The organism is Actinoplanes sp. M2I2 (genome assembly GCF_023544445.1).
GTDB lineage: Bacteria > Actinomycetota > Actinomycetes > Mycobacteriales > Micromonosporaceae > Actinoplanes.
This window is the reverse complement of the sequence record NZ_JALPVJ010000004.1, coordinates 510,303-567,143: the sequence shown is the minus strand read 5'-3', so window position 1 is coordinate 567,143 and position 56,841 is coordinate 510,303. Positions and strand designations below refer to the sequence as shown.

The 56,841-nt window shown below is 70.6% G+C and carries 51 protein-coding genes and 2 tRNA genes (1 of these 53 cut by a window edge); 23 read left to right on the top strand and 30 right to left on the bottom strand.

Translation table 11 applies throughout. From position 1 onward, the window contains the following. From dnaJ to dnaK, 3 genes are all read right to left on the bottom strand, one after another. Window positions 1-88: the start of a molecular chaperone DnaJ gene (dnaJ, locus tag HJC40_RS10555; RefSeq protein WP_250000663.1), read on the bottom strand. 1,112 nt of this gene lie to the left of the window's left edge; 88 of the gene's 1,200 nt are visible here — the first part of the coding sequence; the start codon lies at window positions 86-88; its stop codon lies beyond the left edge, outside the window. A 67-nt stretch (window positions 89-155) separates the two neighbouring features. Beyond that, a complete protein-coding gene (grpE, locus tag HJC40_RS10550) occupies window positions 156-809 on the bottom strand; it encodes a nucleotide exchange factor GrpE (RefSeq protein WP_250000662.1) in 654 nt (217 codons plus the stop codon). Further along, window positions 806-2,683: a molecular chaperone DnaK gene (gene dnaK / locus HJC40_RS10545; RefSeq protein ID WP_250000661.1), complete on the bottom strand. Its 1,878-nt coding sequence runs from the start codon at window positions 2,681-2,683 to the stop codon at window positions 806-808. The genes grpE and dnaK overlap by 4 nt, the downstream gene beginning before the upstream one ends. Before the next feature lie 454 nt (window positions 2,684-3,137). On the opposite strand from dnaK, the gene HJC40_RS10540 reads away from it, so the two are divergent. From HJC40_RS10540 to HJC40_RS10530, 3 genes are read left to right on the top strand one after another with little or no spacing between them, the layout of a single operon-like run. Continuing rightward, window positions 3,138-5,210, top strand: a complete 2,073-nt coding sequence (locus HJC40_RS10540; RefSeq protein WP_250000660.1) for an ABC transporter — start codon at window positions 3,138-3,140, stop codon at window positions 5,208-5,210. Between the two features lie 26 nt (window positions 5,211-5,236). Next, entirely contained in the window at window positions 5,237-6,886 is a 1,650-nt protein-coding gene (locus tag HJC40_RS10535) for a GTPase (protein WP_250000766.1), read from the top strand. Between the two features lie 37 nt (window positions 6,887-6,923). Beyond that, a complete protein-coding gene (locus HJC40_RS10530) occupies window positions 6,924-8,135 on the top strand; it encodes a hypothetical protein (RefSeq protein WP_250000659.1) in 1,212 nt (403 codons plus the stop codon). A 22-nt stretch (window positions 8,136-8,157) separates the two neighbouring features. Here the strand turns inward: HJC40_RS10530 and HJC40_RS10525 are convergent, their stop codons facing one another. Beyond that, on the bottom strand, window positions 8,158-9,861 hold the full coding sequence (locus HJC40_RS10525) for a hypothetical protein (RefSeq protein WP_250000658.1): 1,704 nt from the start codon (window positions 9,859-9,861) through the stop codon (window positions 8,158-8,160). A gap of 387 nt (window positions 9,862-10,248) precedes the next feature. Between HJC40_RS10525 and pdhA the strand changes: the two genes are divergently transcribed. The 6 genes from pdhA to HJC40_RS10495 all read left to right on the top strand — a co-directional run bounded on the left by pdhA (window position 10,249) and on the right by HJC40_RS10495 (window position 20,635). After that, window positions 10,249-11,442, top strand: a complete 1,194-nt coding sequence (pdhA, locus tag HJC40_RS10520) for a pyruvate dehydrogenase (acetyl-transferring) E1 component subunit alpha (protein ID WP_250000657.1) — start codon at window positions 10,249-10,251, stop codon at window positions 11,440-11,442. Beyond that, complete coding sequence (locus HJC40_RS10515) at window positions 11,439-12,428, top strand: alpha-ketoacid dehydrogenase subunit beta (RefSeq protein ID WP_250000765.1); 990 nt, start codon at window positions 11,439-11,441, stop codon at window positions 12,426-12,428. Before pdhA ends, HJC40_RS10515 begins: the two co-directional genes overlap by 4 nt. A gap of 5 nt (window positions 12,429-12,433) precedes the next feature. Then, window positions 12,434-13,876 carry a dihydrolipoamide acetyltransferase family protein gene (locus tag HJC40_RS10510; RefSeq protein WP_250000656.1) on the top strand — a complete coding sequence of 481 codons (1,443 nt, stop codon included), beginning with the start codon at window positions 12,434-12,436 and terminating at the stop codon, window positions 13,874-13,876. Between the two features lie 175 nt (window positions 13,877-14,051). After that, a complete protein-coding gene (locus HJC40_RS10505; protein ID WP_250000655.1) occupies window positions 14,052-14,189 on the top strand; it encodes a hypothetical protein in 138 nt (45 codons plus the stop codon). 300 nt (window positions 14,190-14,489) lie between these two features. Beyond that, entirely contained in the window at window positions 14,490-18,767 is a 4,278-nt protein-coding gene (locus tag HJC40_RS10500) for a hypothetical protein (RefSeq protein WP_250000654.1), read from the top strand. Window positions 18,768-18,841: 74 nt separating this feature from the next. After that, window positions 18,842-20,635, top strand: a complete 1,794-nt coding sequence (locus HJC40_RS10495; protein WP_250000653.1) for an NHL domain-containing thioredoxin family protein — start codon at window positions 18,842-18,844, stop codon at window positions 20,633-20,635. A 342-nt stretch (window positions 20,636-20,977) separates the two neighbouring features. On the opposite strand, the gene HJC40_RS10490 is transcribed toward HJC40_RS10495, so the two are convergent. Genes HJC40_RS10490 through HJC40_RS10480 form a run of 3 tightly spaced genes read right to left on the bottom strand, consistent with a single transcriptional unit; the run spans window position 20,978 to window position 23,257 of the window. Continuing rightward, entirely contained in the window at window positions 20,978-21,745 is a 768-nt protein-coding gene (locus HJC40_RS10490) for a 5-oxoprolinase subunit PxpA (RefSeq protein WP_250000652.1), read from the bottom strand. Further along, a complete protein-coding gene (locus HJC40_RS10485) occupies window positions 21,732-22,649 on the bottom strand; it encodes a biotin-dependent carboxyltransferase family protein (RefSeq protein ID WP_250000651.1) in 918 nt (305 codons plus the stop codon). The genes HJC40_RS10490 and HJC40_RS10485 overlap by 14 nt, the downstream gene beginning before the upstream one ends. After that, window positions 22,646-23,257 carry an allophanate hydrolase subunit 1 gene (locus HJC40_RS10480; protein ID WP_250000650.1) on the bottom strand — a complete coding sequence of 204 codons (612 nt, stop codon included), beginning with the start codon at window positions 23,255-23,257 and terminating at the stop codon, window positions 22,646-22,648. The genes HJC40_RS10485 and HJC40_RS10480 overlap by 4 nt, the downstream gene beginning before the upstream one ends. Before the next feature lie 113 nt (window positions 23,258-23,370). Here HJC40_RS10480 and HJC40_RS10475 point away from each other — a divergent pair, with 113 nt between their 5' ends. Then, window positions 23,371-24,048, top strand: coding sequence for a hemolysin III family protein (locus tag HJC40_RS10475; protein ID WP_250000649.1), 678 nt, complete (start codon window positions 23,371-23,373; stop codon window positions 24,046-24,048). 109 nt (window positions 24,049-24,157) lie between these two features. Here HJC40_RS10475 and HJC40_RS10470 read toward each other — a convergent pair whose 3' ends face one another. Next, the gene (locus HJC40_RS10470) at window positions 24,158-24,535 is read right to left on the bottom strand and encodes a helix-turn-helix domain-containing protein (RefSeq protein ID WP_250000648.1); all 378 of its coding nucleotides are present in this window, start codon (window positions 24,533-24,535) and stop codon (window positions 24,158-24,160) included. A 118-nt stretch (window positions 24,536-24,653) separates the two neighbouring features. Between HJC40_RS10470 and HJC40_RS10465 the strand changes: the two genes are divergently transcribed. Then, window positions 24,654-25,502 (top strand): SDR family oxidoreductase, encoded by an 849-nt coding sequence (locus tag HJC40_RS10465; RefSeq protein ID WP_250000647.1) that lies wholly within the window; start codon window positions 24,654-24,656, stop codon window positions 25,500-25,502. Between the two features lie 120 nt (window positions 25,503-25,622). Here the strand turns inward: HJC40_RS10465 and HJC40_RS10460 are convergent, their stop codons facing one another. Further along, complete coding sequence (locus HJC40_RS10460; RefSeq protein WP_250000646.1) at window positions 25,623-25,919, bottom strand: DUF6458 family protein; 297 nt, start codon at window positions 25,917-25,919, stop codon at window positions 25,623-25,625. 90 nt (window positions 25,920-26,009) lie between these two features. Here HJC40_RS10460 and HJC40_RS10455 point away from each other — a divergent pair, with 90 nt between their 5' ends. Then, entirely contained in the window at window positions 26,010-26,528 is a 519-nt protein-coding gene (locus tag HJC40_RS10455; protein WP_250000645.1) for a histidine phosphatase family protein, read from the top strand. Window positions 26,529-26,591: 63 nt separating this feature from the next. Here the strand turns inward: HJC40_RS10455 and HJC40_RS10450 are convergent, their stop codons facing one another. Next, window positions 26,592-28,448 (bottom strand): acyl-CoA dehydrogenase, encoded by a 1,857-nt coding sequence (locus tag HJC40_RS10450; RefSeq protein WP_250000644.1) that lies wholly within the window; start codon window positions 28,446-28,448, stop codon window positions 26,592-26,594. Window positions 28,449-28,913: 465 nt separating this feature from the next. Continuing rightward, window positions 28,914-30,041, bottom strand: coding sequence for a PP2C family protein-serine/threonine phosphatase (locus tag HJC40_RS10445; protein WP_250000643.1), 1,128 nt, complete (start codon window positions 30,039-30,041; stop codon window positions 28,914-28,916). Window positions 30,042-30,141: 100 nt separating this feature from the next. Here HJC40_RS10445 and HJC40_RS10440 point away from each other — a divergent pair, with 100 nt between their 5' ends. Then, complete coding sequence (locus tag HJC40_RS10440) at window positions 30,142-30,684, top strand: phosphoribosyltransferase (RefSeq protein ID WP_250000642.1); 543 nt, start codon at window positions 30,142-30,144, stop codon at window positions 30,682-30,684. On the opposite strand, the gene HJC40_RS10435 is transcribed toward HJC40_RS10440, so the two are convergent. Continuing rightward, window positions 30,681-30,965 carry a YciI family protein gene (locus HJC40_RS10435; RefSeq protein ID WP_250000641.1) on the bottom strand — a complete coding sequence of 95 codons (285 nt, stop codon included), beginning with the start codon at window positions 30,963-30,965 and terminating at the stop codon, window positions 30,681-30,683. The genes HJC40_RS10440 and HJC40_RS10435 overlap by 4 nt on opposite strands. 244 nt (window positions 30,966-31,209) lie before the next feature. After that, entirely contained in the window at window positions 31,210-31,860 is a 651-nt protein-coding gene (locus tag HJC40_RS10430) for a class I SAM-dependent methyltransferase (protein WP_250000640.1), read from the bottom strand. 104 nt (window positions 31,861-31,964) lie between these two features. Here HJC40_RS10430 and HJC40_RS10425 point away from each other — a divergent pair, with 104 nt between their 5' ends. Then, window positions 31,965-32,711, top strand: a complete 747-nt coding sequence (locus tag HJC40_RS10425; RefSeq protein WP_250000639.1) for a hypothetical protein — start codon at window positions 31,965-31,967, stop codon at window positions 32,709-32,711. Window positions 32,712-33,033: 322 nt separating this feature from the next. Here the strand turns inward: HJC40_RS10425 and dcd are convergent, their stop codons facing one another. Then, window positions 33,034-33,612 (bottom strand): dCTP deaminase, encoded by a 579-nt coding sequence (gene dcd, locus HJC40_RS10420; protein WP_250000638.1) that lies wholly within the window; start codon window positions 33,610-33,612, stop codon window positions 33,034-33,036. 75 nt (window positions 33,613-33,687) lie between these two features. Between dcd and HJC40_RS10415 the strand changes: the two genes are divergently transcribed. Both HJC40_RS10415 and HJC40_RS10410 read left to right on the top strand, forming a co-directional pair. After that, window positions 33,688-34,188 carry a pyridoxamine 5'-phosphate oxidase family protein gene (locus HJC40_RS10415; RefSeq protein WP_250000637.1) on the top strand — a complete coding sequence of 167 codons (501 nt, stop codon included), beginning with the start codon at window positions 33,688-33,690 and terminating at the stop codon, window positions 34,186-34,188. Window positions 34,189-34,240: 52 nt separating this feature from the next. Continuing rightward, window positions 34,241-34,311: transfer RNA gene (locus tag HJC40_RS10410), tRNA-Gly, on the top strand. 311 nt (window positions 34,312-34,622) lie between these two features. On the opposite strand, the gene HJC40_RS10405 is transcribed toward HJC40_RS10410, so the two are convergent. From HJC40_RS10405 to HJC40_RS10395, 3 genes are all read right to left on the bottom strand, one after another. Next, window positions 34,623-34,916: a hypothetical protein gene (locus tag HJC40_RS10405; protein WP_250000636.1), complete on the bottom strand. Its 294-nt coding sequence runs from the start codon at window positions 34,914-34,916 to the stop codon at window positions 34,623-34,625. Between the two features lie 164 nt (window positions 34,917-35,080). Further along, window positions 35,081-35,371, bottom strand: coding sequence for a helix-turn-helix domain-containing protein (locus tag HJC40_RS10400; protein ID WP_250000635.1), 291 nt, complete (start codon window positions 35,369-35,371; stop codon window positions 35,081-35,083). A 19-nt stretch (window positions 35,372-35,390) separates the two neighbouring features. Further along, window positions 35,391-35,765, bottom strand: coding sequence for a type II toxin-antitoxin system RelE/ParE family toxin (locus HJC40_RS10395; RefSeq protein ID WP_250000634.1), 375 nt, complete (start codon window positions 35,763-35,765; stop codon window positions 35,391-35,393). A gap of 618 nt (window positions 35,766-36,383) precedes the next feature. On the opposite strand from HJC40_RS10395, the gene HJC40_RS10390 reads away from it, so the two are divergent. Beyond that, complete coding sequence (locus HJC40_RS10390; RefSeq protein WP_250000633.1) at window positions 36,384-36,941, top strand: GrpB family protein; 558 nt, start codon at window positions 36,384-36,386, stop codon at window positions 36,939-36,941. On the opposite strand, the gene HJC40_RS10385 is transcribed toward HJC40_RS10390, so the two are convergent. From HJC40_RS10385 to HJC40_RS10370, 4 genes are all read right to left on the bottom strand, one after another. After that, window positions 36,938-37,078 carry a hypothetical protein gene (locus HJC40_RS10385; RefSeq protein ID WP_250000632.1) on the bottom strand — a complete coding sequence of 47 codons (141 nt, stop codon included), beginning with the start codon at window positions 37,076-37,078 and terminating at the stop codon, window positions 36,938-36,940. The two genes, HJC40_RS10390 and HJC40_RS10385, sit on opposite strands and share 4 nt — an antisense overlap. Window positions 37,079-37,151: 73 nt before the next feature. Further along, the gene (locus HJC40_RS10380) at window positions 37,152-38,057 is read right to left on the bottom strand and encodes a laminin G domain-containing protein (RefSeq protein ID WP_250000631.1); all 906 of its coding nucleotides are present in this window, start codon (window positions 38,055-38,057) and stop codon (window positions 37,152-37,154) included. 84 nt (window positions 38,058-38,141) lie between these two features. Next, the gene (locus HJC40_RS10375; RefSeq protein ID WP_250000630.1) at window positions 38,142-39,197 is read right to left on the bottom strand and encodes a hemolysin family protein; all 1,056 of its coding nucleotides are present in this window, start codon (window positions 39,195-39,197) and stop codon (window positions 38,142-38,144) included. Then, complete coding sequence (locus HJC40_RS10370; protein ID WP_250000629.1) at window positions 39,190-40,524, bottom strand: hemolysin family protein; 1,335 nt, start codon at window positions 40,522-40,524, stop codon at window positions 39,190-39,192. Before HJC40_RS10370 ends, HJC40_RS10375 begins: the two co-directional genes overlap by 8 nt. Before the next feature lie 100 nt (window positions 40,525-40,624). Here HJC40_RS10370 and HJC40_RS10365 point away from each other — a divergent pair, with 100 nt between their 5' ends. Next, window positions 40,625-41,293 carry a GPP34 family phosphoprotein gene (locus HJC40_RS10365; protein ID WP_250000628.1) on the top strand — a complete coding sequence of 223 codons (669 nt, stop codon included), beginning with the start codon at window positions 40,625-40,627 and terminating at the stop codon, window positions 41,291-41,293. 3 nt (window positions 41,294-41,296) lie between these two features. On the opposite strand, the gene HJC40_RS10360 is transcribed toward HJC40_RS10365, so the two are convergent. Beyond that, complete coding sequence (locus tag HJC40_RS10360) at window positions 41,297-43,444, bottom strand: (Fe-S)-binding protein (RefSeq protein ID WP_250000626.1); 2,148 nt, start codon at window positions 43,442-43,444, stop codon at window positions 41,297-41,299. A gap of 177 nt (window positions 43,445-43,621) precedes the next feature. Then, on the bottom strand, window positions 43,622-43,885 hold the full coding sequence (locus tag HJC40_RS10355) for a cell division protein CrgA (protein WP_184954305.1): 264 nt from the start codon (window positions 43,883-43,885) through the stop codon (window positions 43,622-43,624). Window positions 43,886-44,062: 177 nt separating this feature from the next. Between HJC40_RS10355 and HJC40_RS10350 the strand changes: the two genes are divergently transcribed. The 4 genes from HJC40_RS10350 to HJC40_RS10335 are packed head-to-tail and all read left to right on the top strand — an operon-like array spanning window position 44,063 to window position 47,466. Then, window positions 44,063-44,875, top strand: coding sequence for a DUF881 domain-containing protein (locus HJC40_RS10350; RefSeq protein ID WP_250000764.1), 813 nt, complete (start codon window positions 44,063-44,065; stop codon window positions 44,873-44,875). Beyond that, window positions 44,875-46,494: a class E sortase gene (locus HJC40_RS10345; protein ID WP_250000624.1), complete on the top strand. Its 1,620-nt coding sequence runs from the start codon at window positions 44,875-44,877 to the stop codon at window positions 46,492-46,494. The genes HJC40_RS10350 and HJC40_RS10345 overlap by 1 nt, the downstream gene beginning before the upstream one ends. Before the next feature lie 5 nt (window positions 46,495-46,499). Next, complete coding sequence (locus HJC40_RS10340; RefSeq protein ID WP_250000763.1) at window positions 46,500-46,814, top strand: hypothetical protein; 315 nt, start codon at window positions 46,500-46,502, stop codon at window positions 46,812-46,814. Between the two features lies 1 nt (window position 46,815). After that, window positions 46,816-47,466, top strand: a complete 651-nt coding sequence (locus tag HJC40_RS10335; RefSeq protein WP_250000622.1) for an aminodeoxychorismate/anthranilate synthase component II — start codon at window positions 46,816-46,818, stop codon at window positions 47,464-47,466. Between the two features lie 40 nt (window positions 47,467-47,506). Here the strand turns inward: HJC40_RS10335 and pknB are convergent, their stop codons facing one another. The 7 genes from pknB to HJC40_RS10300 all read right to left on the bottom strand — a co-directional run bounded on the left by pknB (window position 47,507) and on the right by HJC40_RS10300 (window position 56,475). Further along, entirely contained in the window at window positions 47,507-49,345 is a 1,839-nt protein-coding gene (gene pknB / locus HJC40_RS10330) for a Stk1 family PASTA domain-containing Ser/Thr kinase (RefSeq protein WP_250000620.1), read from the bottom strand. Then, window positions 49,342-50,682, bottom strand: a complete 1,341-nt coding sequence (locus HJC40_RS10325; protein WP_250000618.1) for a serine/threonine-protein kinase — start codon at window positions 50,680-50,682, stop codon at window positions 49,342-49,344. The genes pknB and HJC40_RS10325 overlap by 4 nt, the downstream gene beginning before the upstream one ends. A gap of 2 nt (window positions 50,683-50,684) precedes the next feature. Next, a complete protein-coding gene (locus HJC40_RS10320) occupies window positions 50,685-52,181 on the bottom strand; it encodes a penicillin-binding protein 2 (RefSeq protein WP_250000617.1) in 1,497 nt (498 codons plus the stop codon). Next, the gene (locus HJC40_RS10315; protein ID WP_250000762.1) at window positions 52,178-53,638 is read right to left on the bottom strand and encodes an FtsW/RodA/SpoVE family cell cycle protein; all 1,461 of its coding nucleotides are present in this window, start codon (window positions 53,636-53,638) and stop codon (window positions 52,178-52,180) included. Before HJC40_RS10315 ends, HJC40_RS10320 begins: the two co-directional genes overlap by 4 nt. Before the next feature lie 79 nt (window positions 53,639-53,717). Then, entirely contained in the window at window positions 53,718-55,184 is a 1,467-nt protein-coding gene (locus HJC40_RS10310) for a PP2C family serine/threonine-protein phosphatase (RefSeq protein WP_250000616.1), read from the bottom strand. Further along, entirely contained in the window at window positions 55,181-55,663 is a 483-nt protein-coding gene (locus HJC40_RS10305; protein WP_250000615.1) for an FHA domain-containing protein, read from the bottom strand. Before HJC40_RS10305 ends, HJC40_RS10310 begins: the two co-directional genes overlap by 4 nt. 5 nt (window positions 55,664-55,668) lie before the next feature. After that, a complete protein-coding gene (locus HJC40_RS10300; protein ID WP_250000614.1) occupies window positions 55,669-56,475 on the bottom strand; it encodes a DUF3662 and FHA domain-containing protein in 807 nt (268 codons plus the stop codon). Window positions 56,476-56,676: 201 nt separating this feature from the next. On the opposite strand from HJC40_RS10300, the gene HJC40_RS10295 reads away from it, so the two are divergent. Next, a tRNA-Leu gene (locus HJC40_RS10295) sits at window positions 56,677-56,759 on the top strand. The last annotated feature ends 82 nt before the right edge of the window (window positions 56,760-56,841 follow it).

Here is a 56,841-nt window from a genome sequence, read left to right as displayed (position 1 = left end):
ACGCCTTCTTGATCTCGTCGGTCGGAGCGGACTTGGGCACGCCGAGAACGGCATAGAAGTCCTTCTCGAGCCAGTCCTTCGAACTCATCGCGCCTCCCCCCTCCTGCGGTTGGTCCCGCCCGCCGCGGCGCGGCGGGCGGGACGAACGTGTGAGATCACTCCGGGTCGGCGACCGCGACCATGGCCGGTCGCAGAAGCCGCTCGCCCAGCGTGTAACCGCGGCGCATGACGTCGACGCACGTCGCCTCGGTGACGTCCGCGGACGTCAGGTGAGCGACGGCCTCGTGGCGGTTGGGGTCGAACGGGTCGCCCTTCTCGCCGAAGGCCACCAGCCCCAGCTTGCCGGTCACCGTGGTGAGCGACTCGGCCACCGAGGCGAACGGGCCGACCAGGTCGCCGTGCTCGCGCGCCCGGTCGATGTCGTCGAGCACCGGCAGCAGGGCGGTCAGGACCGCGCCCGTGGTCTGCTCGGCCGCCGCCCCCCGGTCGCGGTCGACCCGCTTGCGGTAGTTGGCGTACTCGGCGGTCACTCGCTGGAGATCGTGGGTCCGCTCCTCGAGTTCGGTGCGGAGCGCCTCCAACTCGGCGCCCAATGCCGGCTTGGCCTCGGGCGTGGGCTCCTCCTCGGTTTCCTGCTCCTGCTCCACGTCGGGAGCCACCTCCTCCGGATCGGTCGCCCGGTGGGCGCCGACCGATGCCTTGCCCTTGGCCGTGGCGGCCTTGGGCTCGGCCTGGTCAATTTTGCGGCGGTCCCGGATGACGACCCGCTCGGTCGCCTGACCGTCGTTTTCGTCGTCCGTGGCGGTCACTTCTTGTCGTCCTCCACGATCTCGGCGTCGACGACGTCGTCGGTGCCACCGGTGGCCGGGCCGGAGTTCGGCGTGCCGGTCGCGCCCGGGGCGCCCGGGGCGTCCTGCGGGCCGGCGCCGGCCGCCGCCTGCGCGGCGTCACCCTGCGAGTACAGCTGCGAGCCGGCCTCCTGGGAGACCTGCGACAGACGCTCGTGCGCAGCCTTGATCTTGTCGATGTCGGTGCCGCCCAGCGCGCCGCGCAGCTCGCCCAGCGCCTCGCCGATGTTGTTCTTGCTCTCCTCGGGCAGCTTGTCGCCGCTCTCGGCCAGGAACTTCTCGGTCTGCCACTGCAGCTGCTCGGCCAGGTTGCGGGTCTCCGCGTCGTCGCGGCGCTTCTTGTCCTCGTCCGCGTGGTCCTGGGCGTCGCGCATCATGCGCTCGATGTCGTCCTTGGGCAGCGCGGAGCCGCCGGTGATCGTCATCTTCTGCTCCTTGCCCGTGCCCAGGTCCTTGGCGGACACGTGCACGATGCCGTTCGCGTCGATGTCGAAGGAGACCTCGATCTGCGGGACGCCGCGCGGAGCCGGGGCGATGCCGCTGAGCTCGAAGGTGCCGAGCTTCTTGTTGTACGCCGCCATCTCGCGCTCGCCCTGGAAGACCTGGATCAGCACGGAGGGCTGGTTGTCCTCGGCGGTCGTGTAGACCTCGGAGCGGTGCGCCGGGATGGTCGTGTTGCGCTCGACCAGCTTGTGCATGATGCCGCCCTTGGTCTCGATACCCAGCGAGAGCGGGGTGACATCGAGCAGCAGGACGTCCTTGACCTCGCCCCGCAGGACACCGGCCTGCAGAGCGGCGCCGACCGCGACGACCTCGTCGGGGTTGACGCCCTTGTTGGGCTCCTTGCCGGTGATGCCCTTGACCAGGTCGGCCACGGCCGGCATACGGGTCGAGCCGCCGACGAGGATGACGTGGTCGACGTCGGCCAGCTTGACGTCGGCGTCCTTGATCGCGGACTCGAACGGGCCCTTGCAGCGGTCGAGCAGGTCCTGGGTCATGCGCTGGAACTCGGCGCGCGACAGCGACATGTCGAGGTGCAGCGGGCCGTCGGGGCCGGCCGTGATGTAGGGCAGGTTGATGCTGGTGGTCGTCGCGGCGGACAGCTCGATCTTCGCCTTCTCGGCGGCCTCGCGCAGACGCTGCAGAGCCATCTTGTCGGAGCCCAGGTCGATGCCGTGCTCGCCGCGGAACGTCTTGACCAGGTGGTCGATGATCCGCTGGTCCCAGTCGTCGCCACCGAGGTGGTTGTCACCCGAGGTGCTCTTGACCTCGATGACGCCGTCGCCCAGCTCGAGCAGCGAGACGTCGAAGGTGCCACCACCGAGGTCGAAGACCAGGACGGTCTGCTCCTTGGAGCCCTTGTCCAGGCCGTACGCCAGGGCGGCGGCGGTGGGCTCGTTGACGATGCGCAGGACGTTGAGGCCGGCGATCTCGCCCGCCTCCTTGGTGGCCTGGCGCTGAGCGTCGTTGAAGTAGGCCGGCACGGTGATGACCGCGTCCGTGACCGTCTCACCGAGGTAGGCCTCGGAGTCGCGCTTCAGCTTCATCAGGACCCGCGCCGAGATCTCCTGCGGGTTGTACTTCTTGCCGTCGATGTCGATCGACCAGTTCGTGCCGACCTCGCGCTTGACCGAGCGGATGGTCCGGTCGGGGTTGGTCACCGCCTGACGCTTCGCGACCTCACCGACGAGCACCTCGCCGTTGCGGGCGAAGGCGACGATCGACGGGGTCGTCCGTGAGCCCTCCGCGTTGGCGATGACGGTGGGCTCGCCTCCTTCCAGAACGCTGACGCAGGAGTTCGTGGTGCCGAGGTCGATACCGACCGCACGTGCCATGGTGTTTCCTCGCTTCGGGGTTGCTCAGAATTCGGGGTGCTCACTTCGTGCTCAACCAGGGTTGAGTGGAACCGACTCAATGATGCCACGGGCATGCACATCGTCAAGTCGAAGTTGAGTCTCCCTGGCGCAACTGCCAGGATCCTCCCAGCGGCCGGACAGATTTCCGGCGGCTTTCCGGCAGCTTTCCGGTGGCATCCCGATGGCGCAGCAGTTGGGTAGATACCTGTCCGGTCACGGCATACCGGTACCTGTTGTCCTGCATGCATAGATCAGGCACTCTTTACCCGTGACGACGCACGGTGACGCGGTCGGTCCGTCGGCCCTGTCCGCCGTACCCGCTGCCACGCGAGAGCCAGCAGCGGTTTCCCCAGGTGGTCCAACGGGCAATGAAGAGCAGGCCAGCCCGATGACCGCCGACGTGGCGGACCCCTCCGATCGTACGGAATCCGTCGTGCCCCGTCAGTCACATGCGAAACCCGGCCCCGAGGCCGCGGAGCCGGTCGGCCCCGCCCCGGAGCAGGCCGGCTCGAGCCCGGAGCCGGTGGACCCCGCCCCGCCCGAGCCCGCCGTGGCCGAGGCCAAGCCCGCCGTGGCCGAGGCTCAGCCCGCCGTGGCCGAGGCTCAGCCCGCCGTGGCCGAGGCCCAGCCCGCCGTGGCCGAGACCACTGCAGCCCAACCGACTGCGGCCCAACCGACTGCGGTCGAAAGCACCGCCGTCGAGCCCGCCGGAGCCGAACCGGCCGTGGAGAAGCGTCCCGCCGACCTCGGCGAGGCCGACGCTCTGGTGCAGACGCCGCCGGCCGAGGCGCTGTCCGGCATCGAGAGGCTGACGGCGGCGCTCAGCCGGCTTCGCGAGACGATCGGCAGCACGGCCTACCCCCTGGTCATGCCGTCCTCGGAGGAGGCTCAGCGGGTCGGCACGGCGCTGGTCACCCAGCTCGACGACTACCTGCTGCCCCGCCTGGCCCGGCTCGACGCCCCACTGCTGGTGGTCGTCGGCGGGTCCACCGGCGCGGGCAAGTCCACGCTGGTCAACAGCCTCGTCCGCACACCCGTCAGCATGGCCGGCGTGCTGCGCCCGACCACCCGCTCACCGGTGCTGGTGAGCAACCCGGCCGATCTGCCCTGGTTCCAGCAGGGTCAGTTGCTGCCCGGCCTGGTCCGTACGCGCGAGCCCAGCAACGACGCCACCGCCCTGCAGATCGTCTCGGCCCCCGCGCTCGGCGCCGGCCTGGCCTTCCTCGACGCTCCCGACATCGACTCGGTGGTCGACCGCAACCGCAAGCTCGCGGCGCAACTGCTGGCCGCGGCCGACCTGTGGCTGTTCGTCACGACCGCGGCCCGGTACGCCGACGCGGTGCCGTGGGAGCTGCTGACCACGGCCCGGCTGCGGGGCACGGTGATCGCGCTGGTGCTCGACCGGGTGCCCGCCGAGGCCGCGGCCGAGATCGCCACCCACCTGCAGGACATGCTGAACGTTCGCGAACTGGGCGCCGCGCCGCTTTTCGTCCTGCCCGAGACCCGGCTGGACGGTCAGGGCCTGATCGGCGAGGACGTCATCGCGCCGCTGCACGACTGGTTCGGGCGGCTCGCGGCCGACAGCTCCGCCCGCGCCGCGGTGGTGCGGCAGACGCTCGACGGGGCGCTCCTCTCGCTCGGCCCGGCCGTCACCGGTCTGGCCGACGCCGCCGACGAGCAGGCCCGGGCGGCCAAAGCGCTGGGCGACCGGGTCACCGCGGCCTACCGCACCGGCCGCCAGACGATGGCCGACGGCCTGCGCGACGGCCGTCTGCTGCGCGGCGAGGTGCTGGCCCGGTGGCAGGAGTTCGTCGGCACCGGCGAGTTCCTCAAGACGCTCGAGAGCAAGGTCGGCCAGCTGCGCGACCGCTTCGTCTCGGCGCTCACCGGCCGCCCGATGCCGGGGCGCAATCTGCAGGTGGCGCTCGAGTCACAGCTCGTCACCCTGCTGCGCGCCATCGCCGCCGACGCGGCCGAGCAGGCGTACGCGGGGTGGCAGGCCCACCCGGCCGGCGCCGCCCTGCTCGAGCCCGAGCTGCAGCGCCCGGCGGCCGACCTGCCCCAGCGGGCCGACCGCCTGGTCCGCGACTGGCAGCAGTGGGTGCTCGGCCTGGTGCGGGAAGAGGGCGCGGGAAAGAGAGTGGTCGCGCGCGGGGCCGCGTACGCGGTGAACGGCGCCGGACTGGCCGTGATGATCGCCGTCTTCACGTCGACCGCGTTCATCCCGACCGGGCTCGAGGTGGCCGCCGGGGCCGGCAGCGCGGTCGCCGCCCAGAAGGTGCTCGAGGCAATCTTCGGCGACCAGGCGATCCGCACCCTGGCCACCCAGGCCCGTGAGGACCTGCTGCTGCGCGTCGGCAAGCTGCTCGACGAGGAGGCCGCGCGGTTCACCGACCGGCTCGCCGCCGTCGGCCTCGACGAGCAACCGGGAGCCCGGCTGCGGCAGGCCGCCGCCGACGTGGAGACTGCCCGTACCGAACTCGCGTTGACGGGCAGCGCGACGTGAGCCTGATCGAGAAGGTGCGCGAGGCGATGTCGGGTGACGACCGGGTGGACGCCGAGCGGCTGGTGCTGCGGCTCGAGGCGCTGAGCCGGTTCCTGCGTCTGGTCGATCCCTACCTGCCGGACAGTGACCTGGTGGCCGCCCACACGCTCGTCGAGCGGGCCGGCAACCGGCTCTCGCTCTCGCGCGACCACACCGTCGTGGCGCTGGCCGGCAGCACCGGCAGCGGCAAGTCCAGCCTGTTCAACGCCCTGGCCCGGCTCAAGCTGTCACCGGTCGGCGTGCGCCGGCCGACGACCGGGGTGGCCCACGCCTGCGTCTGGGGACCGCTGGAGCCGGCCAACCGGCTGCTCGACTGGGTCGGCGTGCTGCCGCGGCACCGGTTCATGCGCGAGAGCGCGCTCGACGGCGACGACGAGGCCTCGCTGCGCGGGCTGGTGCTGCTCGACCTGCCCGACTTCGACTCGGTCGAGCGCGGTCACCGGCTCGAGGTCGACCGGCTGCTGGGCCTGGTCGACCTGATCGTCTGGGTGGTCGACCCGCAGAAGTACGGCGACCGGATCCTGCACCAGGCCTATCTCTCGCAGTTCCGCTCGCACGCCGCGGTCACGATCGTGGTGCTCAACCAGGCCGACCGGCTCTCCACCCAGGACACCGAGCTGGTGCTCGAGGACCTGAAGCGGCTGCTCACCGAGGACGGACTGGGTGAGGCCCCGGTGCTGGCCACCTCGGCCAAGCAGCCCGGCATGCTCAACGACCTGCGGGCGTCGCTCGAGACCACGGTGGCCGAGCGGCAGGCCGCCCTGCGGCGCGTCGCCGGCGACCTCGACGCCATCGGCGAGCCCCTCACCACCATGATCGGGCCGCCCGCGGCCGAGGACGAGGTCGACCGGGCCACCGTCCGTCAGCTGACCGACGCGCTGGCCGCGTCGGCCGGGGTCAGCGCGGTCGCCGACGCGACCGCCGGGGCCTACCGGCATCGGGCCGCGGCCGCGACCGGGTGGCCGCTGACCCGCGGGCTGCGCCGGTTGCGTCCCGACCCGCTGCGCCGCCTGCACCTCGACAACAATCCGGCCGAGACCGACGGCGTCTCCCAGGAGATCGTGCCGCGCACCTCGCTGCCCGAGGCCGACGCGGCCCAGAAGTCGGCGGTGGGCCTGGCCGTCCGCGCGGTTTCGAGCCGAGCCGCGGCGCCGCTGCCCGAGGCCTGGAAGCCCGCGCTGGCCAACGCCGCCCGCTCCCGGACGGCCGATCTGCCCGACGCGCTCGATCGCGCGGTGGGCACCACCGACCTCGGCGTCGGCAAGGCGCCGCTCTGGTGGCGGGCCGTCGGCGCGCTGCACTGGCTCTTCCTGGCCGCCGCCGTCTTCGGGCTGGGCTGGCTGATCGCCGGCTACGGCGTACGCCTGCTCGGACTGCCCGAGTTGGACTATCCGGAGGTGGGCGTCGTCCCGCTGCCCACTGTTCTGCTGCTGGGCGGTCTGCTGCTCGGCATCGTCCTGTGGCTGATCACGCGGCCCCTGGTGGAGTGGGGAGCCCGGCGTACCCGCCGACGAGCCGAACAGCGCCTGCGGGCCTCGGTGACCGAGGTCGGACGGGAATACGTGGTCGCTCCGGTCCGCGAAGTGCTGAATGCGTACGCACAGGCGCGTGAAGCTTTGACCACCGTGCGTTCGTAGTAGTACCGGCGAGCACCGTGCCGGGTAGGCTCGCGACATGCCCGCACCCCAGACTCCGTACGAGGCGGTCCTGCACGCGGCCCGCGACGTGGCGAAGCTCGGCTGCGCGCTGGACGCCGAGATGCTCGGCACCGCTCTGCTGGGCAGCGTCTACGCCGTGGCCCACGACGACCGCGCCGCCGCCGTGCGTGCCTTCGTCGGCGACTTCCTGGCCGCGACCACCCGCCGGCGCACGGCCTCGGCGACGACGATCCGCGAGGTCTTCGCGGCGCTCGTGCCCGACGCCGAGGGCGCCGCTCAGGTGCGGCGGGGCGCGCAGGCGCCGTCGTGGACAGCTCAGCTCGGCCGGGCGCGCCCGACCGGCTGCTACGCGTACGGGGACGTCTACGGTGACCAGACGTCCTATCTGGTCACGTACGCCTACGACGACGTCGAGGAGGGTGGCCCCGAGCACGCGGTCGTCGCGCTCGTCGACCACAACATCGGCATCGCCAAGGACATCTTCGTCGGCTCGTCGGCCGAGCGGATCCTCGAGCAGGTCCGCCAGATGTGCGCCACCGACGGCCTGACCTGGTTCCGCGAGGAAGATCCGGGCCGGCTGCGGGGCGAGATCGAACGGCACCTCGAGATCACCGACAGCCTGACCGATCTGCCGTCCGAGGGTTCCCTGGCCACAGACCGGGCGCTGGCCGGCGCGCGACTGGCCCTGCTGCCCGCGGCGATCACGCCGGTGCTGAGTGAGCCGCCCGCCGTGAGCAGCACCGACCTGGTGCGCGACTTCCTGGCCTCGCCCGAGGCGGCCCGGTTCGCCCTCGACCGGGTGCAGGCCGACGACGAGCTGGCCTCGCTGCACTTCTGCCTGAGCCTGATCATCGACCACGCGGCGAGCCTGCCCGACCCCGATCCGCTGCGGTGGAGCCCGGCGGTCGCGGGGTTGTTCCTGCTCGACTGGGTGCACCGCCGCGCGGTCCTCGACATGGACGACGCGGCCATGCTGCCCCGGGTGACCCGGGCCTGGTCGGCCTACGCGCTGCGCCGCCGCGACCTGCCCGAGGCGGCCGCCGAGCAGACCGACCTCGTGGTCGAGGAGATGATCCCCGAGTTCGCCCGGCTCTACGCCACCGGCGAGAAACGCAGCCCGGCGACGGCGGCGGTGGCCCAGCTGATCTCCGAGGGCGTCGACCCCAACGACACCGACGCCATCGACGCCTGGCTCGAGGCCAACCGGCACCGGCTCGACGGCAACTGATCACCAGCTACTCGCCGGCGGCTCACCAGCGGTCGCTGAGGTCCTCGCTGTGGTCGGCGTGGTGCCGGCCCACCCGGGAGTTGCGCTGCTCCTCCGCCGTCTGCTCGTCGGCGTGGTGCTGGCTGCCCGCCCGGTGATTGCCCCGGTAGGAGCGGTTCTGGTTCTCCTCCGAGCGCGTCTCGGGAGTCGCCCGGTTGCCGTGGTTGCCGCCGTTGGCGTAACTGCGCTCGAGGATGGCGGTCGGTCGGATGTTGTGCGGACGTTCGGCCACAGCTGACCTCCGGCTGTGTTCGGACCGGTCACGCGACCGGTGACGGGTTACGGAACGGTGCTTCTTGTCGCCGTGCTTGCTTCCCTCGCACCGGCGCTCGCGCCGGTCGGGACGGTGCTGTGCCTGCTGGTCGCCGCATCGGCGCCGCTCGTGGCAGGCCGGCCGATCGGCCCACGCGGGCGCGCGCCCGGAGTCGTCGGAAGACCCGTCACCCGAGCCGCCACGGCCCGAGCCGCCACGGCCCGAGTCACCACGGCCCGAGTCACCACGGCCCGAGTCACCACGGCCCGAGTCACCACGGCCCGAGTCACCGCGGCCCGAGTCGCCGTGGCCGGAGTCACCGCGGTCCGAGTCGCCGTGACCCGAATCGCCGTCTCCCGAATCACTTCCACCCGGGTGGCCGTGGCTCGAGTCGCCGTCACCCGAATCACTCCTGCCCGAGTCACCGTGGCCGGAGTCGCCATCGCCCGAGTCGCCGTCACCCGAATCACTTTCGCCCGAATCACTTTCGCCCGAGTCGCCGTGATCGGAGTCGCCATGGTCGGAGTCGCCGTGATCGGAGTCGCCGTGGCCCGGCTCGTCGGGCGCCGCCGGACGAGCTCGGCGCTGCCACTGCGACGGCGGGGGCGGATCATCGTCGGCGGAGTCACCCGGCACCGCCGGCAGACTCGGCACGCCAGGCTTGACCGGGTTTGCCGGCCGGACCGGCCGGACCGGCCGGGTGGGCCGGCTGGGCTTCGCGACCCTCGCGGGCCGGTCGGAATCCGTCCCTCTCCCGGGATCGGTGGTCCATCGGGCAGGCCGATCACGCCGGCTGTCGTCGCGATCCCGGCCGCCACCGGCGTTCCTACCCGGGCCACGACCGGAGATCCGGTCCCGCGCCCCGTCACCGGACGGCACTCGGTCTCGCGTACCAGTCAAGCTTCGCGCATCGGACTTATCGCCAGCCTTTTTCGGGGTAGCCGGCTCTCGCTTTCCCGCCTGCCCCAATAGTTGTCCGGCCCGGATTGCCGCATTCGCGCTCTGCGATCCGCTACGAGCCGATCCGGCGTCATCGTCCGGCGCCCCGGCGGACGGCACCTCGCCTGACGGCACCTCGGCGGACGGCACCTCGGCGGACGACGCCACCGAGGGCGGTGACTGCCGCACCGGCCCCGACGAGGCCGGCGGCAGGAACGGGATGTCCATCGTGTCCGTACGCCCGCCCGACAGCTCCCGGGAACCGGCGGTGATCGCGGCCAGCGTCGGCAGCGAGGCCAGCCCGACCAGCATCGCCACGATCAGCACATAGCGACGGGTCGGTCCGCTGAATCCCGTGTCGGCCCGATAGACGCCGTTCAGCCGCTTGCGCATCACCTTCATCGGCGGCACGAGGTCGTCGTCGTGATCGTCCGGCACCTGCGGACTCCCCCTCTGCGTCGGGCATGGACGGGTGCGGGCGGTCGCAATGATCAACACCGATCCGTCACGGTCATCGGGATGAACGACGCATGGGCATATCGGCAGCGGCGTACCGGGCCCGTTCGTACGACCGTGAGTGCACGAAAGCCGCTTATTTGGACAAAAATGGGCACCGATATGACCGAGGAATTTCCCGACTGTGATCGACCTGACCTGTAATGAGGCTCACGTTCTCTGTCAGGATGGGGGCGACGGCACCGCCGCCGTCGCTTCCGCCGACCCAGCGGGGCACGAGGTGGGGACCGTCACTCCCCGGCGGGGTCCAGGCCCGCGCCGAAACGCCGCGCGGCAACCTCACCCGGGCCAGGCGCGGCGACCACCGGTCCGCCGCGCGGACGGGCAACACCCGTCGCGGGCGCAGAGATGAACAGGGAGACACGGATGGCAAACGGCGTGAGCGAGGTCGGAGCTGTGCCACCACCGACGCCTGCTCCTTCGGACGGCGCGGAGGACCAGGGCACCAGCGGTGCTCCGGCGGGCGGCTTCGTCCAACTGCTGACCCCCGACGGTGAGCGGATCGACAGCGTCACCACCGCCGACGGCACGACCTATTCCGTCGACTTCACCGACGACGAATACCGCGGCCTCTACCGCGACCTGGTGACCGTCCGCCGCCTCGACGCCGAGGCGACCGCGCTGCAGCGCCAGGGCGAGCTGGGCATCTGGGCCAGCCTGCTCGGCCAGGAGGCGGCCCAGGTCGGCTCCGGCCGGGCCCTGCGCAAGCAGGACATGGCCTTCCCGACCTATCGCGAGCACGGTGTCCTCTACACCCGCGGCATCGACCCGATCATGCCGTTCGGCCTGTTCCGCGGCGTCGACCAGGGTGGCTGGGACGCCAACGAGCACCGCTTCAACGGCTACACCATCGTGATCGGCTCGCAGACGCTGCACGCGACCGGCTACGCGATGGGCGTGACCATGGACGGCAAGACCGGCACGCCCGACGGCGAGGCCGTGATCGCCTACTTCGGCGACGGCGCCACCAGCCAGGGCGAGGTCAACGAGGCGTTCGTCTGGTCCGGTGTCTTCAACGCCCCGATCGTCTTCTTCTGCCAGAACAACCAGTACGCCATCTCCGAGCCGCTCGAACGGCAGACCCGCATCCCGCTCTACCGCCGCGCGGCCGGCTTCGGGTTCCCGGGCGTCCGCATCGACGGCAACGACGTGCTGGCCAGCTACGCGGTGACCCGGGCGGCGCTGGACAACGCACGCAACGGGCAGGGCCCGACGCTCATCGAGGCTTACACGTACCGGATGGGCGCCCACACCAGCTCGGACGACCCGACCCGCTACCGCATCGCCAGCGAGGTCGAGTCGTGGAAGGCCAAGGACCCGATCTCCCGGTTCAAGGCGTTCCTGGCCAAGCAGCAGATCGCGGGCGACGACTTCTTCGGCGAGGTCGACGAGTCGGCCAAGAACCTCGCTCTCGAGCTCCGCGAGAAGGTCCTGCAGATGCCCGACCCCCAGCCGGTCAGCATGTTCGAGAACGTCTACCCGCACGGCTCGCCCGAGGTGGACGCGCAGCGCGCCCGGTTCGCCGAGTACCACGCCTCGTTCGAGGGGAGCGACCACTGATGGTGGAGACAATCACCCTGGGTAAGGCCCTCAACCATGGCCTGCGCCGCTCCCTGGAGGGCAACTCCAAGGTCGTCGTCATGGGCGAGGACGTCGGCAAGCTCGGCGGCGTCTTCCGCATCACCGACGGCCTGCAGAAGGACTTCGGCGAGGACCGGGTCATCGACACCCCGCTGGCCGAGGCCGGCATCATCGGCACCGCGGTCGGCCTGGCCATCCGCGGCTACCGGCCGGTGTGCGAGATCCAGTTCGACGGGTTCGTCTTCCCGGCCTACAACCAGATCGTCGCCCAGGTCGCCAAGATGTTCTACCGCTCCAAGGGCAACGTGCGCCTGCCGATCGTCATCCGCATCCCCTTCGGCGGTGGCATCGGCGCGGTCGAGCACCACTCGGAGTCGCCCGAGGCCTACTTCGCGCACACGCCCGGCCTCAAGGTCGTGACCTGCTCGAACCCCTCGGACGCCTACACGATGATCCAGCAGGCGATCGCCTCGGACGATCCGATCGTGTTCTTCGAGCCCAAGCGGCGTTACTGGGAGAAGGGCGAGGTCGAGCTCGGGGCCGACCTGTCCGGCGCCTACCCGCTGCACAGCGCCCGGGTGGTCCGCGAGGGCACCGACGCGACCGTGCTGGCGTACGGCCCGATGGTCCGCACGGCCCTCGACGCGGCCTCGGCCGCCGCCGAGGACGGTCGCCAGCTCGAGGTCATCGACCTGCGCACGATCTCGCCGGTCGACTACGAGACGATCTACGCCTCGGTCCGCCGGACCGGCCGGGCCATCGTGGTCCACGAGGCCCCGGGCAACATCGGCCTCGGCGCCGAGCTGGCCGCCCGCATCAGCGAGCACTGCTTCTACTCGCTCGAGGCGCCCGTTCTGCGGGTCACCGGCTACGACATCCCGTACCCGGCCGCCCGGGTCGAGGAGGAGTACCTCCCGGATCTCGACCGGGTCCTGGACGCTGTCGACCGTTCGTTCGGCTGGTGAGCCCGATGTCGCGCGTCAAGGAGTTCACCCTGCCCGACCTCGGTGAGGGTCTCACCGAGGGCGAGATCCTGTCCTGGCTGGTCAAGGTCGGCGACACGATCGAGCTCAACCAGCCGATCGTCGAGGTCGAGACGGCCAAGGCCGCCGTCGAGATCCCGGCGAAGTGGGCCGGCGTCATCTCGAAGATCTACGTCGAGGCCGGTACGACGGTCGAGGTCGGCGCGCCCATCGTGGCCATCGACACCGATCCCTCGGCCGGGCCGCTGCCGTCGGACCTGCCCGGGCCCACGCCGTCGGCCGAATCGCTGGCGGCGGTCGAGATCGCGCCCGAGGAGGGTTCCGTCGAGCCGGGCATGATTGGCGGTCCCGCGCCGGGCGGCCGCACGGCCGTGCTCGTCGGCTACGGGCCCAAGACCACAACGGCCAAGAGGCGACCCCGCATCGGTACGCCGGCCGGCAGCGCCACCACCGCGCCGGCCCCCGTGGCGCCGCCCGCCCCGGTGGCTCCGCCTCCTCCACCCCCGCCGGCTCCGGTCGCGCCGGTCGGCGCCCGGGTGCTCGCCAAGCCCCCGGTGCGCAAGCTGGCCCGCGATCTGGGCGTCGACCTCACCACGGTCACCGGCAGCGGTCCGCTCGGTTCGGTGACCCGGGACGACGTACACCAGGCGGCAATGACCACGACGTCGGCGCCCGTCGCGGCTCCGGCCGTGACCACCGCCCCGGCCGCGGCGGTCTTCGACGCGAGCCGCGAGCAGCGCCTCCCGGTGAAAGGCGTGCGCAAGCTCACGGCCGAGAACATGGTCGCGTCGGCCTTCACCGCCCCGCACGTCACCGAGTTCCTCACGGTCGACGTGACCCGCACCATGAAGGCGCTCGAGAAGCTCAAGGGCCGCCGGGAGTTCCGTGAGGTCCGGATCTCGCCGTTGCTGCTGGTGGCCAAGGCTGTGCTGCTCGCGGTCCGGCGTCATCCGATGGTCAATTCGACCTGGTCGGCCGGCACCAACGAGATCGTCGTCAAGGACTACGTGAATCTCGGCATCGCGGCGGCCACCGAGCGCGGCCTCATCGTGCCCAACATCAAGGACGCCGGACGTCTCAGCCTGCGGGAACTGGCTGAGGCGCTCAACACGCTGGTGCAGGTGGCCAAGTCCGGGAAGACCCCGCCGTCGGACATGAGCGGGGGCACGCTCTCGATCACCAACGTCGGCGTGTTCGGGATCGACACCGGCACGCCGATCCTGCCGCCGGGCGAGTCGGCCATCCTGGCCTTCGGCGCGATCCGGCCGATGCCCTGGGTGCACAAAGACAAGATCAAGGTGCGCCAGGTCACGACGCTCGGGCTCTCCTTCGACCACCGGATCATCGACGGCGAACTGGGCTCCAAGTTCCTCCGGGACGTCGGCGACTTCCTCACCGATCCGGAGGGCGCGCTGCTCTCGTGGACCTAGGCACAGCGGATGTTTCTTAAGCAACCGAATTTCTTCACCTACGATCGTTAGGCACGTGCGCGGCGTCACCCCCTAAATCGTTGGCATGCCGTCCCGTTGTGGAGCACAATCAAATAACAACGGGACGTGCACCACGATGGGCCGGCCACCCCGGCCCGAGGGAAGTGAAAAGGTCATGAGCATCGCCGACCGCGTTCGTCAGCGCCGGTTGATCAACCGTCAGAACCGCGCCATCGACCGGGCCTGGATGACCGCGCCCACCCAGTCGATGCGCGACGAGATCGCCATCTTCGCCCAGCGCCGGAGCTTCTGACCTCAACGGCGCCACGGCCCGTCCGGATCCCCCTCCGGACGGGCCGTTCGCATTTTCGCGACATTCTCGAAGATCCGTTCGAGGTTCCCCTCCGGGGCGTACGCCGGGATTCCTCCGGCCGCCATCGCCCGGTACGGTGGGGCACGGTCATCGAGCCGGCTCGGCCGGTCGGCGCGAGACCGGGGCCTCCGACCGGCGGTTGGAGCCTCCGCACGGCCTGGCCTCAGAGCTGGGCACGACGCCGGTGGTGGCCGGCGTCCGTGCAGAGCTGGCACGGCCGCATGAAACGAGGAGGCGCTCATGACGTCCGAGGGGCACTACGCCGGTTCACAGCCGGCCGAGGCCACGTCGGGCGGCCCGACGCCGGACGGTTTCCCGCCGGACTCCGACGGACAGCGGGTCTCGGGCCGGGCTTCCGCCCCGGCGCCCGCCGACGGTTTCCCCAGCTCGTACGGCCCGCCGCCGCAAGCCACACCGAACGGTGGCTCACCGTTCGTGGTGCCGGCCGTGCCCACTTTCGGCCAGGGTCCCGACGGTCCGCGACCGGCGACCGGCACGTCCTACGGCTCGGCCCGCGTCCCGTCGCCCGACGAGGCTCGCGTGCCCGCGCCCGAGGACGGCGGCGCGCTCCCCCAGCGTCACCCGGGCCAGGCCCCGGCTTCCACAGGCTCCCCGGCCGGCGAGAACGGCGCGCTGCCGCAGCGGGGCGCCGCCTCGCCGTACGGCTCGGTCTCGCCCGAGGGCTCCTCGGGTTCGCCGTTCGGCCCGTCCGTGTTCGGCGCCCCGCCCGCGGAGACCCCGGCCGAGCAGCCGCAGTCCGTGTGGGGCCCGCCCCCGGCCCGGCCGTCGCTCGAGCAGAGCTTCATCCAGCGGCCCGGCGCCCCGCTGCCCCAGCGCAACGCCAACTCGATCCCGGGCGACGGGGTGGTCGGCTTCGACGGCTTCGCCGCGGCCTCCCGCGGGTCGTCCGACGACAACACCACCGGCCCGAGCGCGGCATCCGACAACTTCGCCCCCTCGGGCGCGTCCTCCGACGGCTTCGATCGCAGGTCCGAGCCCGCTCAGCGTGAGCCGGCCCAGCACGAGCAGGCCGATGCGGCCGACCGCGCGCCGGGTGTCTCTGCCTTCGGGGCCCAGCGCGTACGCGTTCCGGGCGCCACCCTGACCGATCTCCCCGACACCTCGCCCCCCGGCCGCCCCGGCGACAGCGGCGGCTTCCCGCTGCGCGGCGGCGGGGGCAGCGGCTCGGCCTTCCCCATCCGCCGCGCGGGCGACTCCGACGGCTTCCCGCTGCGCGGCACGCCCGCCGGCGAGGGTGAGCCCCTGCCGTCGCGCGCCGCCGCGGCGCCACCGGACGAGCTCCCGGTCCGCACTCAGCAGCCGTCCTTCGGGCCGCCCGCGGGCTACCCGGGTCAGCCGGCCGGCTCGGCCCAGGTGCCCCCGGCCAACGGTTTCAGCGCCTTCAGCCCGCCCCCCGAGGCCGCACCGCACCCGTACGGCGGTTCCGAGCCCTTCGCCGACCCGTTCGGCCGCACCTCACCGGCCTCCGACGCGCCGGCCGACCAGCCGAGCGAGCCGGCCCGCGATGCCGATGCCGATCGTGGCGGTTTCCCCGACCCGTTCGGCCGCGGCTCCGCATCGGCCGGCCCCGTCTCGGGCAGTGCCCGGCCGTCCGGTGACGGTTCGGGCGCGTACGGCTCCGCCCGCCCCACACCGCCGTTCGGTCAGTCCGACGACTCCGGTGCTTTCGGCTCCGCCCGTCCCGCGCCGCCGTTCGGTCAGTCCGACGACTCCGGTGCTTTCGGCTCCGCCCGTCCCGCGCCGCCCGCCGATCAGCCCGGCGCCTTCGGCTCGGCCCGGCCCCCAGCCGGCCACGACGCCCCAGCCTTCGGCTCGGCCCGCGCAGCGGCGTCCGGCCGCCCCGACGACGACTCCGGCACGGCGACCCCGCGCAGCGGGGCTCCCACCTACGGCACCGCGCGCCCGGCCACGCCCTACGGCCAGCCCGAGGGTGACTCCGGCACGGCGACTCCGGGGAGCGGCCTGCCCGCTGTCGGTTCCGCCCGGCCGGGAACGTTCGGTCCGGCGGGATCCGGCTACGGGCCCGACAGCGAAGCCCAGGCTTACGGTTCGGAGTCGCCGTTCGGCCGGCCCGAGCAGGAGTCCGGTGCGACCACCCCGGGCAGCGGCGGTCCCACCTTCGGCACCGCCCGCCCGAGCGACCCCTACGGCCGGCCCGACGACGACGACGGCGAGGCTGCGTTCGGCCAGGCCGACAGCGACTCCGGCGGCGGCCCCACCTACGGCATTGCCCGCACGGCCGCTCCCTACGGTCAGCCCGGCGATTCCGCGCCGGCCGCGCCCGGGAGCGGCGGTCCCGCGTTCGGTTCGGCCCGCCCGGCCGGATCCTTCGACCGGCCCGAGAGCGACTCCGGTGCCTTCGGCGCGGCGTCGCCGTTCGGGGACGACCAGGGCGACTCCCGTGCCGCCGCGCCGACCTACGGTTCGGCCCGGCCGGTCTCGCCGTACGACGGTGATCGACAGGACGACGACGCGCGTTCACCGTTCGGCCCCCGGCCGGGCGCCGACGCGGAGCAGCCGTCCTCTCCCTTCGGTGTGCGGCGCGAGCCCGGGGCCGCGTTCGGGGCCTCCTCCTTTGCTCAGGGCGGCGACGATCGCTTCGCCGCGAGCGGTGAAGGCTCCTCTGCTCAGAACGGCGACGACCAGTCCGGTGACGATGTGTTCGGCCGGCGGCCCGAGCAGGACGACCCCTTCGGCCGGCGGCCCGAGCAGGACGACCCCTTCGGGCGGCAACCCGAGCAGGGCGACAACCCGTTCGGGCAGCGGCCCGAGCAGGGTGCCGGCCCCTTCGGGCAGCGGCCCGAGCAAAGCCACCCCTTCGGGCCGCGACCTACGCAGGGCGACAATCCCTTCGGGCCGCGACCCGCGCAGGGTGAGAACGTCTTCGGCCAGCGCTCCGACCAGGGTGAGAACGTCTTCGGGCAGCGCTCCGACCAGGGTGAGAACGTCTTTGGCCAGCGCTCCGACCAGGGCGGCGACCCGTTCGGACGGCAGTCCGATCAGTCGGACAACGTGTTCGGACGGCCTGAGCAGGACGACAACGTGTTCGGGCGGCAGTCCGAGCGGGACGACAACGTGTTCGGGCAGCGGCCCGAGCAGTCCGGCGACGACGCGTTCGGCCGCCCCGATGAGCAGGACGAGGACAGGCCGAGCGGCTACCCGCAGCGGGTGCCCGGCGCCGCGCTCGGCGCGCTCGGCTCGGCCGAACCGCGTGGCTCCGTGCCGGCGCCGCGTGACCCCGCCGAGAACCCGCCGGCCGTCGGCTCGGCCCGCCCGGTTGCGGCGAGCGCCTCGGTTCCCACGCCCGGCCGGGCCACGCCGCCGGTCGAGGCGTCCGAGATCCCGCCGTCGGCCGCGGCTCCCCAGGCCCGCGTGTACGGCCGTCCGGCGCCCGCCGACGACGCCGACGACGACCAGGCCGAGCCGTCCCACGACGCCGACCAGGGCAGCGCGTTCGCGGCCGGCTCACCGTTCGGCCGCCGGCCCGGCGACGACCGTGCCGCGCCGGCTCCGGGCGGCTTCGGCTCACCGGCGTACCCAGGCTCCTCGAACGACCCGAACGGACCCGGCAGCGAGCCCGGCGTCGCGCCGCAGTCGCCGGCCCGCGCCAGTGCCCGCGCCTCGGCGAGCGCACGCGTGACTCCGGCGGGCGGTCCCGGCCAGCCGCCGACCGGCATGCCCTCGGCGCCGGCCCTCCCGGGTGCGGCGCCCGAGCCCGCGCCGCCCGGTTCGCCCTACGCCGACCGTCCCGGCACGCCCGGGGCCCGGCCCGGCGGCGAGCCGTACAGCGAGCCGACCACCGACATCGCGGGCCGCGACCATCAGCCCTACGTTCCGGCGCCGGCCCTGCCGCCGATGCCGGCCGGTCTCAACGGCTTCGACCCCGCCACCCAGCCCCGGTCCAACGGCTTCGGCCCGCCGGCGCAGGACGGCTTCGGCCCGCAGCCTCGGGACGGATTCGGTCCGCCGGCGCAAGACGGCTTCGGCCCGCAACCACGGGACGGATTCGGCCCGCAGTCGCCGAACGGCTTCGACCCCGACTCTTTCCCGGGCTCGACGAGCCGGGCCACCGTGACGCCGCCGACCCCGGAGGAGACGACCAGCTGGCCGGGCGTCGAAGCCGACCAGGGGCGGTTCGACAGCTTCAAGCCCGAGGCGAAGCCCACCCCGGCCAAGGCGGAGACGCCGCACGTCCGCGTGCTGCCGATCCTGATCTCGGTCGTGATCGGCGCCCTGCTGCTGCTCGGCATCGTCTTCGGCATCGTGTATCTGGTGGCCGGCGGCGGCAACGACGAGTCGCTGTCGGTGATCCAGGGCGAATGCGTGAAGCGCGAGGGCGAGGCCGCCGTCAAGTCCGAGTGCTCGGATGCCACGGCGTTCCAGGTGGTGTCCATTGTGGCGGACAAGGCGGAGTGCGCCGACCCGCAGCAGCCCTACGTGGTCAACAAGACCTCGGACGGCAAGAACCAGGTTCTCTGCCTCAAGCCGAACGCCTGACGCTGTCTTCGTGACGCTGTCATCCTGACCACCTTCGTGCCGTACCGGAACACCCGGTGCGGCACGATGGTGCGATGACTGCACGTGTGCGGGCGCCCGAACTGCGGGGCCGTGGCTGGTTGAACACCGGCGGCAAGGATCTGACCCTGGCCGACCTGCGCGGCAAGATCGTCATCCTGGACTTCTGGACCTACGGCTGCATCAACTGCCTGCACGTGCTGGACGAGTTGCGGCCGCTGGAGGAGAAGTATGGCGACGCCGTCGTGCTGATCGGCGTCCACTCGCCGAAGTTCCAGCACGAACGCGACCACCAGGCGCTGACCGCCGCCGTCGAGCGTTACGGCGTGCACCACCCGGTCGTCGACGACGCCGACATGTATCTCTGGCAGCAGTACGCGGCGAAGGCCTGGCCCACTCTCGCGGTGATCGACCCGACCGGCTATCTGGTCGCCTCGATGGCCGGCGAGGGGCACGCCGAGGGCCTGTCCCGGCTGGTCGACGAGTTGATCGCCAAGCATGCCGCGGACGGCACGCTGCATCGCGGCGACGGCCCATACGTGCCTCCGCCCGCCGCCGACACCGTCTTCCGCTTCCCGGGCAAGGCGGTCGAGCTGCCCGACGGCCACCTGCTGGTCAGCGACACGGCCCGGCACTCGATCGTCGAGGTCGAGGCCGACGGCGAGACCCTCGTACGCCGGTTCGGCACCGGCGAGCGCGGCGGCCCCTTCAGCGAGCCGCAGGGCCTGCTCCTGCTGCCCGCCGAGGTCGCTGCCGTGGCCGGTTACGACGTGGTGGTCGCTGACACGGTCAACCACCAGCTCCGCGGTCTGCGCCTGGCCGACGGCGAGATCACCCTGGTGGCCGGCTCGGGTCGCCCGTGGCGGTCGGCCGTCGACGAGCATCCCCACGACGCCCTGGCCACCGACCTGTCCTCCCCCTGGGACCTGGCCTGGTACGACAACCGCGTGATCATCGCGATGGCCGGCATCCACCAGCTCTGGTGGTTCGACCCGATCAAGCGCACGGTCGGCGTCTACGCCGGCACGACGGTCGAGTCCCTGCGCGACGGCCCGATCCCCGACGTGTGGATGGCCCAGCCCTCCGGCCTCTCCGTCGGCGGCGACCGGCTGTGGATCGCCGACAGCGAGACCTCGGCGCTCCGCTACATCGAGCAGGGCGTGCTGCACACCGCGGTCGGCCAGGGCCTGTTCGACTTCGGCCACGTGGACGGCCCGGCCAAGGAGGCGCTCTTCCAGCATCCGCTCGGTGTGGCGGCGCTGCCCGACGGCTCGGTGCTGATCGCCGACACCTACAACGGCGCGATCCGGCGCTTCGACCCGCAGGCCGACGACGTCTCCACAGTCGACTCCGGCCTGGCCGAGCCGAGCGACGTGCTGGTGACCAGGGCCGGCGACGTCCTCGTGGTCGAGTCGGGAGCGCACCGCCTGACCCGGCTCGCGCCCGGCGCGGTCCGCACGGTCACCGGCGAGCGCCACCGCACCGAACGCCCGGCGTCCCCCGTGGCTCCCGGCCGGCTCACGCTGGAGGTCGTCTTCACCCCCGCGCCGGGCCAGAAGCTGGACAACCAGTTCGGCCCGTCCACCCGCCTCGAGGTGTCGGCCTCCCCGCCCGAGCTGCTGCTCGACGGCACCGGCACGACCACCGACCTGTGCCGAGTGCTGGAGATCAACCCGGCCGTGTCCGAGGGCGTGCTCCAGGTCGTCGCCCAGGCCGCGACGTGCGACGTCGACGTCGAGTTCGCCGCCTGCCACCTGACCCGCCAGGACTGGGGCGTGCCGATCGTGGTCACCCCGGACGGCCCGACCCGCCTGCCGCTGATCCTCCGCGGCCTGGACGACGAGGCCTGACCGCCACCGGGCCCGGCCACCGAGCCGGGCCCGCGGCACCTCGGCGGGCTCCACGCGGCCCGGCCGGATCGTCCACAGGCACGCGCGTGCCATCGTGCCCGACGTTCGGGAGCCGGGAGGCCGGGCGAAGGTGGCCGCTGTGCGATCATTGACCGATGTCGGTAGATCCGGACGATCCGCACCGCGGACGTGCCCTGGGATGGTCGATCATCCTGCTGCTCGTCGTACTCACGGCGATGTTCGTGCTGTGCGCGGGCCAGAGATTCCTGGACTAGAGCGCGCCCGACAGATCATCAGAGGTGAAATCCAGCCGCCGTCCGGCTCCCCTTCTCAAACAAGCCTTCAAGTCGGCGCGTTGAACGGCTTCACGGACAACCCCGCCCCGGTCAGCCCCGCGCGAACCCTTGAGGCCAGATCGACCGCACCCGGCGTGTCACCGTGCAGGCAGATCGACGCCACCGGCGCCGGGACGAGCTCGCCGTCCGCGGTTTCGACCACCTGCTCCACCGCCATCCGCACCGCGCGGGCCACCACCTCGCCCGCGTCGTGCACCACCGCCCCCGGCAGTGACCGCGGCATCAGCGTGCCGTCGGCGCGGTAGGCCCGGTCGGCGAATCCCTCGCCGACCACCGTGATCCCCGCCTCGGCGGCGAGCCGCGCCAGCGTTGATCCGGGCTGGCAGAGCACCGGCAGCGCCCGGTCGTACGCGCCGACCGCAGCCACCACCGCTCCGGCCTGACCTTCGTCGACAGCGGCGGTGTTGTAGAGCGCGCCGTGCGGCTTCACATAGGCGACCCGCCCACCGGCAACCCGGCAGAACGCTTCCAACGCCCCGATCTGGTACAGGATGTCGTCGCGCAGCTCGTCCGGTTCGTAGTCGATGCGCCGCCGGCCGAATCCGGCCAGATCGCGATAGCCGACCTGCGCCCCGATCGCGACGGACCGTTCCACCGCCGCGCCGCAGATGCGGTACATCGTGGACGGATCGCCGGCATGGAATCCGCAGGCCACGTTGGCCGAGGTCACGATGTTCAACAGGGCGTCGTCGTCGCCCAGGGGCCAGCGGCCGAAGCCTTCGCCGAGGTCGGCGTTCAGATCAACGGAGCTCACGGAACCGCACCGTACTCCCCGGCCGCGCCTGCGCGAGCGCGGTCACATCGTCGACCACTCCGATGACCGGGTAACCACCCGTGGTCGGGTGGTCGGCCAGGAAGATCAGCGGCTGCCCGTCGGCCGGCACCTGGACGGCTCCGAGCACCACCCCTTCGGACGGCAGTTCGCCGTGCCGGGCCCGCGTCAGGGGTGCGCCGGTCAGCCGGCATCCGACCCGGTTGCTCATCGGGCTGACCTGGTAGGCGGCCTCGAACAACTCGCCGTCCGCGAACCAGTCGTCCCGCGGCCCGAGCCACACCCCGAGCACCACCTCGTCCGAGATCTCTCCGTCGACCGGGCGAGCAGAGACGCCGTCCGAGGAGGAGGACGCGGAGGCGGAGGACGAGGACGCGGGTGCGGCGAGGCGATCCGGGACGTACGGCGGGAAGCGGCCGGGGAGAGCCGGGCCGGCAGACCCGACGGGCAGGATCATGCCGTCGATCAGTTTCGGCGGGCCGAGGCCGGAGAGCGTGTCGGTGGAGCGGCTGCCGAGCACCGGCTCGACGTCGACGCCGCCGGCCACTGCCACATAGGACCGTACGCCCCGGCTGGCCCGGCCCACGTCGAGCACGGAACCCGCACCCACCTCGTGCACGCCGGCCGGCACCGGGACCTTGTCGAGCTTGACGACGGCGTGCGCGCCTGTCACCGCGACCAGGGCCGGCTCGGTGAAACGCAGCGCGCAGCCCAGCAGCGTGGTCTCCAGTCCGGCCGCGTCCGGCGGGTTCCCGACGAGAGCGTTCGCGTGGTGCAGGGCCCGAAGGTCGAGGGCGCCGGACCGGGGCACGCCGAGATGGGCGTACCCGGGACGTCCTTGATCCTGGACGGTGGTCAGCGAGCCGGCCCGCACGACGGTGATCACGCCGCCACCAGGCGCATGCGGGTGCCCGGGCCGAGCAGCGCCGGGGGCTCGTTCCGTACGTCGAAGAGGGTCTCGCTCGTGCGGCCGACCAGCCGCCAGCCGCCCGGCGAGGCCGTGGGATAGATCCCGCAGTACTCGCCGGCCAGGCCGACCGCGCCGGCCGGCACGCGGGGACGCGGGGTGCCGAGCCGGGGCACCGCGAACTTTTCGCCAAGACCCCGCAGGTAGGCGAAACCGGGCGCGAATCCGCAGAAGGCCACGGTGAATTCCGTCTCGGTGAGCCGGGCGACCGCGGCGGGCACCGACACGGCCCAACGTCCGGCGACGTCCGCGAGGTCCTCCCCGTCGAACACGGTGGCGATCTCCACCACGGGCCCTTGGGTAGGCGGGACGACAGTCGATGCGGGCTCGGGCCAGCTCGCCACCGCCTCCGCGAGGCCGGCCTCCACGCCGTCCAGCAGCAGCGTGGCAGCGCCGGGAACGATGTCGGTCACCCGCAGCTCACCGGCCGCGCGGCGCCTCGACACCTCGCGACGCCAGGCCTCGACCTCGTGGCCGTCGGCACATTCCAGCAGCAGCGCCCCGGCGCCGGCGCGTCTCACCCTCATGGCGTCATCCTGCCTTTCCCCGGCACGACGGGTAAGTGCAAGGACCGGACGAGCCGGCGAGGTGCCGCAACTCACTACTGACGAGTAACTTACGATATCGTAACCTAAGAATCGTGACGACCTCGGCTCCCTTCCAGATGAGGCCCGCCGACCTCGGTAAGCCGAGGCTGCGCGGCCGGTTGCATCAGTACGCGTTCTTCGTCGCAGTGGTCTGCGGCATCGTGTTGTGCTCGGTCGCCCTCACCCGGCCCGGCATCGAGCCGTTCCTGGCCACGCTGGTCTACAGCGTCACCGTGTGCGGTCTGTTCGGCATCAGCGCCCTGTACCACCGGTGCTCCTGGACCGAACGCGGCTACCAGATCATGCGCCGGCTCGACCATTCGATGATCTTCATCTTCATCGCCGGCACCTACACCCCGTTCTGCATCGAGCTGCTGTCGCCGGGCAAGGCGACGCTGATGCTCAGCCTGATTTGGGGTGGCGCGCTCGGCGGCGTGGCGCTCAAGACGATCTGGCCGCATCTGCCCCGCTGGGCGGGCGCGCCGCTCTACCTGGCGCTGGGCTGGGGCGCGGTGGCCATCCTGCCCGACGTGCTGCGGGTCGGGGGCGTCACCTGCCTGGTGCTGCTCGCCGTGGGCGGCGTCATCTACAGCGTCGGAGCGGTCTTCTACGCGCTGCGCCGGCCGAACCCGTGGCCCGAGGTCTTCGGCCACCACGAGTTCTTCCACGCGTGCACGCTGGTCGCCGCGCTCTGCCACCACATCGCGATCTACTTCGCCCTGTACGCCTGAGTAGCCACCACCGCTGAGCAGGGACGACGCCAGCGGTCACGACGCCTGAAGGGCAAGAGGCTCGAGGGGCGACCCGCACAGCGAATGGCGCCGGACGAGGCGTGCCCGACTATGCCTGCGCAGCCACCCGTACGCCCGGGTTGTCGTAGGCCGTCCGGGCCGCCTGCACGTCGTCGATGTGCAGCACCGCCCACTTCTCGAGCGCGCCGACCAGGTCGAGCAGGCTGCGCCCGAGCTCGGTCAGCGCGTAGTCGACCCGGGGCGGGACCTGGGCGTGCACCGTCCGTCCGATGAGCCCGTCCCGCTCCAGGCCGCGCAGCGTCTGCGTCAGCATCTTGGGGCTGACTCCCTCGATGCGCCGCGACAGCGCCGTGTACCGCTGCGGGCCGTCGGCGAGCATCATGACGACGAGGACGCTCCAGGTGTCACCGATCCGGTCGAGGATCTGCCGGCTGGGACAGTCTTTCGCGTACACACTGGCTTCCACCTCCCTACTATCTCTCGGGTGAGTACTGCACTTCAAGGTGCCTTCTATCTGCCGGGAAGTGACCGTTGAGCTGCGGCGTTGACAGGTGTTTGTCAACGCAAGCACGTAGGAGGACAGCATGACCATCGTCGTCACCGGCGCCACCGGGCACCTCGGCCGGCTCACCATCCAGTCGCTTCTGACCCGCGGCGTACCGGCGAGCGAGATCGTCGGCGTCGGCCGGCAGATCGACAAGATCGCCGACCTGGGTGTCCGGGCCAAGCAGGCCGCGTACGAGGATCCCGAGGCGCTGCGGGCCGCATTCGAGGGCGCCGACAAGGTGCTGTTCATCTCGGGCAGCGAGGTCGGTCAGCGCATCCCCCAGCATCGCAACGTCGTCGACGCCGCCAAGAGCGCGAACGCGGGCCTGCTCGTCTACACCAGCGCGCCGAAGGCCGACACGACCGACATGAAGCTGGCCGGCGAGCACCTCGCGACCGAGCAGATGATCAAGGAGTCCGGGCTGCCCCACGTCATTCTGCGCAACGCCTGGTACGTCGAGAACTACAGCGTCGAGCAGGCTCTCGCCCACGGGATGTTCGGCGCGGCCGGCGACGGCCGGATCAGCATGTCCCCGCGAGCCGACTATGCCGAGGCGGCCGCGGCGGTGCTCGCCGGCGACGGCCATGAAGGCAATGTCTACGAGCTGGGCGGGGAAGCCGTCACCATGAGCGACCTGGCCGCCGAGATCAGCCGGCAGTCCGGCAAGCCGGTCACCTACACCGATCTGGGTGAGGAGAAGTACCGCGAGATGCTCGTCGGGGTGGGCCTGCCCGAGGCGGCCGCGGCCGTCTACGCCGACTCCGACCGGGCCGCGTCGCACGGGGCGTTGTTCGTTCCGGTCGACGACCTGCAGGCGCTGATCGGCCGTCCGGTGACGCCGCTGGCATCGTCGATCAAAGCCGAGCTCGCGGCCGTTCAGGGCTGAGCTGAGGCCACGCGAGCCTGAGGCCACGCGAGCCTGAGGCCGTTCAAAGCTTGAGCTGAGACAGCGCGACGCCGGCAGCCGCCAGGGGGATAGCGGCCGTCGGCGTCGCGAGTCTGGTGCTCAGTAACCCGGGGGCGGGGGCGGCGGGGCGTCGTCGCGCCGGGTCTCGCGGTATTCGCTGCTCACCTGCTGGTTGGGGTATGCCGTGCCACCGGCCACCGGCGTGGCGCTCTGGCGCGTCACGACCGTACGACGACGGCTGTTCCAGAACCACAGCGTGATGATCAGCCCGATCAGGCCGGCGGCCATCAGGATCCAGCCGATGATGTTGATGTCGATCCCGCTGATGTCAGCGTTGACGGCGAACGCCAGGATCGCGCCCAACGCCAGCAGGAAGATGCTTCCGCCGATGCCCATCGCGGGCCTCCTTCAATTCTTACCGTGGTCAATGCGTCTCGAACCGGGTTTACCCAGGCGTCGGAAAACTCAATCAGGCAAGCTGGACGCATGACCCTGAGGACGCTTGTTCTGCTGCGCCACGCCAAGGCCGAACGACCCGATGGCCTCGCCGATCTCGACCGGAAGCTGACCACGACCGGGGAGACCGACGCGGATGCGGCCGGGGCCTGGCTGGCCGACGAGCGGCTCCACCCGGGCCTGGTGCTGTGCTCGCCGGCGGCCCGCACGCGGCAGACCTGGCAGGGCGTGTCGATCGCGCTGGCCCAGGCGCAGCCCGGCGGCGGAACGCCGGAGGTGCGCTACGACCAGGGGCTTTACCACGGCGGCGTGACCGAGGTCTTCGACCTGGTGCGCAAGGTGCCCGACACGGTCCGCACGGTGCTCGTCGTCGGGCACAACCCCACGGTCTCGGAGGTGTCGCTGATGCTCCTTCCCGACGACCAGTACGACGGTGAGGCGGTCACGCTCAAGACAACCGGGCTGGCGGTGCACCGGGCCGAGGGATCATGGTCCACTTTCGAGCCCCGCTCGATGCGCCTGATCGAACGGCACACCGCCCGCGGCTGACCCCGGAAATGGAGAAAGGCCGGCGTGAGCCGGCCTTTTCCAGTGGGGGGAACTGCGAAAGGTCTAGAAGACGTCCTCGGAGATGTCCATGATGTCCAGACTGGCATTCTCGATGATGCGCCGGTCGGAACCGACCCGCGGCAGCACCTCGCGGACGAAGAACCGCGCGGCCGCCACCTTGCCCTCGTAGAAGTTCTTGTCGCTCGCCGAGACGTCGCCGCCCAGGGCCTTGAGAGCGACCTCGGCCTGCCGCAGCAGCAGCCACGCGAGCACCACGTCGCCCAGGGCGAGCAGGATGCGCCGCGAGTTCAGACCGACCTTGTACAGCTCGCGGGCCTCGCCACCCTGCACCGCGCCGAGCCAGCCCATCGTCGCGCCGAGGATCTGCTGCATCTCGCCCAGCGCCTTGCCCAGCGCGAGCCGCTCGAGCTTGAGCTGCCCGTTGCCGGCCTCGCTCTCGACGAAGGCCTGCATGTCGGAGGCCAGCGCGGCCAGCGCGACGCCCTGGTCCTTCACGATCTTGCGGAAGACCAGGTCGAGACTCTGGATCGCGGTCGTGCCCTCGTACAGGGTGTCGATCTTGGCGTCCCGGACGTACTGCTCGAGCGGATAGTCCTGCAGGAAGCCCGAACCGCCGAAGGTCTGCAGCGCCTCGTGCCCGAGCAACTCGTACGCCCGCTCGGAACCGACCCCCTTGACCAGCGGGAGCAGCAGGTCGTTGACCTTGCTCGCGGCCTTGGCGGCCTCCAGGTCGCCGGCCGCCTGGGCGATCGCGACCTTGTCCTGCCAGGTGGCGGTGTAGATGACCAGGGCGCGCAGAGCCTCCGAGTACGACTTCTGCAGCATCAGCGACCGGCGGACGTCGGGGTGATGGGCGATCGTGACCCGCGGGGCGGCCTTGTTGTCGTTCTGCACCAGGTCGGCGCCCTGGACGCGGTTCTTGGCGTACTCCAGCGCGTTCAGGTAACCCGTCGACAGCGTCGCGATCGCCTTGGTGCCGACCATCATCCGGGCGTACTCGATGATCATGAACATCTGGCGGATGCCCTGGTGCTTCTCGCCGAGCAGCCAGCCCTTGGCCGGGGTGCCGTGCTCACCGAAGGTCAGCTCGCACGTGTTGGAGACCTTGAGACCCATCTTGTGCTCGACGTTGGTCGCGTAGACGCCGTTGCGCTCGCCCAGCTCACCGGTCTCGGCGTCGAAGTGGTACTTGGGCACGATGAACAGCGACAGGCCCTTGGTGCCCGGGCCGCCCACACCCTCGACGCCGACCGGACGGGCCAGCACGTAGTGGATGATGTTGTCACTCAGGTCGTGCTCACCCGAGGTGATGAAGCGCTTGACGCCCTCGATGTGCCACGAGCCGTCGGCCTGCTGGATCGCCCGGGTGCGGCCGGCGCCGACGTCGGAACCGGCGTCCGGCTCGGTCAGCACCATCGTGGAGCCCCACAGCTTGTCGACGAAGAGCTTGGCCCACTTCTTCTGCTCCTCGGTGCCCTCGGCGTCGACGACGGACGCGAAGGACGGACCGGACGAGTACATCCAGACCGGGGCGTTGGCGCCGAGCACGTTCTCGGCCAGGGCCCACCAGAAGGCGCGCGGCGCGAGCGTGCCGCCGAGCGAGCCGGGCAGGTCGAGACGCCAGAACTCGGACGCCATCCACTGCTCGAACGACTTCTTGAACGACTCCGGCAGCGGCGCGGTGTGCGTGGCCGGGTCGAAGACCGGCGGATTGCGGTCGGCGTCGATGTAGCTCGCGGCCAGGTCCTCGGTGGCGAGGCGGTTGACCTCGGTCAGCACGTCCTGGGCGGTCTCCGCGTCGATCTCGTCGTACGGCGCCTGACCGAACGCCTGGTCGGCCCCGAACACCTCGAACAGGTTGAACTGGAGGTCCCGAAGGTTGCTCTTGTAGTGAGTCATGGTGCTTGGCCCCGCTCTCCGAACGCCGCCGGTCTGGAGTTACCCGTCAGTAACAGCCACTGTATTACTGATCGGTAGGAACGGACAAGCCGCGAGTTGTTTCGTGACCTGCCGCCCCGGCGGGGGCCATGATCGGACGTTTCGGACATCAAACCCCTACGATCGGGTAAACAGCAGGATGGCCGTTCGGCTATTTGCCGACTCCCATGCGCCCCCGACGTATCGGCACGGAAAGCGGCTCGTTGCTCCCGATAGACACGGAGCTTTCTGCTTCGACGAGCCGCCAAGGGGGCGCGCCATGTTCGCCACTATCAAGAGCCTCATTCCGGAGCCCCGACAGGCGAATCAGCCACGCCATTACATCGGGCGTCATCGTCGCCCCGAATCGGTGGCGGCCCCGATTTCGCCCGCTTCCGCCGGTCAGCCGGTCGAATCCGCACCAGCCGCGCCCGCGCAGCCCGCCGCCTAACTTCCGGCTGCGCCCACTTCCCAGCTCGGCATCGGCACCGTCGCGCCGTCGTCCGGGCCGGCGTACTCCAGCAGGACCAGAGCGATGTCGTCCTCGAGGCGGCCGTGGACCCAGTCGACCAGGGCCGTCTCGAGTGAGGCCAGGCCATCGCCGACCGTGCCGTGACCGAGCAGCCGCCACGCCCGGTCGGCGGTCGGGAAGAACTCGCCGTCCCGCCGCGCCTCGCCCAGCCCGTCGGTGAACAGCAGCAGCCGGTCGCCCGGTTCGAGCCGCTCGACACGAGCCTTCACCTCGGGCATGAACCCGAGCGGGGGCGCCGGCGCGGGCGGCTCGAGCGGGATGACCTTGCCCCGCCGCAGCAGCAGCGGAGCCGGGTGTCCACAGTTGACGATGGTCAGCGTGCCGCCGCGCTCCTCGACCAGCGCGGCCGTGACGAAGTCCTCGTCGCCGACACTGCGGGCCACCGCCCGGTCGAGGTCGGTCACCATGGCCTTGAGGTCGGCCCGCTCGTACGCCACGTGCCGGTAGGAGCCGAGCACGATGCTCGCCAGCCGGACGGCGTCGAGACCTTTGCCGCGTACGTCCCCGATGATGATCCGGACCCCGTACGGCGTGTCGAGCGCTTCGTAGAGGTCCCCGCCGATGTCGGCCGCGGCGGTCGCCGAGATGTACCGCCCCGCGACCGCGAGCGCGCCCACCTGGGGACCGACCGGCCGCAGGACCGCCTGCTGGGCCACCGCGGCGAGCCGTTGCAGCTCGACGATGCGGGCGGCCTGGCGCTGCCGGATCGTGGCGACCGCGGACGCGATGCCGGTCGCGAGCATGATGCCGAGGATGTTGACCCCACCGGCCACCGTGAGCGGGCCGGCGGCGGCCACGAAGACCATGCCGACGATCGTCGCGACGACCCCGACGACCAGGACGGTCTGCCAGAACGCGAAGACGGCGGCCAGGAACGGGACGGCGGCGAAGAGCCCGACGAAGTCGGCGTTCTTGCCGTCCAGCAGCTCCACGGCGGACACGGCGGTGAGCAGCATGACGGCCGCGCCGAGGCCGGCGCGGGATCCAGGGCTCAGCGGGCGTCGGCCCGGCGGAAGGTCAAGCATGGCTACGCGACACAGCATGCACGATCCAGGCGACCGACGGCACCAACTTGACCCCTAGTCTGAGCGGGTTCTGACCGCGCGGACGAACGGAAACCCCGGGCGGTGACAGGATGTCCGCGTGACAACCGATCTGCGTGATCATCTGCGGGCGGCGTTCCGCTGGACCGACCCCGGCGACGGCAGTGGTTACCTGGTGAGCGACCGCTCGGGCTGGTGGCGCGACCCGGCGATCCTGGCCGGGATCGGCGACGGGCTGGCCGACCTGTTCCGCGCCGAGCGCCCCACCGTGGTCGTCTCGCCCGAGGTCACCGGCTTCCTGGTCGGCCCGCTGGTGGCGCGGGCCCTGGGGGCCGGCTTCGTCGAGGCCTACCGGGCCGGGGCGCGCCGCCCGATCGCCGAGCCGATGATCTGGGCCGAGGTGCCGACCGATCACCGCGGCGAGACCCAGCATCTGGGCGTACGGCGGGAGCTGGTCCGGCCGGACGACCGGGTGCTCGTGGTGGACGACTGGGCCGCGACCGGAGCCCAGGCCCGGGCGTTGCGCTCACTGTTCGGCGCCGCCTATGTGGGCACCGCGGTGATCGTCGACGAGTGCCCACCCGAGGTGGCTCGCGAGCTCACCCTGCGCGGTCTGCTCACGGACGACGACCTCGAACCCTAGGCCTTCGGGAAGTCCTTGAGCGCGCCTCGGGTCGGGACCCAGCCGGTGGCCGCGTACTCGGCCACGCCTCGCAGCACGTACGGGTCCTGGGAGATCAGCTCGTGGGCGCGGGCCTCGTCCTCGACGTTGAGCACCACGACGCCACCGTTCGGCGGGTCCTGGCGGCCGGCGGTGACCACCAGGTTCTGCGCCTCGAGACCCTCCAGATAGGCCAGGTGGGCGTCGCGCACCTCGTCGACCTGCTCGAGCGGCACCAGATACTTCGAGATCATCAGATACATGGGGCGTTCCTCTCGGGCACGGCGAGTCGTCTGCAATCGTACGATCGACACCGCGCACGACCCTGTTACTTGCGTCGCTTGGCCAGGGTGATCCCGATGGCCGTGGCCAAGGCGGCAACCGCCAGGAAGCAGCTCAACAGGATCAGCAGATGCCACGGTTTGATCGCGCCCATAGCGGCACACCCTCTCACAGGCCAGCAGCCTGCGCGGTCCCGACCGGCCGGGTCTCGGTGCGGCGCCACCGTCAGCCACGGCCGGGCGGCTTGACGGCCATCGCGTACGCCTGAGGTTGCCTCTCCGGCTCCTCGGCCGCGCGGACCAGGCGCATCGTCTCGGTCAGCCCGGCGCCGGCGATCAGCTCGGCGATGTGTTCCGGCCGGTGCTCGTAGACGTCGAGCTCGATCGCGTGCCCGTAACCGCTGGTCAGCGTGCGCTTGGCGTTGCCCGCCTTGTAGCCGAGCAGCAGACGGCCGCCCGGCCGGAGCACCCGGGCGAACTCCGTGAAGGCCCGGGGCAGCACCTCCGGCGGGGTGTGCACCAGCGAATACCAGCTGACCAGTCCGCCCAGGCTCGCGTCGGGCAGGCCGAGCTCCAGGAACGAGCCGACGGAGAAGTCGAGACCGGGATACTCCGCCCGCGCGGTGGTGATCATGCCGGGCGACAGGTCCACGCCACGGATGTCGACGCCGCAGGTCGCCAGGTGAGCGGTGATGCGGCCGGTGCCGCAGCCGGCCTCCACGACAGGCCCCCGCACGATCTCGGCGTAGGCCCCGAGCACCAACCTCTCCCACGTCGACTCGGCCACCGAATCTCGGAGCAGGTCGGCGTAGCTCTGCGCGACCACGTCGTAGGCGACACGAGTCTTGTCCACATAGGCCCGTACCGGGTCAGTCATCCGGCGATTGTGCTCGATGATCGGCACCCGGTCGACCGTGTCGGCCGAACCCGAACGAAGTCTCAGAAAACCGATCAAGCCTCTACAAAACTTACAATGGACATATGGACCATAACGTCAAGACCTCCCGATCGCCGCGACGACCGCTGCTCGCCGCGGCCGTGGTGATGACCGCTGCGACCGGCCTCGCCGTGCACGCCCAGCCCGCGATGGCGTCCTCGCACCGTCCCTGCACGGTCGTGAAGCACAGCAACACCAACGGCGTCACCAAGATCGGCGGGGCCACGGCCACGGTCGGCACCGACGGACTCAAGCTGACGACCACCCCGGCCAAGAACGAGGACAAGGTGTCGTGGCGCGAGACGATGCGGCCGGTCCTGGCCAGCACCGTCGAGGAGCTCACGTACGAGACCACGAAGCTCGACACGGCCGGCGCCGGCGTCAGCGACGCCGCGCTGCCCGCCTACCAGATCTACGTGAAGACGCCCGCCGGTGAAGGCGTGCTGATCTACGAGCCGTACTACTACCTCATGTCGATCGGCGCCGGAAACCCGCAGCGTCAGGTCCGCTCCGAGTGGAACGTGCTCCAGGGCAAGCTGTGGACTTCGTCGACCACGATCAACGGCCTCGCGAAGACCGCCGGCGGACCTCCGGAGAAGACGTTCGCGCAGGTGGTCGCCGACAACCCGCGGATGACGGTCACCGGCATCGGCTTCGGCCTGGGCACCTACAACCCCGGCACCGTCGCGATCATCGACGAACAGCGCTTCGCCACGAAGAAGTCCTGCTCCGAGCACCAGTGGTCGACCGGCTTCCGCAACGGCATCTGGTGGCCGGGCTGGTCCCGCTGACCCGCCCGTACGTACACGGCTGGCCGAGCCTTGCGGGGCTCGGCCGTTCAGGTTTTCAGCCGTTCGGTTTTCCAGCCGTTCGGTTTTCCAGCCGTTGGGCTTTTCGGCCGTTGGGCTTTTCGGGCGCAACCACTCACGCAGGTCGCCCGGTCGTGGTGAGCGTTCTGGGCGCGCCAGCGCCCTGCTCGCCCCGGCCGGGCCCTCGGCGGGAGCAGCGGTCCGCACCACCCACCCCGCTACGACATCTTGACTTGAAGCTTTCAGCTCGTCCGTCCGAGAAGATGCCCGGAATCAGGACTCCCGGATCCGGCTGGACGTATGGCTAGGTTGTTGGCCAGAGGCGGAAGTTCTGGGCCGAGCGGCTCGGGGTCGGGCCGCGTTGTCCCTGGTAGCGGGAGCCGTAGACGGCGGAGCCATAAGGGTGCTCGGCCGGACTCGACAGGCGGAAGATGCAGAGCTGGCCGATCTTCATGCCCGGCCAGAGCTTGATCGGCAGATTGGCCACGTTGGACAGCTCGAGCGTCACGTGCCCGGAGAAGCCCGGGTCGATGAAGCCGGCGGTGGAGTGGGTCAGCAGCCCGAGGCGGCCGAGGCTGCTCTTGCCCTCGAGACGGCCGGCCAACTGGTCGCCCAGCGTGATCACCTCGAGCGTCGAAGCCAGCACGAACTCCCCCGGATGCAGGACGAACGGCTCGCCGTCACCCACCTCGACCAGGGCGGTGAGATCGTCCTGCTGTTCGGCCGGGTCGATGTGGGTGTAGAGGTGATTGTTGAACACCCGGAAGAACCGATCGAGCCGTACGTCGATGCTGGACGGTTGCAGCAGTTCCGGCTCGAACGGCGCCAACGCGAGGTCGCCCGCCTTGATCTCGGAGACCAGGTCGCGGTCGGAGAGCAGCATCGCAACACCATACCTACCTGCCCGTTCGGCGTGTTTTAGTGGGCGCGTCGAACATTTGTTCGATAGAATCACCCCATGGCTTCCTGGTCCGACTTCGCCACCGCCGAGCCCACGCTCGCCGCGGGCATCCGCGCGCTCCTGCAGCAGTACGGTCCCGGCCTGGCCTACCTGGCCACCGTCCGGCCCGACGGCGCCCCGAGGGTCCATCCCGTCTCCCCGGTGATCACCGACCAGGGCCTGTATTGCTTCCTAGTCAGCTCACCCAAGCGCCGCGATCTCGAACGCGACGGCCGTTACGCCCTGCACTCGTTTCCCCCGGAAGAGAACGACGACGAGGCCATCCTGACCGGCCGAGCAACCCCCGTACGCGACCCGCGCACCACAGCCCGCCTGGCCGCCGACCTCCACGCCTCCCCGGACGTCGACTGGCGCCTGTTCGAGCTCTCGATCGACTCAGCCACCCTGCGCACCCACGGCCCAGCCGGCGCCCTCCCCCTGGCCGCCAGCCGCCTGGTCGCCCCCCTGACCCGCTCCTGGCGAGCCGAGTTAGCCCGGCCGCTGGCCGCAGTCGGCTGACCCGGGCCGGTCACGCCGCAGCGACCCCAGATCAGGTACAGTGATGGCCGCTGCGGGTGTAGTTCAATGGCAGAACATCAGCTTCCCAAGCTGACAGTGCGGGTTCGATTCCCGTCACCCGCTCAAACACGAACGCCTGGTCATGGCAGATGCCAAGACCAGGCGCTTGTCGTTCCGGCACACTGTCAGCTGCTGTCGTGCCATTAGGTGAAGTGCTTCAACACTCGACAGCTGGTCTGGCGCGCATCTTCGTGTCTCACCCGTCTCCGCTTGTCGTTCAACGGAACCCGTCGCCCTTGCGGCTCGGCCATCCTCCATCAACCAGGGCTGTGGCCGACCGGCAGCGTCGCCCGGGGTGCGACTATCCGGAGAGATGACGTTGAGGTGTGTTCCACCCACCGCAGACGGCTGTGCGCACCCCGACTTAGGCGTCCCTATCGGCGTGGAGTGGCCGGATCGAGGTTGTTGGTCTTGACCAGGTGCCAGAGTCCCGGCAACAGCCGTTGTGCTTCCCTAAGGAAGGCATCTCGGTCAGCTTGTCGAGTGAACCGGAACGTCACCTCATGCCCGTTCTTCCGCCAGTCGCCCTCTCCCGTGCCGCCCCAGGCAATCTGCTTGTACTTGCCTGACTCGCAGTGCTGGCACAGCGCGCGGAGCATGTGTAGAACGGCGACGTCCGCTGTCATGACGGTGGCACTGAACTTGCAGGCCGCGTGATGAGTTCCCATCAGGCGCCTCCTTGACGATCGGGCCGGCGGAGATCGGAGCATAGTGCGCCGCTGGACGCGGTTCCCGGCATCGAGCGCGCCTCACCGGTTCGTTTTCTCAGCCGGAGGGCTGGCAAAGCCGCCATCTCCCCGCGGAGGTTGGGCACCTTGGCCTTCGTGCACGATCAAGCAGCGAGTGAGTTGTGGGGGCGGAACGCGATGTCGAGATCTGCGTCCAGCGCTGCTGCTAGGCGGGCCAGCAATGGCACGGTCGGGGTAGCTCCGCCGGACTCTAGACGGGAGAGCTGCGGCTGTGTCATGCCGGCGCGCTCCGCCAGGTCGGCCTGGGTCATTGCCAGTTCGGTGCGCCGGTCGTGAACCATCTGCCCGAGGAGCAGCGCCGCGCGAGCTTCTTCGTACGCGGCGACGTGTTCGTCGGCGCCGGTACGCTCCCAACGGGTGTGACGCGTGGTCATCGTCCGATCCTCCGGTTCCTCAGAGCCATTTCCGTTCGTAGATCTCGGTCGCGGGAGCGTGGGTCTCATGCCCTGACTCGCAAACTTGCTGGGCTGCGATCGCCCTTGCGACCTCGGCTCGCTCGATCTGTCGGGTCTTGCGGAACACGGTCAGCAACACTGCTCGCGCTCCCGGGGCTAGCCAGTAACTGATCCGGACGGCGGCCCGATCAAGGTGAAACCGCAGCTCGCGAGTCTTACCGCTGAGATGTCGTGAGTATGGCTCACCCAACGTTTCAGCTCGTTCCGCGAGGATGTCCGCCATGGCTTCGACCTTCGCATAGTCCTTGAGCCGTAACGTCTCAAGCCAGTCCCGTACCTCGGGTTCCAGCTCAATGTCGTAGCGGCTGCTCACCGGACGAGCATATACCGTTCTTGGTATGTCAGCCAGCTCGCGACCAGTTCCGCAGCCGCAGCAGTGACGTGCTTCGCGAGTGCGCTCGCTCGCCGCCCGTGCCATACGCGTGCCATTGCAGTAGGCTGACCGAGGTCACTCCAGGCCACTCGTGGCCGTATCAGCCTGCGAATCTTCGCCAGCCGAGTACCGTTCTGTACGGTTCCCAAGCTGACAGTGCGGGTTCGATTCCCGTCACCCGCTCGTCCCGAAGTCCCCATGTCCGCAAAGAGCGCGGACGTGGGGACTTCGCCATTCTCACCTGGGGGCCGAGCCCCCAGACCCCACGGTGCGGTGGTTGCTCGGAGCGTGCCGGGAACGCTGGTTTTACTCGCTCGCCTTCGGCGGATGAATCGCCGAGACGCACCCTGGCCTCCGGTTTCCGAGCTGACAGTGCGGGTTCGATTCCGTCACGCGCTCCGCGTACGGAAGTCCTGGTCAGGACCGATGGCCCGCCAGGGCTTTCATCGTTCTGGGTAACCCTGAAACAGGGGTGGGCCATTAGCGGGCCATCAGCTCATTGCGGCGACTCGTTAGCTTCTGATCGTGCGTATGCCGCCGTTGCCGTCGCCCCCGCCCATGCTGAGCCCCGAGCACATGGCGCAGCGGGTGGTCGGCGATCGCCCGGTCGAGGTGTCCCGACCCATCGAGATCAGCCCTTACAACCCGGAATGGCCGGCCCGCTACGCGGTACAAGAGAGCCGAATCCGAGCCGCCCTCGGTCCGCTCGCGCTCGCGGTGGAGCATGTCGGATCCACGGCTGTCCCGGGACTGCCGGCCAAGGACCGCATCGACATCGACTTGATCGTTGCCGATCCGGCTGACGAGGACGCTTACGTGCCCGCCCTGGTCCGGGCCGGCTACACGTTGCGTACCCGCGAGCCGCACTGGTACGACCACCGCTGCCTCTGGACCGACAGTCACGACGTCAACCTGCACGTCTTCGGCCCCGACTGTGACGAGTACCTTCGGCACTTGATCTTCCGCGACTGGCTACGCACGCACCAGGAGGACCGTGACACCTACGCAGCCTGCAAACGTCGGTCGGCCGCCGAGAACCCGATGTCCATGAGCAAGTACGTCGGCGGCAAGGCACCGGTCATTGTCGAGATCCTGAAGCGTGCCGGCTTGAGTTAGGTCCACTCGACGCCCGGCCCGCCGGCCCGCTTCGGCTTGCGAGTACTCGGTTTGCGCCGGGCAACCTTGACGGCCCGGTCGATCGCGTCGGTGATCCCCTGGTCGGCCCAACATCCGTGCCCCACCTGCACACGCATGTGACCGCCTATCCGGACGACCCGGCGCTGGGGAATGGGCGGAACGTCGAACTGCCGCGGCGCTGCGCAAGATTCAGCCGATCTGGATGAAGACGTTGTCGATCTCGCCGGCGAACTGGTCGTTGGACTTGTTGGTGCCCTTGCCGCCGACTCGTAACGGCTCGGCGTTGGCGATGGACAGGGTGGGCGGCACGGTTGCGGTGGCCGTGGGGACGCCGTCGATCGACAAGGTGAGTTTGGTGCGGGAGCGGGCGCACTCCAGGGTGTGCCAGCGGCCGTCGGCCACGTTGACCAGGGCTTCGGCCCGGTGGATGGCGCCGTCGCCGGCCAGGACGCAGCTCGGGTGGCCCAGACGGTGGTCCACCTGCAGTTTGTACTGGCTGATCCGGCCGACCGAGTAGCCCTTCTGCACCACGTTGGCGCCGTCGGCCAGGTCGGAGGGGGTCATGCGCACGGCCGCGCCGTACCGGAGCCGTTTTGTCCCGGGGTTGAGGTTGTCGTCGCGTTCGCCCTCGAGGATGGCCCGGGGGCAGTCGCGCTCCTTGGCCAGGCGGCAACGGTTGGGATAGGCGAGGGCCAGACCCGAGCCCTGGCGTACGAGGCGGAGCGCCCCACCGTTCTGCCCGAGCGGTCGCAGCTCGTGGCGGCCCAGGTGGTCGGTGATCGGACGGCCCACGCCGCCGTCGAACGTGTAGCGCACGGTCACCGGGCCGGGCGCGACTTTGACCCGGCCGGGTGGCCCGGACGGCGCTGGTTCCAACGGCGTGAGGAGGCCAGCGAGGGCGCCGGCGATCCGGGGGGTGCCGACCGCATCGTCCGCGACGTCGGCCGCCGGATCACCCGCCGGATCAGCCGCTGCGGTGACCGCCGGGCGGCCGACGGCGAAGGCGGGCGGGGACGAGGGCCGTTGTGCGTGGGCGGCGAAGCCGACGAGAAGCAATGCCCCGGCCGAAACACCCAACCACTGTTTGCGAGACATAAGCCCATTGTCCGAAATGGGGGACAGGCTGTCGAACGGGACCCGTCCGACCCGCCGCGCGACCGCGGAACAACCCGTAGGCGGTCAGCCGACTGTTCGAGCCTGAACCGCCGCTGTGGGCACCTGGGGATGGGCCGGTTCGCCCACAACCGCGTGGACGACGTCGTCCAGCGTGATCACGCCCAGCGGGCGACGGCCGTCGCTCACCAGCACGATGTGCAACCGGTCGCGCCGCATCACCAGCAGCAGATCGGCGAGCGAACGTTCGGGGGCCACCACGGCCAGCGGACGGATGATCTCGGGCGGGATCGGTTTCGTACGGCGGTCGGTGCCGTACCCCAGGATGTCCTTGACGTGCACGAAGCCCAGCACCCGGCGGGTCTCGCGCTGGACGACCGGGAACCGTGACCGGCCGGTCCGCGTCGCCACCGCCTCCATGGTCGCGGGGGACACGTCGTCGGCGACCGTGGTGACGCTCGACCACGGGCGCAAGGTGTCGACCGCTGTGCGTCCGTGCAGCTCGAGGGCCGCTCGGATCCGGGCGTACTGTTCGGTGCCGAGCAGGCCCTCGCTGCGCGCCTGGGTGACCATTCCGGCCAGCTCCTCGGCGGTGAAAACCGTCTTCACCGAGTCGGTCGCCTCGATCGACCACATCTTGAGGACCAGCCGGGCCGCCCAGCGCATGGCGTTGAGCAGCGGCTTGGTGGCGGTGCAGAAGGCCAGCATGAAGGGCCCGAGGATGAGCGCCGCGCGTTCCGGGCCGGCCAGCGTGATGTTCTTGGGGACCATCTCGCCGATGACCGTGTGCAGGAAGACCACGATGGCCAGGGCCAGCACGAACGCCGCCGGGTGCACGGCGTTCTCGGGCAGGCCGAGGTCGTGGAACGGGCCCTCGAACAGGTGGGCCAGCGCCGGTTCGGCCAGCGCGCCGAGGCCGAGCGAGCAGATCGTGATGCCCAGCTGGGCGCCGGCGATCATCAGCGGGATCTGGCTCATCGCCGACAGGGCCCACCGGGCGCGCTTGCTGCTCGCGGCCAACGGCTCCAGGGCCGTACGCCGGGACGCGATCAGCGCGAACTCGCCGCCCACGAAGAGCCCGTTGCCGACCAGCAGCACCACGGTGATCAGCAGCTCAGTCATCGTCGGGCTCCGGCGGCGCGGACACGCGCACCTGCTCGACGCGGTGCCGGTCGACAGCCGTCACGGTGAACACCCACCCACCCGTCTCGTACGACTCCCCGACCACCGGGATGTGGCCGAGCCGGGCCAGCAGAAATCCCGCGAGCGTCTCGTACGGCCCCTCGGGCAGCGCGAAGCCGGTCTGTTCGGTCAGCTCGTCCTCGCGCAGCAGGCCGTCGACCAGGTACGACTTCTCGCCGTCGGGCGCCGTGAGCTCCTGGGCCGAGGCCTCGGCCGGTTCGACGTCGTACTCGTCGGCGATCTCCCCGACCAGTTCCTCGATCAGGTCCTCGGCCGTGACGACGCCGTCGGTGCCGCCGTACTCGTCCACCACGATGGCCAGGTCGGCGTCCGCCTCGCGCAGCACCGCGAGCACCTTGTCGAGGGCGAGGCTCTCGGGGACGTACACCGGCTCCCGGGCGATCGTCGCGACCCGGGTCGAGGCCCGCCGCTCGGGCGGCACGCCCAGGGCGTCGGGCACGGCCACGACGCCGATGACCAGGTCGATCGTATTCTCGTAGATGGGGAACCGGGTGTGCCCGGTCTCGCGGGCCACCGAGATCAGCTCGGCCACGCTCGCGCTGGTCCGGAGCCCGACGACGTCGACGCGCGGGGTCATCGCCTTGGCCGCGCGTTTCTCGCCGAAGCGGATCGTGCGGCGCAGCAGCGTGGCCGTCTCGGCCGGCAGGGCGCCGGCGCGGGCGCTGATCGCGGCCAGCAGGCCCAGCTCCTCGGGGGAGCGGGCGCTGGCCAGTTCCTCCTGCGGCTCGATGCCGATCCGGCGGACCAGCCAGTTCGCCGAGCCGTTGAGCCCGCCGATCACCCATTTGAAGAGCTTCGAGAACGTCCGCAACGGCGCCGCCGTCGTCAGAGCGGCGCGCATCGGCCGGGCCAGAGCCGCGTTCTTGGGCACCAGCTCGCCGAACAGCATCGAGATCAGCGTGGCCAGGACCAGGGCGATCACGTGGGTGATGCCCTCGGTGGCGTCCCCGGCGACCGGCTCGACCAGCGGGGCAAAGATCCGGGAGAGGGCGGGCTCGGCGAGATAACCGGTGAGCAGGGCGGTCAGGGTGATGCCCAGCTGGGTGCCGGAGAGCTGGAACGAGAGCTCGTGCAGCGCGTGCTCGACCGTGCGGGCCCGGCGATCACCCGAGCGGGCCCGGGAGGCGATCTCGGCCCGGTCGACCGTGACGAGCCCGAACTCGGCGGCCACGAAGAACGCATTGCCCGCCGTGAGCAGCGCGAACGCCACCAACGGGAGCACCGCGGTCAGGAGCACGCCGTCCATGATCGGTTCACCTCGGTCTTATTGTGCCGGAACGGGGCGGGTCCGGCGCGCCCACTCGAGGTGAGGATTGGCACGCCCCGTATGTGGATACCGTCAGGGTATGAACCTGGTCGAAGAGTTCACGCTGCTCGCGTATGACGACGACGGCACTCCGCTGACCGACGGCACCCACCTGGACCACGGTCTGGGTGGCGGGTTGCTGCTCGAGCTGGCGATGGCCGGCCGGGTCGACGTGGCCGACAAGAAGGTCGTCGTGCTCGACGAGAGCCCGACCGGCGACCCGCTGATCGATGCCGCGCTGATGCGGATCGTGGCCGACGACAAGCCCCGCAAGCCCGGGCACTGGGTGTCGAAGTTTGCCCAGGAGACCCGGCCGCGGGTTCTGGACCGGCTCGTGGCCGAGGGCATCCTGCGCGTCGAGAAGGACAAGGTGCTGTGGGTGTTCCCGCGCACCCGATACCCCGCCGCGCACGGGGTCGAGCCGGTGCAGGAGACCGCGGCCCGCGACCGGATGCGCCACGCCGTGCTCGGCACGGGCGAGGTGGAACCCCGTACGGCGGCGCTCTGTGCCCTTGTCGCGGCCACCGACCTGGACAAGAAGGTCTTCGCCGACCTCGACCGGAAGGTTGTCGAGACGCGGCTCCGGGAGATCGGCGACGGCGCCTGGGCCGCCACCGCCGTGAAGAGGGCGATCGACGAGATCCAGGTGGCCGTGATGGTGGCGATCGTCGCCTCGACCACCGCGGCCACCGCCGGAACGCCGTCCTGAGGCCTAGACCTCCTGCTTGAGCGAGCGCAGGAGGACCGTTGCGACGTCCACGACCTCGACGTTCTCCTGCTCGCCCTTGCCGGTGACCCCGTCGCCGATCATCGTGTAGCAGAACGGGCACCCCACGGCGATCGTCTTCGCACCGGTGGCCAGGGCCTCCTCGGTGCGCTCCACGTTGATGCGCTTGCCGATCTTCTCCTCCATCCACATCCGCGCGCCGCCGGCGCCGCAGCAGAAGGAGCGTTCCTGGTTACGCGGCATCTCGATCAAGCCGCCCTCGATCGCGCCGCCCAGCACCTCGCGGGGAGCGTCGAAGACCCGGTTGTGCCGGCCCAGGTAGCAGGGGTCGTGGTAGGTGACGCCGCCGTCGACCGGCTGCACCGGGGTCAGCTTGCCGGTCGCCACGAGGTGGGCCAGCAACTGGGTGTGGTGCACGACCTCGACCTTGAGGCCGAGCTGCTCGTACTCGTTGCCGAGTGTGTTGAAGCAGTGCGGGCAGGTCGCGACGATCTTCTTGGTCGGCCGGTCACCGAAGGCCTCGGTCAGCGTCTCGACGTTCTGCTGGGCGAGCATCTGGAAGACGAACTCGTTGCCGATGCGCCGGGCCGGGTCACCCGTACAGGTCTCGCCCTCGCCCAGGATCGCGTAGTTGACCCCGGCCTCGTGCAGCAGCTTGGCCACCGCGCGGGTGGTCTTCTTGGCCCTGTCCTCGAACGCGCCCGCGCAGCCGACCCAGAACAGGTATTCGAAGTCCTCGGTCTCGCCGACCCGCGGCACCTCGAAGTCCAGGCCCTTGGTCCAGTCCTCGCGGGTGTTCTGCGGCGCGCCCCACGGGTTGCCCTTGTTCTCCAGGTTGCGCAGCATCACGCCGGCCTCGCTGGGGAACGACGACTCGATCAGCACCTGGTAGCGGCGCATGTCCACGATGTGGTCGACGTGCTCGATGTCGACCGGGCACTGCTCCACGCACGCCCCGCAGGTGGTGCACGACCACAGCACGTCCGGGTCGATCACCCCCTGCTCCTCGGCCGTGCCGATCAGCGGGCGGTTGCCCTCGGCCAGCGAGAGCACGTCCATGTGGGCCAGCTGCGCCTCGGTGGCCTTCTCCTCACCGGTCAGGTCCTTGCCCCCACCGGCCAGCAGATAAGGGGCCTTCGCGTACGCGTGATCGCGCAGACTCAGCACCAGGAGCTTGGGGGAGAGCGGCTTGGCCGTGTTCCAGGCCGGGCACTGCGACTGGCACCGGCCGCACTCGGTGCAGGTGGAGAAGTCCAGCAGGCCCTTCCAGGTGAACTGCTCGACCTGGGCGACGCCGAACTGGTCCTTCTCGGGGTCGGCCTCCTCGAAGTCGAGCGGCTTGCCCGCGCTCGTCATCGGCTTCAGCGCGCCCAGCCCGGAACCGGCCGGCTTGTCGGGCGCCCGCTTGAAGTAGATGTTGAAGAAGGCCAGGAAGCGGTGCCAGGCCACGCCCATCGTCGGGTTGAGCGCGATCGTGATCAGCCAGCCCATCGAGATGAACAGCTTGACCAGCGCCACCCAGGTCGGCCCGTCGGCGGCGGCCGGCAGCAGGTCGCCCACCCCGTGGGAGAGCGGGGTCGCCCAGGCCGGGTACTCGAACGTGCCGTTGGCGACCTTGAAACCCCGGATCAGGAAGCCGCAGGCCAGCACGCCGAGGATGACTGCCTCGACGAAGTACGCCTGCCACATCGTCGAGCCGAGGAAGCGGCTCCGCTTCTGCCGGATGTTCCGCTGGCGTACGAAGATCAGATAGAGGATGCCGGCCAGTCCGAGGATGCCGATCCACTCGGTCACGAAGCCGTAGACCACCCAGTGCCCGATGATCGGCAGCCCGCCCTCGGGGTCGACGACCTCGAAGTACGCCTCCACGACCAGCAGGAAGAGGATCATGAACGAGACCATGACCAGCCAGTGCGCGGCACCGATCGCCGACCATTTGAGCATCCGCGTGTGACCCAGGGTCTCGACCAGCATCGTCCTGGTCCGCTTCCGGGGATCGGTGAAGCGCGCGGGGTCGGGCTGCCCCAGCCGGATCACCGCGGTGATGGTCAGCACGGCCCGGACCGCCAGGACGACGGCCGCGACGGTGACGAGGCCGGCCAGAACGGTGGCGATTATCTGAGCGGTGCCCATCTGCGTTGTGCCTCCTCGCCTCGGCTGTGCGCCGAGCCCATGTTACCCATGAGTAATAGACGGCCGCACGCAAAGGGTCAAGGGGCACCCGTCAGCGCAAAGCGCACCCCGGCCGGCGCGCGGGGTGCGCTTGGTGGACGAACCAGTCAGCAACCGCCCGAAACAGGCGATAACCGACTAACGCCAGCGCGACAGGATGCCGAGCGACGCGACCATGCACCCGAAGCCGATCGCGAGATTCCAGTACCGCAACGACTCGACCGGGTACTGCTGGGACGACAGGTAATACACGACCAGCCAGGCGATGCCGATCACGATCAGCGCCACGGCGCTGATCGGCAGCCACATCGGGCTGGGCTTCTTCGACGCCGCGGCTGCCGCCGGACGGATGTCCGTCGGCGGCGTGTAGACCTTCTTCTTGCGAACCTGGGACTTCGGCACGGTGCTCTCCTGAAGGGCAACAAGTGGTGAACAACCCACCCCTGAGCGGCTCCGGAGATCCCGAATGCTGCCCGTGGCGATTAATGTTCGACAGCTAGCGTAGTCAAGTCGGCCGGAACACCGGCACCCGCCGGGCTAGGAAAATGTCCGGTGCGATTTTCGAGGGGGCTCGAGGACGTGGAATACACCACCGGCACACCCTCGTGGCGGCTCGTTCTGCGCCGCGCGTGGACGGGTCTGCGGCCGCACCGACCGGTCCGGCGGATGCGCGGCTGGTCGGTCGTCGTCCCCCTGATCGCCCTGGCCGCGGGCCTGTTGTTCACGACCTCGGCGACGACCGCGGACGGCACCGCCCTGCGCGACGACCGCCGCCCGCAACTGGCCCAGCTGATCGCCGACAAGCGGGTCCGCCTGGACGCGCGCGAGCAGACCGCCGCGAAACTTCGCGCCGCGGTCGACCAGGACACGGCCCGCCTGGCCGAGGTCGACGGCCCGGTCAAGCAGGCCCGCGAAGGAGCCGACGGGCTCCGAGGCCCGGCCGGCTTCACCGCGCTGCAGGGCCCCGGGCTCACCGTCAGCCTCGACGACTCGTCGCGCCGCAGCAATGATTTCGTGGCCGCGAACGCTCCCGACAATGACGATCTTGTCGTCCACCAGGGTGACGTTCAGGCTGTCGTCAATGCTCTTTGGGCTGGTGGGGCCGAGGCAATGTCGATCATGGATGTCCGCGTCATCTCCACCAGCGCGGTACGCTGTGTCGGCAACACGCTGCTCCTTCACGGCCAGGTCTTCTCTCCGCCGTTCCGGATCTCGGCGATCGGCGAACCCACAGCGATGCGTCGCGCGTTGGAGTCGGCGGAAGGAGTCCGGCAATTCAAGGATGCGGTCGCTGACTTCGGCCTCGGTTATACGGAAACCGTCGAGAGGAACGTGACAGTGCGGGCGTACGACGGGTCGAGTGACCTCCGATCCGCGCGGGTCGCCGGGTAATGGCCGCTCCGGACCACTCGCCCGGCGGGGCCGGGTCGGGTCGGCACCGCGCGCCCGACGCCGAGGCCCAGACGGCGTACATCCCCCGGATCACCGACGCCTCGCCGGACGGGGTCCCGGGCGGTCCCCTCGCCCCTCAGATCGGGCTGGGCAGCCGGACCGATCAGGGTCCGGCCACCCGGCAGACCTTCGCGCCGACGCCTCCGGCCGCTTCCCCGCCGACGCCTCCGCCCGCTCCCCCGTCGGCCGCCGAGACGGCCGTGTTGCGCACCGACGAGGAAGTGCAGCGCCGGATCCCGGGCCCGCCCCCGAGCGCCGCTCCCGGGCCGAGCCAGCAAGCCACCCACTCGGAACCCCGCCGGCCCGAACCTCCGGCGCGCACCGACTTCGACTTCTTCGCCGCGGCTGAGGACGCACCGCCCGCTCAGCCGTTCTTCGCCGCGGCCGGAAATCCGCCGACGGGCCGGGCCGCTGCCGCCGCACCACCGCACGCCGCGGCCTCACCGGCCCCGAGCCGCGCGTTCGACGGCGTACCCCAGGGCGGCCCTGCCTTCGGCACTCCGGCGCCCTCCGGCCCGGCTCAGGGCGATTCCCGCGAGACGGCGGTGATCCGGGCGTCGGACGCCCCCACCGGCATGCTGTCCGCGGTGAAACGCCCGGACGAGCACCCCCCACCGCTTCAGGCCCCGACCGCGCTCCTCTCCGCGGTTCCCGGTCTCGCCGCCCAGTCCGCGAAGGCGAAAGCAGAGCCGAACGCCGCCCTCGGCGCCGCCTCGGTCTCGCCCGCGGGGCCGGGCACAGCGAGGCCTCCCGTGGAGGAGCAGCCCGTGCAGGAGCCACCCAAGCGCGGCGAGAGGGTCGTCAAGTTGCGTCCCGAGCAGACCGGCGAGGGCTACAAGAGCGTCTACTCCGAGATGACCCGCCCGACCGTCGGGTCGCGCATCCGCGGCGCGATCCGGGTCTCCGGCGAGCTCATGATCACCTTTGGCCTGATCGTGCTGCTCTTCGCCGGCTACGAGGTCTTCGGCAACTCGGCCAAGGTGCAGGACGAGCAGAACGCCCTCGACACCGAGCTCGACGAGGTCTGGAACGACCCGACCGTGGGCCCGACCCCGGCGGCGGCAGCCACCAAGGCGCCCGCGGCCCCCGGCAGCAACCTGGTCGGCCGGCTCTACATCCCCAAGCTCGACAAGGAGTGGGTGGTCGTCGACGGCGTGCAGCCCGACGACATCCGCTACGCCCCCGGCCACTATCCGGAGTCCGCGAAACCGGGCCAGGTCGGCAACTTCTCGGTCGCCGGCCACCGGATCAAGAAGATCTTCTGGCGGCTCGACGAGCTCAGGTCCGGTGACGTGATCGGTGTGGAGACCCGCTCCAACTGGTACGTCTACCGCGTCTACACCAACGAGGTGGTCAAGCCCACCGCTGTCGAGGTCGTCGCCCCGGTGCCGGGCAAGCCCAAGGCCAAGCCGTCCAAGGCGCTGCTCACGCTGACCACGTGCAACCCCAAGTACAACAACTACGAGCGGCTCATCGTCCACGCCGAGCTGGTCTCCACCAGCAAGCGTGACCAGAAGCAGCCCCAGGCGGGCATGCCGGCCGAGATCAAGGGGGCGTGACGGGGATGTACGCCTGGATCTGGCGCAAGCTGCCGTTCGGCTTCTGGGGCAAGCTGGCCGGCTCGCTGAGCCTCGCCGCGGCCACCACGGCGCTGCTCTGGTACGTGGTGTTCCCGTGGGCCACCCCGCTGCTGCCCTTCGACGACGTGCAGGTCGGCACCGGCACCGAGCAGGTCGGCTCCACCGGCGGCGACGACGCCGACGTGACCGTTCCGGGCGACCCCGACCACGAGGCGCCCGAGGAGATCCCGTACAGCACCGAGTCGAATCAGCCGCACCCCTCCGAGGCCGCCAACGGTGGCCAGATTCCTGGTAACTGACATGCGCATCCTGGTGATCGACAACTACGACTCCTTCGTCTTCAACCTGGTGCAGTACCTGGGCCAGCTCGGCGCCGAGTGCGAGGTGCGGCGCAACGACGAGATCGAGGTGTCCGACGTCGGCACGTTCGGCGCCGCGGGCATCCTGCTGTCACCCGGGCCGGGCACCCCGGAGCGCGCCGGCATCATGATGGACGTCATCAAGGCGTACGCCGGGCAGGTGCCGATGTTCGGCGTCTGCCTCGGTCATCAGGCGATCGGCGCGGCGTTCGGAGCCACCGTCACCCGCGCGCCCGAACTGCTGCACGGCAAGACCTCCGAGGTGCACCACGGCGGCGAGGGCGTGCTGGCCGGGCTGCCCGAGCCGTTCACCGCCACGCGGTACCACTCGCTGGCCGTGGTGCCCGAGACGCTGCCCGACGAGATCGAGGTGACCGGCCGCACCGAGTCGGGCGTGGTGATGGCGATGCGCCACCGCGAACTGCCGATCGAGGGCGTGCAGTTCCACCCCGAGTCGGTGCTGACCGAGGGCGGCCACACCATGCTGGCCAACTGGCTCGCCGCCTGCGGCCTGCCCGAGGCTCTCGAGAAGGCGCCTCCGCTGGCCGCCGAGGTCGAGACCCGCCGCCGCGCCGCGTTCGCCACGGCATAAGAAAACGGCCCGCCTCCCGGCGGGCCGTTTCCCCTTCAGCTCATGGTCGGCGGGCCGTGCCGATCGCGTTGCCGATCAAGCCGTTCGCGCCTGTGCCGCCCCCGCCGTTGCCCGTGCCGGGCGACTCGGTCTCGGTCGGGTCGGTGGGGTCGGTCTCGCCCGGCTCGTCGGGCTGAACGATGACCGTGAGCGTCACCTGGTCACCCTTCTCGGCGACCGTGTTCGCCCTGGGGGTCTGCTCGGTCACCGTGCCCGGTTCGCCCTCGCCCTCGACCTCCGTGAAGCTGACGTTGAACTGGCCGGCGTTCTCGAGGATGCCGACCGCCGTCCCCTGCGGCTTGCCGACCACGTCGGGCACCTTGACCAGGCGACCGTTCGACACCTTGATCGTGATCGTCGTGCCCGGGTCGACCTCGCGGCCGGCCTTCTCCACCTCGGTGACGATGCCGGGCGGCTTGGTGCTGTCCACGTCCTGCGGGTCGACCTTGAAGCCGAGGCCGCGCAGTTGGCTCTGGGCACTCTCCTTGGTCGAGCCGACCAGGTTGGGCACCTCGACCCGCTCGGGCTTCTGGCACAGCTGGTAGGTCACCTTGTCGTCGGCGCCGACCTGCGAGCCCGCCTTGGGGACCTGCTTGATGACGGTGCCCTTGCAGTCGGACCTGAACTCCGGGGAATCGGCGTCGTACTCGGTGATGCCGGCGCCGGCCAGGGCCCTCACGGCCTCGGCGTCGGTCTTGCCGGAGAGGTCGGGCATCTTGTAGGTGACCGGCGCCGAGGTGGGGGTCTCGCCGGCCGTGTTCGTGTTGTCGTTGTCGCGTTCCTTGAGCAGCGCCACGCCGAGCACGACCACCACCAGCACACCCAGCGCCGCCAGGGCCGCCCACACCCACGAGGACGACCGGCGTTCCGGCGGACCCGGCGGACCACCGGCCAGGGGGCGCTGCATGGTCGTGGCGCCCTGCGGCTGCCACTGCGGCGGGCCCTGCATGGCCATGGTCTCGGCCTGCGACATCACCGGGGTGGCCAGGACCGGCCGGCCGGCGACGGCCCGCAGCGCGTCGGCGCGCATCTCCTGAGCGCTCTGATAGCGGTTGAGCGGGTTCTTGGCGAGCGCCTTGAGCACGATGGCGTCGACGTCGGGGGGAACCTCGTGGTTGATCTCGCTCGGCGCCTTGGGCTCCTCGCGCACGTGCTGGTAGGCGACGCTGACCGGGCTGTCCCCGACGAACGGCGGGTTGCCGACCAGCAGCTCGAAGAGCACACAGCCGGCCGCGTACACATCGGAGCGGGCGTCGACCGCCTCACCGCGAGCCTGCTCGGGTGAGAGGTACTGGGCGGTGCCGATGACCGCGCTGGTCTGCGTCATGGTCGTGGCCCCGCTGGCCAGGGCGCGGGCGATGCCGAAGTCCATGACCTTGACCTGGCCGGTCTGCGTGATCATCACGTTGCCGGGCTTGATGTCCCGGTGGATGATGCCGTGCCGGTGGCTGAACTCCAGGGCGGCGCAGATGTCGGCGATGTACTCGAGGGCCTGGCGCGTCGGAAGGCGCTGCTCCTGAGCCAGCACTTCCTTGAGGGTCCGCCCGTTGACGAACTCCATCACGATGAACGGCTGCTTCTCGCCGGTCGAGGAGATCTCTTCGCCGGTGTCGTAGACGGCGACGATCGCGGGGTGGTTGAGGGCAGCCGAGTTCTGGGCCTCGCGCCGGAAGCGTTCCTGGAACGTCGCGTCACGGGCCAGATCGGTCCGCAACATCTTGATCGCCACGTCACGGCCGAGCCGGAGGTCGCGTCCGCGGTGCACCTCGGCCATGCCGCCGTAGCCCAGGAGCTCGCCGACCTGATACCTGCCACCGAGCAGGCGGGCCTGCGCCGTCATAGCGTCTGTCGTCCTTCGTTAGCTTTTATCCAGCCGGGGTCTGCGCCCGCCTGCATGGTTAGACGGTACGACGCCACCTGTGGATCCCCACTGATGACGCCCGTGTGGACGACGGCCGTGCCGCTCGGCGCGCCGTTGATCTGGCCCTGCTTGTAGAGGAACGAGATCACTCCGGCGCAGAGCAGAACCAGCAGCGCGAGGACCACAGCCAGCACGATCAGCACCTGCCGTCCGCCGGAGCTCTGCGGCTTGGCGGCCGGCGTCGCCGGTGATGGGTACGGCTGACGGTAGGCCTGCGGTTGAACGGGCTGACGGGCGGGCTGAGCGGGCGGAGCCGACGGCACCGGGGCGGCGCCGCGCGCGCCCGAGACGGGGCGCGGAACCGGCGGGTACGGCGGACGGCTCGCACCGGACATCGGCGAGCTCGAGATCGGCGCGCCGGTCGGTGGGCGTCCGCCCGGGGAGCTGACCGGACCGGCGATCCGGGTCGCCTGACCGGCGGGCTGGGCCGCCGAAGAGGCCAGCGAGGCGGCCGCCTGCCGGGCGACGGCCGCGAGGGCCGAGGCCGAGGGCCAGCGGGCGTTCGGGTCCTTGGCCAGCGCCCGGTCGACGATGACGCGCACCGGGGGCGGGATGTCACCGGGCAGCGGCCGCGGGTTCTCCCGGACGTGCTTCATCGCGATTTCCATCGGGGTCGAGCCGTCGAACGGCCGGTGCCCCGACAGGCACTGGTAGGCGACCACCCCGAGCGCGTACACGTCCGAGGCGGGCGTCGCGACCGCGCCGGACGCCTGCTCGGGTGAGATGTACGAGGCCGTGCCCAGCACCGAGCCGGCCACGGTGAGCTGCCCGACCAGCGCCGAGCGGGCGATACCGAAGTCGGTCAGCACCAGCGTGCCGTTGGGGCGCACGAGCAGGTTGCCGGGCTTCACGTCGCGGTGCACGATGCCGTTCGCGTGCGCCGCCTGCAGCGCGTCGGCGGCCTGGGCGATCAGCGCCATCGTGCGGGCCGGGGTCAGCCGGCCGACCCGGCTCAGCGTGCGGGACAGGGCGTCGCCCTCGACGTACTCCATGACCAGGAACGCGAGCTGCTGGTCGCTGCCGTAGTCGTAGATGTCGACGACCCCGGGGTGGTTGATCGTGGCCATGGTGCGGGCCTCGCCCCGGAACCGCTCGGCGAAGCCGGGCTCGTCGAGCAGGGCGGGCAGCAGGATCTTGACAGCGACCGTCCGGCCCAGCACCTCGTCGGTGCCACGCCAGACATCACCCATCCCACCGCCGGCGATCCGCTCGTCGAGGCGGTACCGGCTGCCGAGGGTCACCCCAGGGCTGATCATGCTCAGTCCCCTCCCCGACCGGCCGCGGCCTTCATGATGAGCCCGGCGATCCGGGCCGCCTCGGCACTCGCGTGTCCGCCGGGCACGTTCTCCAGCATGACGCAGACCGCGGAAACCGCCTCACCCTTGTCGTCGAAGGCGAAGCCGATGAACCAGCCGTGCGGGTCGGCGCCCGCCGCGTTCTCCGCCGTTCCGGTCTTGCCACCGACCTCCATGCCGCTGATCCGGGCGCGCCGACCGGTGCCGTTCTGGACGACGCTGACCATCATGTCCTTGAGGTCGCTGGCCACCTGCTCGTTGACCGGCGTCCGCAGCGTCTTCGGGTTGGCGGTGTAGATCGTGCGCAGGTCGGGGGTGAGCAGCTTCTGCACCAGGTAGGGGCGCTGCTGCTTGCCCCCGTTGGCGACGGCCGCGGCGATCATCGCGCCCTGCAGCGGCGTCATCCGCACGTCCCGCTGGCCGATCGAGGACTGGGCCAGCGCGCCCTTGTCGACGGTGCCGTCCGGGTTGGTGATCTTGCCGGTGTCGCTGGCGGCGACCGGGAGGCCGCCACCCTCGAGGTTGCCGACGGTCAGCTGGTCGTCCTGGAAACCGAAATTCTTGGCCGCGGCCAGCACCTTGTCGCGGCCCAGGGTGACGCCGAGCCGGGCGTAGCCGGTGTTGCAGCTCTCGGTCAGCGCTTCCTTCAGGTCGATCTGACCACCCGGGCAGACCTCGTCCTCGGAGTTGCGGATGACCGCGCCGCTCTCCCGGTACTCGCGGCCGGCCTCGATTTCGCTCTCCGTCGTGTAGCCGTTCTGCAGGGCGGCCGCCGAGACGATCACCTTGAACGTCGAACCGGGCGGCAGCGTCTCGGCCGTCGTCCGGTTGAGCAGGGGCTGGTCGGGGTCCTTGTTGAGCTTGCCGTACGCCGCCGCGGCCGCCTTCTCGTCATGGGTGACCAGCGTGTTCGGGTCGAAGCTGGGCATCGACACCATGGCCTGCACGGCGCCCGTACGTGGGTCGATCGCGATCGCCGCGCCCTTGTCGACGCCGCGCTCGTTGTTGACGAGTTCCTTCCAGGCCGTCTCCTGCGCCTTGGAGTTGATCGTCAGCAGCACGTTGCCGCCACCGGTGTTGTTGCCGGTGAACATGTCCTTGACCCGGTCGGCGAAGAGCTTGTCGCTCTCGCCGGAGAGGAAGTCGTTCTCGGAGTGCTCGATGCCGGTCGCGCCCAGGCCGACCGGACGGTAACCGAGCACCGGCGCGTAGACCTCCTTGCGCGGGTAGACGCGCAGGTACTTCAGGGCGTCGTCGGTCGACCGGTTGGTCGCCACGCCGGTGCCGCCGGCCTCGATGATGCCGCGCGGCCGCTCGTACTGGGCGACCACGACCCTGCGGTTGTAGTCGCTCGTGCGGTAGTCGTCGGCCTTGTACGCCTGCACCCAGTTGAGATTGGCGAAAAGCAGGGCGAACAGGACGAGGATGACCACGCCGGCCCGCCGAAGTGGTGCGTTCACGGCTTGATCACCTCCGTCATGGCGCCGTGGAGCTGCGCCGGTGCTTTCTTTCCGCCGCCACCGGGCCGGTCCGATCCGCCGCCGGCCGCCGGTCCGCGCGCCGCGTTCGAGATCCGCAGCAGCATGGCGATCAGCAGCCAGTTGGCCATCAGCGACGATCCGCCGGCGGAGAGGAACGGTGTCGTCTGACCGGTCAGCGGGATCAGCCCGGTGATACCACCCAGGATGACGAAGATCTGCAAACCCAGGGTGAACGACAGGCCACCGGCGACCAGCTTGCCGAACGAGTCCCGCACGGCCAGCGCCGACCGCAGGCCACGCTCGACGATGAGCAGGTAGAGAGCCAGCAGCGCGGACAGGCCGAACAGACCGATCTCCTCACCGATGCCGGCGAAGATGAAGTCGTTCTGCACCTCGGGCACGAACCGCGGCAGGCCGGCGCCCGGGCCCGAGCCGAACAACCCGCCCGTGCCGAGCGAGAGCAGGCCCTGCACCAGCTGGTAGCTGTTGCCGAACTCGCGGTTGTAGTTGGCCGACGAGAACGGGTCGAGCCAGACCTGGGCGCGGTCGTAGAAGTTGGCGAACGGGCCGCCGACCGAGGCGCCCAGCAGGTAGGCCACGTAGACGCCGCCGAAGAACAGCAGCAGACCGATGATCAGCCAGCTGGCCCGCTCGGTGGCCACGTACAGCGTCACGACGAAGAGGCCGAAGTAGAGCAGCGCCGTGCCCAGGTCCTTCTCGAAGACGAGGACCAGGAGGCTGAGCAGCCACACCGTGACGACCGGGCCCAGGTCGCGGCCACGCGGCAGGTCGATGCCCAGGACCCGCCGGCTGGCCAGCGAGAGCACCTCCCGTTTTCGCACCAGGTAGTAGGCGAAGAACGAGACCAGGGCCAGCTTGGCGAACTCACCGGGCTGGATCGAGAACGACCCGATCCGTACCCAGAGCTTCGCGCCGTTGACCTCGGAGATGCTGGCGGGCAGCACGGCCGGGATCATCACCAGGACGATGCCGGTCAGACCCAGCGTGTACGCGTACCGGGAGACCACCTTGTGATCGCGGACCACCAGCAGCAGGACCGCCGCGAGGATCAGCGAGATCAGGGTCCAGGCCAGCTGGCGGCCGCCGATGCCCGAGAAGATCCCCGGAATCGGCTCCTTGTCACCGAGCGCGTCGCCGATGTCGAGCCGCCGCAGGAACCCCACGCCCAGCCCGTTGATCAGCGCGACCGCCGGGATGAGGACCGGGTCGGCGTACGGGGCGGTGTAGCGCACCACCACGTGCAGCCCGAGGAACAGGACGCTCAGCAGAGCGGCCGGCACCCAGAACGTCGGGGTGATCTCCCCGATCCGGGCCGCCTCGACGGTGGCGCCGTACGCGGCCACCAGCACCATGGCGAACGCGAGCAGACCCAGCTCGGCATTGCGCTGGGTCTTCATTCCCGGGATACGCGCCATCTCGCCCGTGGAGGCGGGCGAGGAGGCAGGTACGGCGGGCGCGGTCAAGAAGAATCCCCAGACATGGTCGAGCCGAAGCTCAGTTGACGGTCCGGCACCCGACCGGATCGGCAGCGGGCGCGGACTCGGACGCCTGAGCGGACGGCGTGGTGGTGGGCACGGAGGACGGCACCGACCGGCCGGAGCCGCTCGGAGCGGGACCGTTGGCCGGGACGCCCGTGGCGTTGCCGGCCAGAGTGCTGCCCGGACGCGCGCTCGCCCCGGCGGCCGGCGTGCCCGGCGGCGGGGACGTGGGCGGCGCCGACGGCGCGGTGGTGGGCGTGACGCAGAGCGGCTTGAGGTTCGGGTTCGACGCGACGTCGTCGGTCAGCTCGGCGATCATGCGCTGGGCATCCGGCCGGTCGTCGGCGTGGATGCCCTCCTTGACCCGTTCCTGCGCGACCGTGGTGAGGTCGTCGAGCCGGGACGGGCTGGTCTCGTTGACGCTGGACAGGTCGAGCCCGGCGATCTGACCGGGCACCCCCCGGAAGATCGCGATCTGACCGGCCTCGGTCGCGCCGACGTAGTACTGCTTCTGTGTGTACTCGTAGCCGAGCCACAGACCGCCGCCGAGCACACCGAGCAGTAGAAGCGCGAGCAACGTGGCGCGTACCGGGTGGCCCTTGGGCTCCGGCTCGGCGTAGTTCTCGGTTTCGGGCTGCGGCTGCGCCGGGCGCGGCGCCTGCAGAGCGGCGGCCCGGGCGGCCGAGGTCGAGCTGTCGGCGACCGTGTTGTTGCCCCGGTCGATCGAGGCGGCGCCGCCGACGATCGGAGCCTGCTCGACGATGTCGGCGTCGGTCGCGTCGGCGATGATGACGGTGATGTTGTCGGGACCACCGCCGCGCAACGCCAGCTGCACCAGCCGCTCGACACAGGCCTGCGGGTCGGTGAGCTCGCGCATCGCCTGCCCGATGGTGTCGGAGCTGACCACGCCGGAGAGGCCGTCGCTGCAGATCAGGTAGCGGTCGCCCTTGAGCACCTGGCGGACCGAGTACTCCGGGTCGATGTCGCGGCCGTCGAGCGCACGGGTGAGCAGCGACCGCTGCGGGTGGCTGCTCGCCTCCTCGGGGCTGACCCGGCCCTCGTCGACCAGCATCTGGACGTACGTGTCGTCCTTGGTGATCTGGGCGAACTCGTTGTTGCGGAGCAGGTAGGCGCGACTGTCACCGATGTGCACCATGCCGAACTTGCTGCCCGAGAAGAGCACCGCGGTCAGCGTGGTGCCCATGCCCTCGAGCTGCGGATTGGCGTCGACAGTGTCGCGGAGATGTTGGTTGGCCGTCCCCACCGCGTGACGCAGCGCATCGACCATGGCGTCCCCGGGGACGTCCTCGTCGAGCGGCGCCATCGCGGCGATGACGATATTGGACGCGACGTCACCAGCAGCCATGCCGCCCATACCGTCGGCGACAGCGAGAAGCCGCGGCCCGGCGTAGACGGAGTCCTGGTTCAGGTCTCGGATCAGACCGCGGTCGCTCTGAGCGGCATAGCGCAGGGTCAGGGTCATGGCCGTAACTCGAGGGAAGTGCGGCCGATGCGGATCGGCACGCCAAGGGGGACGGGAGTAGGTCCGGAGACCTTACCGCGGTCGAGATAGGTGCCGTTCGTCGAGCCAAGATCCTCGACGAACCACTGACCATCCCGCGGGACGAGCCGTGCGTGCCGCGCCGAGGCGAAGTCGTCGGTGATGACGAGAGTCGAATCCTCGGCCCGGCCGATGGTGATCGGAGCCTCGCCCAGCGTGATACGCGTGCCGGCGAGATTGCCGGCGGTGACCACAAGTTGCCTTGCCGCCTTACCGCGTTTCGCCTTCGCCGGCCGGCCCTCGGGAATCGCGCCACCCACCCCCCGAGGGCTGGCGACGATGCTCTTGGACCGGACCCCAGCGAAGAGATCCCGGCGGATCACCCCGACGACTGTGAACACGAAGATCCACAGAAGGATGAGAAAGCCGAACCGGGCGACGGTGAGGACGAATTCGGGCAAGGTGTCTAGCCGTCCACTCGGAACGTGAGCGTGGTGGTGCCCAGCTGGATCATGTCGCCCGGGTTGAGCGCCACAGCCGAGACCCGCTGACCGTTCACCATCGTGCCGTTGGTCGAACCCAGATCGGTCAGCACCACCTGGTTGCCGTCGTAGTCGAGCCGGGCGTGCCGGCGCGAGATACCGACGTCGGGCAGGCGCAGGTTGGCCTGGTCGCCCCGGCCGATCACGGTCGAGCCCATCTGCAACGGGTAGGTGCGCCCGTCACCGGAGATGAGGCCCACGCCACCGCGCCCGTTCGGCACGCCGCCGCCGCCGCCCTGCGGCTGGTAGCCGCCGTGCTGCTGCTGCTGCTCGTACGGCGGGTACTGCGGACCGGCGTCATAGGCCGGCTGCTGCACCGGGGCGACCTCGCCACCGGTGTAGACCTCGGCGGTGACCCGGAACATGCCCGTGTCGAGCCCGTCGCCCCGCTCGATCTCGACGATCACGTCGCCGTAGACGGTCCAGGCCTGCTCACCGATGAACTCGGCCTGGGACTGCGCCAGCTCCTGAGCCAGCGCGGCGGCGTACGGCGCCAACCGGCTGTGGTCGTACGGAGACAGGTCGATCACATAGCGGTTGGGCACCAGCGTTCGGCCACCGGCAAGGATGGCCTTGTGTGCCTCGGCCTCCCGCTGCATGGCATTCAGAATCTCCACCGGGTGCACGACACCCTTGAACACCTTGGCGAAGGCCCCTTCGACCAGGCCTTCCAATCGCTTTTCAAAGCGCTGCAGCACGCTCACCGGCTCCTCCTCGGCTTCCGAGGACATGATGGTATCCGGCCGCCGCTTGCGCATCTGTTGCGCAAGAGCGACCGGCACTTCTGACCCTCGTATGACACCCGTAGACGCCGTGCTAGTCTTCCCTGGCGTCACGGGCGATATCAACTCGCTTGGTGACCTGCGACAGCGTAGTCTGTCGCAGCCAGTAACAAAAACGGCAGGCCCTAGGGCCGGCTTCATAAAGGCCACGGGGATGTGGCGGAATGGCAGACGCGCACGGTTCAGGTCCGTGTGTCCGAAAGGACGTGGGGGTTCAACTCCCCCCATCCCCACGAGTCGCAGGCGCCGAGTGTCCGCTGGGAAGCGCGGACCTCGGCGCCTCGTCATATCTACTCAGGGGGCCGAGCCCCCTGA

Coding starts and splice junctions, on each gene's coding strand:
- dnaK (WP_250000661.1), bottom strand. CDS start 2,683: ATGGCACGTGCGGTCGGTATCGACCTCGGCACCACGAACTCCTGCGTC.
- HJC40_RS10535 (WP_250000766.1), top strand. CDS start 5,237: ATGTCGGGTGACGACCGGGTGGACGCCGAGCGGCTGGTGCTGCGGCTC.
- HJC40_RS10530 (WP_250000659.1), top strand. CDS start 6,924: ATGCCCGCACCCCAGACTCCGTACGAGGCGGTCCTGCACGCGGCCCGC.
- pdhA (WP_250000657.1), top strand. CDS start 10,249: ATGGCAAACGGCGTGAGCGAGGTCGGAGCTGTGCCACCACCGACGCCT.
- HJC40_RS10510 (WP_250000656.1), top strand. CDS start 12,434: ATGTCGCGCGTCAAGGAGTTCACCCTGCCCGACCTCGGTGAGGGTCTC.
- HJC40_RS10505 (WP_250000655.1), top strand. CDS start 14,052: ATGAGCATCGCCGACCGCGTTCGTCAGCGCCGGTTGATCAACCGTCAG.
- HJC40_RS10500 (WP_250000654.1), top strand. CDS start 14,490: ATGACGTCCGAGGGGCACTACGCCGGTTCACAGCCGGCCGAGGCCACG.
- HJC40_RS10495 (WP_250000653.1), top strand. CDS start 18,842: ATGACTGCACGTGTGCGGGCGCCCGAACTGCGGGGCCGTGGCTGGTTG.
- HJC40_RS10480 (WP_250000650.1), bottom strand. CDS start 23,257: ATGAGGGTGAGACGCGCCGGCGCCGGGGCGCTGCTGCTGGAATGTGCC.
- HJC40_RS10465 (WP_250000647.1), top strand. CDS start 24,654: ATGACCATCGTCGTCACCGGCGCCACCGGGCACCTCGGCCGGCTCACC.
- HJC40_RS10460 (WP_250000646.1), bottom strand. CDS start 25,919: ATGGGCATCGGCGGAAGCATCTTCCTGCTGGCGTTGGGCGCGATCCTG.
- HJC40_RS10455 (WP_250000645.1), top strand. CDS start 26,010: ATGACCCTGAGGACGCTTGTTCTGCTGCGCCACGCCAAGGCCGAACGA.
- HJC40_RS10450 (WP_250000644.1), bottom strand. CDS start 28,448: ATGACTCACTACAAGAGCAACCTTCGGGACCTCCAGTTCAACCTGTTC.
- HJC40_RS10445 (WP_250000643.1), bottom strand. CDS start 30,041: ATGCTGTGTCGCGTAGCCATGCTTGACCTTCCGCCGGGCCGACGCCCG.
- HJC40_RS10435 (WP_250000641.1), bottom strand. CDS start 30,965: ATGTATCTGATGATCTCGAAGTATCTGGTGCCGCTCGAGCAGGTCGAC.
- HJC40_RS10430 (WP_250000640.1), bottom strand. CDS start 31,860: ATGACTGACCCGGTACGGGCCTATGTGGACAAGACTCGTGTCGCCTAC.
- HJC40_RS10425 (WP_250000639.1), top strand. CDS start 31,965: ATGGACCATAACGTCAAGACCTCCCGATCGCCGCGACGACCGCTGCTC.
- dcd (WP_250000638.1), bottom strand. CDS start 33,612: ATGCTGCTCTCCGACCGCGACCTGGTCTCCGAGATCAAGGCGGGCGAC.
- HJC40_RS10415 (WP_250000637.1), top strand. CDS start 33,688: ATGGCTTCCTGGTCCGACTTCGCCACCGCCGAGCCCACGCTCGCCGCG.
- HJC40_RS10405 (WP_250000636.1), bottom strand. CDS start 34,916: ATGGGAACTCATCACGCGGCCTGCAAGTTCAGTGCCACCGTCATGACA.
- HJC40_RS10400 (WP_250000635.1), bottom strand. CDS start 35,371: ATGACCACGCGTCACACCCGTTGGGAGCGTACCGGCGCCGACGAACAC.
- HJC40_RS10390 (WP_250000633.1), top strand. CDS start 36,384: ATGCTGAGCCCCGAGCACATGGCGCAGCGGGTGGTCGGCGATCGCCCG.
- HJC40_RS10385 (WP_250000632.1), bottom strand. CDS start 37,078: ATGCGTGTGCAGGTGGGGCACGGATGTTGGGCCGACCAGGGGATCACC.
- HJC40_RS10380 (WP_250000631.1), bottom strand. CDS start 38,057: ATGTCTCGCAAACAGTGGTTGGGTGTTTCGGCCGGGGCATTGCTTCTC.
- HJC40_RS10375 (WP_250000630.1), bottom strand. CDS start 39,197: ATGACTGAGCTGCTGATCACCGTGGTGCTGCTGGTCGGCAACGGGCTC.
- HJC40_RS10370 (WP_250000629.1), bottom strand. CDS start 40,524: ATGGACGGCGTGCTCCTGACCGCGGTGCTCCCGTTGGTGGCGTTCGCG.
- HJC40_RS10365 (WP_250000628.1), top strand. CDS start 40,625: ATGAACCTGGTCGAAGAGTTCACGCTGCTCGCGTATGACGACGACGGC.
- HJC40_RS10360 (WP_250000626.1), bottom strand. CDS start 43,444: ATGGGCACCGCTCAGATAATCGCCACCGTTCTGGCCGGCCTCGTCACC.
- HJC40_RS10345 (WP_250000624.1), top strand. CDS start 44,875: ATGGCCGCTCCGGACCACTCGCCCGGCGGGGCCGGGTCGGGTCGGCAC.
- HJC40_RS10340 (WP_250000763.1), top strand. CDS start 46,500: ATGTACGCCTGGATCTGGCGCAAGCTGCCGTTCGGCTTCTGGGGCAAG.
- HJC40_RS10335 (WP_250000622.1), top strand. CDS start 46,816: ATGCGCATCCTGGTGATCGACAACTACGACTCCTTCGTCTTCAACCTG.
- pknB (WP_250000620.1), bottom strand. CDS start 49,345: ATGACGGCGCAGGCCCGCCTGCTCGGTGGCAGGTATCAGGTCGGCGAG.
- HJC40_RS10325 (WP_250000618.1), bottom strand. CDS start 50,682: ATGATCAGCCCTGGGGTGACCCTCGGCAGCCGGTACCGCCTCGACGAG.
- HJC40_RS10315 (WP_250000762.1), bottom strand. CDS start 53,638: ATGGCGCGTATCCCGGGAATGAAGACCCAGCGCAATGCCGAGCTGGGT.
- HJC40_RS10310 (WP_250000616.1), bottom strand. CDS start 55,184: ATGACCCTGACCCTGCGCTATGCCGCTCAGAGCGACCGCGGTCTGATC.
- HJC40_RS10300 (WP_250000614.1), bottom strand. CDS start 56,475: ATGTCCTCGGAAGCCGAGGAGGAGCCGGTGAGCGTGCTGCAGCGCTTT.